The sequence below is a fragment of the Streptomyces sp. 11-1-2 genome, assembly GCF_003595545.1.
GTDB lineage: Bacteria > Actinomycetota > Actinomycetes > Streptomycetales > Streptomycetaceae > Streptomyces > Streptomyces hygroscopicus_B.
This window is the reverse complement of sequence record NZ_CP022545.1, coordinates 9382374-9439368: the sequence shown is the minus strand read 5'-3', so window position 1 is coordinate 9439368 and position 56995 is coordinate 9382374. Positions and strand designations below refer to the sequence as shown.

The 56995-nt window shown below is 71.3% G+C and carries 49 protein-coding genes and 1 pseudogene (2 of these 50 only partly in view); 22 read left to right on the top strand and 28 right to left on the bottom strand.

Annotation, left to right across the window (positions count from 1 at the left end; all coding sequences use genetic code 11):
• The 3 genes from CGL27_RS40635 to CGL27_RS40625 form a co-directional block, all read right to left on the bottom strand.
• Positions 1 to 685, bottom strand: the 5' portion of a protein-coding gene (locus CGL27_RS40635; RefSeq protein WP_078639599.1) for an SAM-dependent methyltransferase. 131 nt of this gene lie to the left of the window's left edge; 685 of the gene's 816 nt are visible here — the first part of the coding sequence; the start codon lies at positions 683 to 685; its stop codon lies beyond the left edge, outside the window.
• A 103-nt stretch (positions 686 to 788) separates the two neighbouring features.
• Complete coding sequence (locus CGL27_RS40630; protein ID WP_119994789.1) at positions 789 to 1001, bottom strand: DUF397 domain-containing protein; 213 nt, start codon at positions 999 to 1001, stop codon at positions 789 to 791.
• A gap of 25 nt (positions 1002 to 1026) precedes the next feature.
• Entirely contained in the window at positions 1027 to 1902 is an 876-nt protein-coding gene (locus CGL27_RS40625) for a helix-turn-helix transcriptional regulator (RefSeq protein ID WP_078639600.1), read from the bottom strand.
• A gap of 245 nt (positions 1903 to 2147) precedes the next feature.
• Between CGL27_RS40625 and CGL27_RS40620 the strand changes: the two genes are divergently transcribed.
• The 5 genes and pseudogenes from CGL27_RS40620 to CGL27_RS40595 all read left to right on the top strand — a co-directional run bounded on the left by CGL27_RS40620 (position 2148) and on the right by CGL27_RS40595 (position 9155).
• Positions 2148 to 2609, top strand: coding sequence for an ATP-binding protein (locus tag CGL27_RS40620; protein ID WP_240450815.1), 462 nt, complete (start codon positions 2148 to 2150; stop codon positions 2607 to 2609).
• A 3-nt stretch (positions 2610 to 2612) separates the two neighbouring features.
• Complete coding sequence (locus CGL27_RS40615) at positions 2613 to 3059, top strand: hypothetical protein (protein ID WP_119992516.1); 447 nt, start codon at positions 2613 to 2615, stop codon at positions 3057 to 3059.
• A 262-nt stretch (positions 3060 to 3321) separates the two neighbouring features.
• A pseudogene (locus CGL27_RS40605) lies at positions 3322 to 5612 on the top strand (AbfB domain-containing protein).
• Positions 5613 to 5739: 127 nt separating this feature from the next.
• A complete protein-coding gene (locus CGL27_RS40600) occupies positions 5740 to 7590 on the top strand; it encodes a glycoside hydrolase family 76 protein (protein ID WP_119992514.1) in 1851 nt (616 codons plus the stop codon).
• Positions 7591 to 7667: 77 nt separating this feature from the next.
• Positions 7668 to 9155, top strand: coding sequence for a glycoside hydrolase family 43 protein (locus tag CGL27_RS40595; protein WP_119992513.1), 1488 nt, complete (start codon positions 7668 to 7670; stop codon positions 9153 to 9155).
• Here the strand turns inward: CGL27_RS40595 and CGL27_RS40590 are convergent.
• Positions 9152 to 9790: a TetR/AcrR family transcriptional regulator gene (locus tag CGL27_RS40590; protein ID WP_119992512.1), complete on the bottom strand. Its 639-nt coding sequence runs from the start codon at positions 9788 to 9790 to the stop codon at positions 9152 to 9154. The two genes, CGL27_RS40595 and CGL27_RS40590, sit on opposite strands and share 4 nt — an antisense overlap.
• 135 nt (positions 9791 to 9925) lie before the next feature.
• Here CGL27_RS40590 and CGL27_RS40585 point away from each other — a divergent pair, with 135 nt between their 5' ends.
• On the top strand, positions 9926 to 10540 hold the full coding sequence (locus tag CGL27_RS40585; RefSeq protein ID WP_119992511.1) for an NIPSNAP family protein: 615 nt from the start codon (positions 9926 to 9928) through the stop codon (positions 10538 to 10540).
• Between the two features lie 104 nt (positions 10541 to 10644).
• Positions 10645 to 11589, top strand: a complete 945-nt coding sequence (locus CGL27_RS40580; protein ID WP_119994787.1) for a LysR family transcriptional regulator — start codon at positions 10645 to 10647, stop codon at positions 11587 to 11589.
• A 25-nt stretch (positions 11590 to 11614) separates the two neighbouring features.
• On the opposite strand, the gene CGL27_RS40575 is transcribed toward CGL27_RS40580, so the two are convergent.
• Positions 11615 to 12496 carry a LysR family transcriptional regulator gene (locus CGL27_RS40575; protein ID WP_078639607.1) on the bottom strand — a complete coding sequence of 294 codons (882 nt, stop codon included), beginning with the start codon at positions 12494 to 12496 and terminating at the stop codon, positions 11615 to 11617.
• A gap of 96 nt (positions 12497 to 12592) precedes the next feature.
• On the opposite strand from CGL27_RS40575, the gene CGL27_RS50455 reads away from it, so the two are divergent.
• From CGL27_RS50455 to ssuE, 11 genes are all read left to right on the top strand, one after another.
• Positions 12593 to 12754 (top strand): hypothetical protein, encoded by a 162-nt coding sequence (locus tag CGL27_RS50455; RefSeq protein WP_162953181.1) that lies wholly within the window; start codon positions 12593 to 12595, stop codon positions 12752 to 12754.
• A gap of 168 nt (positions 12755 to 12922) precedes the next feature.
• Positions 12923 to 13657 carry a lysophospholipase gene (locus CGL27_RS40570; RefSeq protein ID WP_119992510.1) on the top strand — a complete coding sequence of 245 codons (735 nt, stop codon included), beginning with the start codon at positions 12923 to 12925 and terminating at the stop codon, positions 13655 to 13657.
• Positions 13654 to 14505, top strand: a complete 852-nt coding sequence (locus CGL27_RS40565; protein WP_119992509.1) for a sulfurtransferase — start codon at positions 13654 to 13656, stop codon at positions 14503 to 14505. Before CGL27_RS40570 ends, CGL27_RS40565 begins: the two co-directional genes overlap by 4 nt.
• Before the next feature lie 52 nt (positions 14506 to 14557).
• Positions 14558 to 15484, top strand: a complete 927-nt coding sequence (locus CGL27_RS40560; RefSeq protein ID WP_119992508.1) for an ABC transporter permease — start codon at positions 14558 to 14560, stop codon at positions 15482 to 15484.
• Positions 15481 to 16257, top strand: a complete 777-nt coding sequence (locus CGL27_RS40555) for an ABC transporter ATP-binding protein (protein WP_119992507.1) — start codon at positions 15481 to 15483, stop codon at positions 16255 to 16257. The genes CGL27_RS40560 and CGL27_RS40555 overlap by 4 nt, the downstream gene beginning before the upstream one ends.
• Entirely contained in the window at positions 16254 to 17291 is a 1038-nt protein-coding gene (locus tag CGL27_RS40550) for an ABC transporter substrate-binding protein (RefSeq protein WP_240450814.1), read from the top strand. Before CGL27_RS40555 ends, CGL27_RS40550 begins: the two co-directional genes overlap by 4 nt.
• A gap of 8 nt (positions 17292 to 17299) precedes the next feature.
• Complete coding sequence (locus CGL27_RS40545) at positions 17300 to 18400, top strand: LLM class flavin-dependent oxidoreductase (protein WP_119992506.1); 1101 nt, start codon at positions 17300 to 17302, stop codon at positions 18398 to 18400.
• 50 nt (positions 18401 to 18450) lie between these two features.
• Positions 18451 to 19488 (top strand): ABC transporter substrate-binding protein, encoded by a 1038-nt coding sequence (locus CGL27_RS40540; RefSeq protein WP_240450813.1) that lies wholly within the window; start codon positions 18451 to 18453, stop codon positions 19486 to 19488.
• Positions 19485 to 20660 (top strand): acyl-CoA dehydrogenase family protein, encoded by a 1176-nt coding sequence (locus tag CGL27_RS40535; RefSeq protein WP_205587832.1) that lies wholly within the window; start codon positions 19485 to 19487, stop codon positions 20658 to 20660. The genes CGL27_RS40540 and CGL27_RS40535 overlap by 4 nt, the downstream gene beginning before the upstream one ends.
• Positions 20657 to 22108 (top strand): FAD-linked oxidase C-terminal domain-containing protein, encoded by a 1452-nt coding sequence (locus tag CGL27_RS40530; protein WP_119992504.1) that lies wholly within the window; start codon positions 20657 to 20659, stop codon positions 22106 to 22108. The genes CGL27_RS40535 and CGL27_RS40530 overlap by 4 nt, the downstream gene beginning before the upstream one ends.
• Positions 22109 to 22206: 98 nt before the next feature.
• On the top strand, positions 22207 to 22764 hold the full coding sequence (gene ssuE / locus CGL27_RS40525; protein WP_078639613.1) for an NADPH-dependent FMN reductase: 558 nt from the start codon (positions 22207 to 22209) through the stop codon (positions 22762 to 22764).
• 81 nt (positions 22765 to 22845) lie between these two features.
• On the opposite strand, the gene CGL27_RS40520 is transcribed toward ssuE, so the two are convergent.
• The 10 genes from CGL27_RS40520 to CGL27_RS40475 all read right to left on the bottom strand — a co-directional run bounded on the left by CGL27_RS40520 (position 22846) and on the right by CGL27_RS40475 (position 35196).
• Positions 22846 to 24156, bottom strand: a complete 1311-nt coding sequence (locus tag CGL27_RS40520) for an alpha-glucosidase/alpha-galactosidase (protein WP_119992503.1) — start codon at positions 24154 to 24156, stop codon at positions 22846 to 22848.
• Positions 24153 to 25109, bottom strand: a complete 957-nt coding sequence (locus tag CGL27_RS40515; RefSeq protein ID WP_119992502.1) for a carbohydrate kinase family protein — start codon at positions 25107 to 25109, stop codon at positions 24153 to 24155. The genes CGL27_RS40520 and CGL27_RS40515 overlap by 4 nt, the downstream gene beginning before the upstream one ends.
• A 46-nt stretch (positions 25110 to 25155) precedes the next feature.
• A complete protein-coding gene (locus CGL27_RS40510; protein WP_119992501.1) occupies positions 25156 to 26067 on the bottom strand; it encodes a carbohydrate ABC transporter permease in 912 nt (303 codons plus the stop codon).
• Positions 26064 to 27014 carry a sugar ABC transporter permease gene (locus CGL27_RS40505; RefSeq protein WP_119992500.1) on the bottom strand — a complete coding sequence of 317 codons (951 nt, stop codon included), beginning with the start codon at positions 27012 to 27014 and terminating at the stop codon, positions 26064 to 26066. Before CGL27_RS40505 ends, CGL27_RS40510 begins: the two co-directional genes overlap by 4 nt.
• A 10-nt stretch (positions 27015 to 27024) precedes the next feature.
• Positions 27025 to 28353 (bottom strand): ABC transporter substrate-binding protein, encoded by a 1329-nt coding sequence (locus CGL27_RS40500; protein WP_078647195.1) that lies wholly within the window; start codon positions 28351 to 28353, stop codon positions 27025 to 27027.
• A 71-nt stretch (positions 28354 to 28424) separates the two neighbouring features.
• Positions 28425 to 29255, bottom strand: coding sequence for an endo alpha-1,4 polygalactosaminidase (locus CGL27_RS40495; RefSeq protein ID WP_119992499.1), 831 nt, complete (start codon positions 29253 to 29255; stop codon positions 28425 to 28427).
• 305 nt (positions 29256 to 29560) lie between these two features.
• Positions 29561 to 30172, bottom strand: a complete 612-nt coding sequence (locus CGL27_RS40490) for a DUF742 domain-containing protein (RefSeq protein WP_240450812.1) — start codon at positions 30170 to 30172, stop codon at positions 29561 to 29563.
• A gap of 16 nt (positions 30173 to 30188) precedes the next feature.
• Positions 30189 to 30638 carry a roadblock/LC7 domain-containing protein gene (locus CGL27_RS40485; protein WP_078639620.1) on the bottom strand — a complete coding sequence of 150 codons (450 nt, stop codon included), beginning with the start codon at positions 30636 to 30638 and terminating at the stop codon, positions 30189 to 30191.
• A gap of 30 nt (positions 30639 to 30668) precedes the next feature.
• Complete coding sequence (locus CGL27_RS40480; protein ID WP_119992497.1) at positions 30669 to 33518, bottom strand: nitrate- and nitrite sensing domain-containing protein; 2850 nt, start codon at positions 33516 to 33518, stop codon at positions 30669 to 30671.
• A gap of 292 nt (positions 33519 to 33810) precedes the next feature.
• Positions 33811 to 35196 (bottom strand): OFA family MFS transporter, encoded by a 1386-nt coding sequence (locus CGL27_RS40475; RefSeq protein WP_078639622.1) that lies wholly within the window; start codon positions 35194 to 35196, stop codon positions 33811 to 33813.
• A 537-nt stretch (positions 35197 to 35733) separates the two neighbouring features.
• On the opposite strand from CGL27_RS40475, the gene CGL27_RS40470 reads away from it, so the two are divergent.
• Positions 35734 to 36129 (top strand): DUF485 domain-containing protein, encoded by a 396-nt coding sequence (locus tag CGL27_RS40470; RefSeq protein WP_078639623.1) that lies wholly within the window; start codon positions 35734 to 35736, stop codon positions 36127 to 36129.
• Positions 36126 to 37721, top strand: coding sequence for a cation acetate symporter (locus CGL27_RS40465; RefSeq protein WP_078639624.1), 1596 nt, complete (start codon positions 36126 to 36128; stop codon positions 37719 to 37721). Before CGL27_RS40470 ends, CGL27_RS40465 begins: the two co-directional genes overlap by 4 nt.
• A gap of 30 nt (positions 37722 to 37751) precedes the next feature.
• Here the strand turns inward: CGL27_RS40465 and CGL27_RS40460 are convergent, their stop codons facing one another.
• From CGL27_RS40460 to CGL27_RS40415, 10 genes are all read right to left on the bottom strand, one after another.
• On the bottom strand, positions 37752 to 38270 hold the full coding sequence (locus CGL27_RS40460; RefSeq protein ID WP_119992496.1) for a hypothetical protein: 519 nt from the start codon (positions 38268 to 38270) through the stop codon (positions 37752 to 37754).
• Entirely contained in the window at positions 38254 to 38745 is a 492-nt protein-coding gene (locus CGL27_RS40455; RefSeq protein ID WP_078639626.1) for an RNA polymerase sigma factor, read from the bottom strand. Before CGL27_RS40455 ends, CGL27_RS40460 begins: the two co-directional genes overlap by 17 nt.
• Before the next feature lie 88 nt (positions 38746 to 38833).
• Positions 38834 to 39448, bottom strand: a complete 615-nt coding sequence (locus CGL27_RS40450; protein WP_119992495.1) for a class F sortase — start codon at positions 39446 to 39448, stop codon at positions 38834 to 38836.
• Complete coding sequence (locus CGL27_RS40445) at positions 39445 to 39855, bottom strand: Tat pathway signal sequence domain protein (RefSeq protein ID WP_078639628.1); 411 nt, start codon at positions 39853 to 39855, stop codon at positions 39445 to 39447. Before CGL27_RS40445 ends, CGL27_RS40450 begins: the two co-directional genes overlap by 4 nt.
• 231 nt (positions 39856 to 40086) lie before the next feature.
• Entirely contained in the window at positions 40087 to 42315 is a 2229-nt protein-coding gene (gene katG, locus CGL27_RS40440) for a catalase/peroxidase HPI (protein ID WP_119992494.1), read from the bottom strand.
• A 33-nt stretch (positions 42316 to 42348) separates the two neighbouring features.
• Positions 42349 to 42786, bottom strand: a complete 438-nt coding sequence (locus CGL27_RS40435) for a Fur family transcriptional regulator (protein WP_078639630.1) — start codon at positions 42784 to 42786, stop codon at positions 42349 to 42351.
• Between the two features lie 114 nt (positions 42787 to 42900).
• Positions 42901 to 43962, bottom strand: a complete 1062-nt coding sequence (locus CGL27_RS40430) for an NlpC/P60 family protein (protein ID WP_119992493.1) — start codon at positions 43960 to 43962, stop codon at positions 42901 to 42903.
• Positions 43963 to 43983: 21 nt separating this feature from the next.
• Complete coding sequence (locus CGL27_RS40425; RefSeq protein ID WP_014056460.1) at positions 43984 to 44466, bottom strand: poly-gamma-glutamate biosynthesis protein PgsC/CapC; 483 nt, start codon at positions 44464 to 44466, stop codon at positions 43984 to 43986.
• Positions 44463 to 45998, bottom strand: a complete 1536-nt coding sequence (pgsB, locus tag CGL27_RS40420; protein WP_119992492.1) for a poly-gamma-glutamate synthase PgsB — start codon at positions 45996 to 45998, stop codon at positions 44463 to 44465. Before pgsB ends, CGL27_RS40425 begins: the two co-directional genes overlap by 4 nt.
• A gap of 10 nt (positions 45999 to 46008) precedes the next feature.
• Positions 46009 to 48180: a HAMP domain-containing protein gene (locus CGL27_RS40415; protein ID WP_162953180.1), complete on the bottom strand. Its 2172-nt coding sequence runs from the start codon at positions 48178 to 48180 to the stop codon at positions 46009 to 46011.
• Positions 48181 to 48478: 298 nt separating this feature from the next.
• Here CGL27_RS40415 and CGL27_RS40410 point away from each other — a divergent pair, with 298 nt between their 5' ends.
• Positions 48479 to 49435, top strand: coding sequence for a hypothetical protein (locus CGL27_RS40410; RefSeq protein ID WP_119992490.1), 957 nt, complete (start codon positions 48479 to 48481; stop codon positions 49433 to 49435).
• Positions 49436 to 49516: 81 nt separating this feature from the next.
• Here the strand turns inward: CGL27_RS40410 and CGL27_RS40405 are convergent, their stop codons facing one another.
• Positions 49517 to 51745, bottom strand: coding sequence for a hypothetical protein (locus tag CGL27_RS40405; protein ID WP_119992489.1), 2229 nt, complete (start codon positions 51743 to 51745; stop codon positions 49517 to 49519).
• A 220-nt stretch (positions 51746 to 51965) separates the two neighbouring features.
• Here CGL27_RS40405 and CGL27_RS40400 point away from each other — a divergent pair, with 220 nt between their 5' ends.
• Complete coding sequence (locus CGL27_RS40400; RefSeq protein ID WP_119992488.1) at positions 51966 to 52157, top strand: hypothetical protein; 192 nt, start codon at positions 51966 to 51968, stop codon at positions 52155 to 52157.
• Positions 52158 to 52181: 24 nt separating this feature from the next.
• Here CGL27_RS40400 and CGL27_RS40395 read toward each other — a convergent pair whose 3' ends face one another.
• Both CGL27_RS40395 and CGL27_RS40390 read right to left on the bottom strand, forming a co-directional pair.
• Positions 52182 to 53117: a diiron oxygenase gene (locus CGL27_RS40395; protein ID WP_119992487.1), complete on the bottom strand. Its 936-nt coding sequence runs from the start codon at positions 53115 to 53117 to the stop codon at positions 52182 to 52184.
• Positions 53114 to 56995: the end of a type I polyketide synthase gene (locus CGL27_RS40390; RefSeq protein ID WP_119992486.1), read on the bottom strand. The gene runs 4365 nt beyond the window's last position; only the last 3882 of its 8247 coding nucleotides appear in the window; the start codon falls outside the window, past its right edge; its stop codon occupies positions 53114 to 53116. Before CGL27_RS40390 ends, CGL27_RS40395 begins: the two co-directional genes overlap by 4 nt.

Genomic DNA, 56995 nt, shown 5'->3' with positions numbered 1-56995 from the left:
ACCGCTCGGCCTCGGCCTCGGTGCGCAGCCGCATGGGCATGTCGCGGGCCGCGTACTCGCGGGCGACCCGGGCCACCTCGTCCGGCGCGAAGTCGGCGGTGCCGATGGACATCGCCAGATAGCTTCCGGAGGGCAGCGGCTCCAGGAGGCGGTTGACGATTCCGTACGCGTCGTCCTTGTCCAGGACGAAGTGCACGATGGCGATGACCGTCAGGGCGACCGGACGGCCGAGGTCGAGGGTCTCGCGGAGCTCGGGAGCCTTGAGGATGGAGGCGGGCTCGCACATGTCCGCCTCGACGTAGGCGGTCCTGCCCTCGGGCGTGCTGGCGAGCAGCCCCTGGGAGAGGGTGAGGACGATGGGGTCGTTGTCCACGTAGACGACCCGGGAGTCCGGGGCGACCGCCTGGGCGATCTCATGGAGGTTGGGCGAGGTCGGGATGCCGGTCCCGATGTCGAGGAACTGCCGGATCCCCGCCTCTTCGGCCAGATATCGCACGGCCCGGTTCATGAAGTCGCGGTTGGCCCGCATATGGATCGGGAGTGCGGGCCACTCCCGGGCCATGGCGATGCCCGCTTCCTTGTCGGCCGGGTAGTAGTCCTTACCGCCGAGGATGTAGTCGTAGATACGTGCCGAATGCGCGCTCTCGGTGTCGATGCGGTCGGCCGACCATCCGTTGTCGCTCAAGGCGTCCCCTCCCAGTGGATCGTCAGTTCGCTGTCGGTGTGGCCCCTGTCCGTGCGAGGCCGGGCCGGCCCGCACGGACAGGGAAGGTTGCGGTGCCGTGGCGCTAGCAGAGGAAGTCGGCGTCGCCCGCCTTCACACCTGCCAGAAACCGGGTCATCTCGTGTGTGGTGAAAACCAGCGCGGGGCCGTCGGGGTCGGTCGACTGACGCAGCGCCACCCGCCCGTCGTGCAGCTTCTTGGCCTCGACGCAGGCGCCCCCGGCGTCGTCACTCCACGGCTTGGACCAGCCCCTGGTGCCGAGATCATGGGAGGGCATGCCGCTGCGTATGTGGTGGTGCACTTCAGAGCTCCTTGCGAATGGCGCCGAGGACGGCCTCGGTTTTCCTGGCGGGCACCGACTGGGCGCCCATCCGGTCCAGGACCTCGCGATACACCACCACGTCTTCCTCTTTGTCCAGATACACCGCGCCGACCAGGCCGCTGAGGTAGACGATGTCGGGCAACTCCGCGGCCCTGAACCGGAAGACATGGAACGCACCGGCCCGCATGGCCGGATGCGGACCGCTTCCGAACGGCATGATCTGCACGGTCACTTGAGGAAGAGCGCTGATCTCGATCAGGTGGTCGATCTGGGCGCGCATCACGGCCGGGCCGCCGACCGGCCACCTCAGCACGGTCTCGTCCATCACGACCCACAGCCGGGGAGGGGATTCCCGGGACAGCAGTTCCTGGCGCTGCATGCGCAGGGCGACCCGGCGCTCGGTGGCCTCCGCCGGAGCATGCGGGTTACCGGCGCTGAGCAGCGCACGGGCGTAGTCCTCGGTCTGCAGCAGCCCGTGGACGAACTGCGCCTCGTAGGCGCGGATCTGAAGCGCCGCCTGCTCCAGGTTCAGATACGCGGCGAACCAGTCCGGCATCACATCGCGGTAGGTGTGCCACCAGCCGCGCTTGTTGGCCTCGCGGACCGACTTCAAGAAGGTGTCGATCTCATGCCGGTCGGTGACGCCGTACGTCTGGAGCAGCTTCTCCACGTCCGCGAGCCTGAGCCGCGCCACCTTGGCGGCTTCCATCCGGCGGATCGTCGAGTGGCTGACCCCGATCGCCGCGCCCGCCTGGTCGTATGTCAGGCCGGCGCGTGTTCGCAGCTCCTCGAGCTGTCTGCCGAGGATCATGCGGAGGACAGAGGGTGCACCGCCCCATGCGGTTTCCGCGGCCAACGCTCTACCTCCCCACACCGGGCATTACGGCTGCAGTCTGTCACGGTCGCCGGACCGGGCAAGCGGAACCTCCGATGGCAACTTGCAATTTTCAAGTTACCGCTTGCAACTCGCTCGTTGCACCTGTCACAGTGGTCACACCGTCCGATCACGGTGGGAACGCTTGCGTGGGTACGTCCGTAGGCACTGCGCAGTGCGGGAACGGCACGGTCCATGACGCGCAGGCAGACGAAAGGCGGCCGCTCGTGGCTCCCCTCGCCCTTCCCCTGAGTCCCCTTCGGACGTCCCGGGAGCGGGACACGCATCCGGCAGTCGCCTTACGGCTGCCGGCCATCGCCTCCTCGGTGGGCACGGTGCGCGCGGTCGTGCGCGAGCGGCTGCGCGCCTGGGGCATCAGCGCCCAAGTGTGCGACGACGCACTCCTCGTGGTCTCCGAGCTGATCACCAACGTGATCACACATACGCTCAGCGATCATCTGAAGTGCAGGCTGAGCATCGGCGCGGGACATCTGCGCGTCGAGGTCGAGGAACAGATCCGGGCCCGTACCCTCCCCGCACCGCGCACCCCCGACCCCGATGAGCACGGGGGACGAGGGCTGCTGCTGGTCGGCGCGGTGAGCAGCGCCTGGGGTGTCAAGGACGCCCCGCACGGGCCGGGGCGGATCATCTGGGCTGAACTGCCGGCGCGCACGGAAGAGTGTCACTGACTGATGGACCGACAGTTTGTCGCCCCTGAGGCGCCGACACTCAGCGCGCCGAACCGCCGGCGAGGCCACAGCGGACGCCTGCGCCTGCCGGACGGACTGCCCGCCAGGCTGGGATACGACGCGGTGGGGATGCCCGCGGACATCGGCAGGCGGGTCATGAAGTGCCTGCCCCGCATCGGCTGTGTCTTCGCCGACGATCAGCGGTGGTGGTGGATCGTGCCGTCCGGATCGCATATCGACGTCGCCTGGCCGTCGTTCACCAGCTATGCGGTCGGCGCCCATATGACCGACCTGAGCATCCGCTCCCGCCTCCCCCGCCTGGTCCATCACCCCCAGGACGACTCGCCGTACACGCCGCCGATTCCGCTGTACTTCATGACCTGCCATATCGCCGGCATCCGGCCCCACTGGTCACCGGGGGACGCCACCGGGCCGTCCCAAGCGGTGTGAGCCGGACCGTACCGCCTCCCGCACGCTGACGCTCCGCACGAGGCCCAGCAAGGCCGACAACGTTGTCCCAGCTATGGACAAACACCGGTCGTGAATGCTCTGGTATTCGTGCAGCAAGTGTTCCCTGTGGAAGAGTTCCGCCGCCCACCGGGCGGCGGCGCCAACCGGACCATGGAGCAGCAGCGTGCTGAAACACTTGTTCCTCCGCTTCCCCTCCCTCCTCCGTCCAAGACGGACCTGGCGGCGGCGCGTGGCCGCCGCCGTGGTCCCCGCGCTGACCGCCACCGCCCTGCTCGTCTCCGGTGCCGGCCCCTCCCACGCCGCCCCGGCCTGGGACCCCAAACCCTCCCCGATGACGACCCCGTGGACCAACCAGGTCCCGGTCGACCACCCCCTGCCGGAATATCCGCGCCCGCAGCTCACCCGGCCCGACTGGGCCGATCTCAACGGCATCTGGGACTTCGCGGTCACCTCCCGCGACGCCGGGCAGCCGACGACATTCGGCGAGCAGATCCGGGTGCCGTTCGTGCCCGAATCCGCGCTCTCCGGCGTCCAGCGCAAGATCACCCAGAATGACAAGCTCTGGTACAAGCGCACCTTCACGGTGCCGTCCGGCTGGAGCGGCCGCCGCATCCAGCTCAACTTCGGCGCGTCCGACTGGGAAACCACGGTCTGGGTCAACGGCCGGCAGGCCGGTGCCGCCCACCGCGGCGGATACGACGCCTTCTCGTACGACATCACACCCCTGCTGAACGGCGGCACCAACACCATCGTCATCTCCGTGTACGACCCGACGGAGACCGGCGGCCAGGCCATCGGCAAGCAGCGCGTCCAGGACGTCACCCCGCACCCCGGCAAGAGCATCGTCTACACCGCCTCGTCCGGGATCTGGCAGACCGTCTGGCTGGAGCCCACCGCCACCGCCCACATCACCCGCCTGGACATGGTCCCGCGCCTGGAGGACAACACCCTGCGGGTCACGGTGCGCGGCGCCGGAGGAGCCGACGGCACGAACGTCAAGGTCACCGTCTCCAGCGGCGGCACGACCGTCGGCAGCGCCACGGGCACGGTGGGCACCGAGCTCTCCGTGCCGGTGCCGGACACCCGCCTGTGGACGCCGGAGGATCCGTTCCTCTACGACGTCACGGCCGAGCTGACCGGCACCGGAGCGGACAAGGTCGGCTCCTACACGGGTATGCGGTCGATCGCGGTGAAGGACGTGGGCGGGGTCCGGCGGCCGGTGCTCAACGGCCGGTTCGTCTTCCAGACCGGCACCCTGGACCAGGGCTACTGGCCGGACGGCATCTACACCGCGCCCACCGACGAGGCCCTCAAGTACGACCTGCAAAAACACAAGGACCTGGGCTTCAACATGGTCCGCAAGCACATCAAGGTCGAGCCGCAGCGCTGGTTCTACTGGGCGGACCGGCTCGGGCTGCTGGTGTGGCAGGACATGCCCTCGATGGACAGCGGCAAGACCCCGGACATCGCGGCCCGCGCCCAGTGGGAGAGCGAATACCGCGCCATCATCGACCAAACCGCAGCTCGCCCTCGCTCATCCAGTGGGTGGACCAGAACGAGGGCTGGGGCCAGTACGACCAGGCCCGCATCGCGGACATGGTCAAGGCGTACGACCCCTCCCGCCTGGTCGACAACATGAGCGGCGTCAACTGCTGCGCCGCCAAGGACGGCGGCAACGGCGACGTCATCGACAACCACAACTACGTGGGGCCCGGCAACACCCCGACGGAGCCGGTGCGCGCCTCGGTGCTCGGGGAGTACGGCGGCCTCGGCTACCGGGTGCCCGGCCATGAGTGGTACCCGGGCGGCGGGTTCAGCTACGAGGACCAGCCGACCACGGCCGCGCTCAACAACCGGCTCGTCGGGCTGCTCGACGGGATGCGGGAGAACACCATGCCCGCGGGCGGCCTGTCGGCCTCCGTCTACACCCAGATCACCGACGTCGAGAACGAAGCCAACGGGCTCATGTCCTACGACCGCCAAGTGGTCAAGGTCGACCAGGCCCGGGTCCGGGCGGCCAACCAGGCCCTCATCGCGGCCTCCCGGTCACTCGGCGCGACGGTGAAACTGCCGGTCGGGCAGAACGTGTCGATCCGGGTCACCACCCCCGGCTACACCGACCGCTACATCCGCCACTACGACGGGCTGGGCTTCACCGAGGTGGTCAACTCGGCCAGTGGCGACGTGCTGAAGCAGGACGCCACCTGGACGGTCAGGCCGGGTCTCGCGAACAAGCTCTGCTACTCCTTCGAGTCCCGCAACTACCCGGGCGAATACCTGCGCCACCGCGAATTCCGCGTCCGGCGCGAGGCGAGCGACGGCTCCACCGTGGCCAAGGAGGACGCGACCTGGTGCCCGGTCCAGGGCAGCGGGGGCGTCCGGATGTCGGCCGCGGGCTTCCCCGGGCAGTATCTGCGGCATATCAACGCCGAGCTGTGGCTGGCCCAGTCGGGCGGTGCCCACACCTGGGACAACCCGGCCAGTTTCACCGAGGACACCACCTGGGCCATCGAGCCACCCTGGGCTCCCTGACCGACCGCCGCGGGCCCGCATCGACGGGCCGCGCACCTCCGGCGGCCGCCCCATCGCACGGGCGGCCGCCACTTCTCTCCTCCCCCACGCTCATGCGCACGGCCCCCCACGGAAAGGCGGGTACGTCATGTCAGCGCGGCTCCACCGTGTCCTTCGCGGACTCCTGACCCTGGCCATCGCCCTGGCCGGCCTGGTCCTCCTCCCCATGCCGTCCCGTGCCGCGACCCCGGTCTGCGCACTGGCATGCGACACCCTCGACCCCTCGAAGGCGCAGCGCGACACCTTCCCCGTACCGCAGGTGAACCTGGGCGGCCGGATCCTGAAGCTGCATATGTCCGACCCCGACAGCATGGCCTGGGCCAGCATCGACAACGGCGTGAGCGGCGACTCGGTCTGGCTCGACCGCTCCTGGGACCGGGGCACCTCCTGGGAGGGCCTGCTCGGCAGGGCGAGCATCCCCGGCACCTGGACCGGCACCCGTACCCTGATGTACAACCTCACCGACCCGGTGGGACACCGGCGCGGCTGGATCCGCGCCTGCGCCGACGCCGCCGGTGTCGCCTGCACCAACTGGGCCTACCCCACGGTGTGCGACGGCACGTCCTGCGACGGCGCCGCCCCCGCCACCGCGGCGGGCGACGACCGCCCGGTGCCGTCCACCACCCTCTTCGGGCGCACCATCAGCCTCCATGTCGACCAGCGGAACGGGATGGCGTGGGGCGTCATCGAAAGCGGCGGCGCGGGCGACGAGATCTGGCTCGACCGCTCCTGGGACAACGGCGCCACCTGGCCCGAGGGCTCCTCCCTCGGACGTACGAGCGTGCCCTCGGGCAAGACCTCGACGCATACGGCCATGTTCGCCACCCGGGATCCGCGCGGGCTGATGTTCGGCGGCGCGGTCCGGGCGTGCGGCCGGGAGTCCGCCCACCAGGAGGGCGGTTGCACGGCCTGGGTGCGGCCCGCGCCGAGCCGGGCGCGCGCCGCGGCGGACGCGCTGATGGCGTCGTACCAGACGTACGAGGGCTGGTGGCGCAGCAGTTGGTGGAACTCGGCCGTCGCGGTCACCTCGCTCATCGACTTCGCCCAGCGCACCGGGCGGCACGACTACGACTGGGTCATCGCCCGCACCTTTGAGCAGAACCGCGGCGCCTTCCCGGCCGGGGTGCGCAGCTCCGACGCGGTGGAGGGCCATTTCATCAGCCGCGCCATCGACGACGCGGCGTGGTGGGGGGTTGCCTGGCTGACCGCGTACGACCACACCCATGAGCGGCGCTATCTGGACGAGGCGGTCACCATCGCCGCTTACGTCCACCAGTACTGGGACACCGGGAGCTGCGGCGGCGGTGTGTGGTGGGACCGGGAGCGCACCTACAAGAACGCGGTGACCAACGGGCTGTACCTGTGGCTCACCACATCACTGCACCAGCGGATCTCCGGCGACACCGTATGGGGCGACCGGGCGGCCACGGCCGCGACCTGGTACCAGGGCAGCGGGTTGATCAACGGCGCGGGCCTGGTCAACGACGGGCTGACCGGCGACTGCCGCAACAACTCCCAGACCGTGTGGAGTTACAACCAGGGCCTGGCCATCGGCGCCTTCACCGAGCTGTGGCGATCCACCGGCAACGGCCAGTACCTGGACACCGCCCGCCGCCTGGCCGATGCCGCGATCACCTCGACGGCGCTGACCCGCGACGGCGTGCTCACCGAGTCCTGCGACACCGGCACGGGCACGTGCGACGACAACCAGAAGCAGTTCAAGGGCATCTTCATGCGCCACCTCGCCGACCTGGCGGACGCCACCGGATCGGCCACCTACCGGGCGTACATCACCAAGCAGGCCGACTCGATCTGGACCACCGACCGCGACCCCCTCAACCGGCTCGGCCAGCGCTGGGCGGGCACCGCCCCGAACCAGGCGGACTGGCGCACCCAGGCCAGCGCACTCGGCGCGCTGACGGCCGCGGACGGCCTGTGACCCGCCACGCCGACCGGGGGACGGCCACTCGGTCCGGACCCCGCCCGTCGTACGCACATCGACGCAAGGAGGCGCCCATGAACCCCCGCACGACCCGCCGCCACGCGGCACTGCTCACCGCGCTACTGGCCATCCTGTGGGGCCTGCTCGCCGCCCCACCCGCCGCCACCGCGGCCCCGTCTGCCGTCAAGGGGACACCGCCCACCGCCACCGCGACACCACACACCGCCGCCGCGGGCACCTTCCGCAACCCCCTCAACACGGGCCCCGACCCGTATATGACCGTCTGGAACGGGAACTACTACCTGACCACCACGCAGGGCGACAGCATCCGGATGTGGCGCTCCTCCTCCCTGGGCACCCTGCTCGAAGCCGACCCCATCACCGTGTGGACGGACCCCGATCCCTCCCGCAACCAGCACATCTGGGCACCGGAGTTCTACCGCTTCGGCGACCGCTGGTACCTCTACTACACCGCCGACGACGGGGTCGACGACCACCACAGGCTCTACGTGCTGGAGTCGGACCGCGACGACCCGGCCGGCCCCTACCACTTCAAGTCCCGGCTGACGCCGCCCAACCACGCGTCCGACTTCGCCATCGACCCCGGCATCCTCCAGCACAACGGGCGCCTCTACCTCGCCTACTCCGGCATCAACCAGTACCAGCACAACGGCATCAACATCGCCCCGATGTCCAACCCCTACACCGTCTCCGGCAACGCCGTCGCCCTGAACGCGGCCGGGGGCTGCCCCGAGGTGCGCGAGGGCGCCGAGTTCCTCTACCGCAACGGCCGCACCTGGATGACGTACTCCACCTGCGACACGGGCAAGCCGGACTACCAGGTGTGGATGATGTCCCTGCCGTCCGGTGCCGACCCGCTCGTGCCCGGCAACTGGACCCAGCACACCGGTGCGCGGTTCTCCCGCGCCGACGACCACGGTGTCTACGGCCCCGGCCACCACGCCTTCTTCCGCTCCCCCGACGGCACGGAGGACTGGATCGTCTACCACGCCAAGACCACGTCGGTGAACACCTACACCGACCGCACCACACGCGCCCAGAGGATCACCTGGAACGCCGACGGCAGCCCCGACCTGGGCCGTCCGCTCGCCACGGGCGCCACCCAGGACCTGCCGTCCGGCGACCCGGGCGCGGGTACGTACTGGATCAACGACGACGGCCGGTCCAGCGGCGACGGAAGCGCCACGTTCACCGGCAACTGGAACTCGGGGACCGGCTGCGCCACCCAGTGCTTCTGGGGCGATGACCACTGGAGCGACCAGGCGGGCAACACCGCCACCCTCTCCTTCACCGGCACCCGGATCGCCCTGCTCTCGGTCCGCGACACCGGCAACGGCATCGCCGCCCTCAGCGTCGACGGCGGCCCCGAGCAACGCCGGGACTTCTACGGGGCGATCCGCACCGGCGAGACCCTCCAATACCTCAGCCCCCGGCTCCCCTACGGCCGGCACACCCTGCGCATCCGCGTGACCGGCGAGCACAACGCCCAGTCGGGGGCCTCGTTCGTGAGCGTGGACCGTGCGGAGGTATACACCCGCTAGCAACCGGCATGCGGCGTGTCCGCCGGGACGAGCAGACCGTGCAGGGCGTACTCCACCAGCTTGCGCACCTCCTCCGGGGCGAGCGATTCATGCCCGGCCATCAGGCGGAACGCCAGCGCGCCCAGCAGCACGTCCGTGGCCGTCGCGGCGTCCACGCCCCGCCTGGTCAGCCCCGCCTCGGCGGCCCGGTCCCAGTACGGCTCCAGGGCCGCCCTGCGGGGCGCCAGGAAGAACTCATGGAAGTACGGCGCCGCCTGCGGCTCGGTCGCGCAGGCGGCCAGCAACTGCCCGAAGACGCCACCTTCCGGACTGGTGTAGTAGGTCAGCAGGTCGGTCGCGAAGGTGACCAGATCCTCGACGGGGCGGCCGGTCTCCGGGAACACCACCGCCTCGGCCGCATCCCGGCCGAACGCCTCCGCCATGATCGCCGCCTTGCAGGGCCAGTGCTTGTAGATGGTCGCCGTGCTCACACCCGACCGGCCGGCGATGCGGTCGATGGTGACCCCGGCCGTGCCCACCTCGCGCATGAGCGCGCTGGTGGCGGTCAGCACCGCGTCATGCGCCCGGATGCTGCGCGGGCGCCGGGGACGGTCCTGTGTGCGGCGCGCACCGGGTACGTCGGCGGTGGTGTCCACGGGTGGCCCTCCTCTGCGCTTGCTTGCCCTTGAACTAAAGTGATGCTTCACTTTAGTTTGTGGGGACCGGCGACGCAATCCCGACCGCCGGAAACCCCCGCGAACCGGGACAAAGAAACGGTCAGGACATCGACCATGCTCTATGAACTCGCCACCCTTTCCCTCAAGCTGCGCACGGTCCCGAAGGCACTGTCCGCACTGGAGACCTACACCACGAGCGACGCCACCGGCGGTCGGCTGCTCGGCTGCTGGGAGCCCGAACACGGCGTCATCGTCGGGCAGTTGCTTCTGCTGCGCGGCTTCGAGAGCGCCGAGGAACTCACCGAGGAGCGCACCCGCGTGCTCACCAGCGCCGACCCGTTCGGCATCGGGGAACACCTCACCGGCTTCCAGGTGGAGAGCTACGCCCCGTTTCCCTTCCTGCCACCGGTCGAGCCGGGCCACTACGGCTCCGTGTACGAGTTCCGCACCTACCACCTCAAGGTCGGCGGCCTGGTGCCCACGATGGCCGGCTGGGAGGCCGCGGTGCCGGAACGCACCCGGCTCCACCCGCTGACGACCGCCATGTACGGCCTGGACGGCGTCCCTCGTATCACCCACATCTGGCCCTTCCCCGACCTCAACGCCCGGCTGGAGATCCGCCGCGAGTCCTACGAACGCGGCATCTGGCCCCCAGAGAACGGCCCGGAGAACATCGCCCACGCCACCTCCACGATCGCCCTGCCGACCCCCATCTCCCCGCTGGCCTGACCCCGTGACCCGACCCCGTGGGCGGTCGCCAGAGGTAGCCGTCGGGGCCGGACAGATATGACGCCCGGCGCAATCCATCCAGGGCATCCCTTACCGTGGCGCATGTGGATCTCAACTTGCTCGTGGCACTCGACGCGCTGCTGGAGGAGAACAGCGTGACCGCCGCGGCGGACCGGCTGCACCTCTCGCCACCGGCCATGAGCCGGACGCTGGCCCGGATCCGCCGCGCGACCGGCGACGACATCCTGGTGCGCGCCGGCCGCACCATGGTCCCGACCCCGCGCGCCCTCGAACTGCGCGAGGAGACCCGCGAGCTGGTCCGGCGGGCCACCGCCGTGCTCACTCCCGTACGCCGACTCGACCTGGCCCGCCTGAACCGGCACTTCACCGTGCGAGGTCATGACGCGCTGCTGGCGGCCCTCGCCGCCCCGCTGATCGCCAGGATCGGCGCCACGGCCCCGAACATCCACCTGAGCCTGCTCGCCGAGTCGTCAGCCGACCAGCCCGACCTCACCCGGGGCCAGGTCGACCTGGAGATCGGCGCGAACGAGCCGGGGCGCCCGGAGATCTCCTCCGAGGTGGTGGGCAGCGACCGGATGGTGCTGGCCCTGCGGCGGGAGCATCCGCTCGCCAAGGGCAGGGTCGATGTCGACAAGCTCCTCCGCATGGCCTTCGTGACCGTCTCGCGCCGGGGCCGTCTGCACGACGCCGTCGACGACGCCCTCGCCGAACGCGGCCTGCGGAGACGGGTGATCGCGTCCCTGCCGACGAGCGCGGCGGCACTGGACGTGGTCTCCCGTTCGGACGCCGTCGCCGTCGTCGCCGAGCGGGTCTGCCGCCCCGCCTCGGCGCGGCTCGGCCTGGTCACCCGGCGGCTCCCGCTGGAGCTGCCGCCGACCCAGGTGGTCGTCACCTGGCATCACCGGCACGACAGCGATCCCGCCCACGCGTGGCTCCGCGACCAGGTGCGGGACGTGCTCCGCGAGGCCACCGACACCGCGGAGGGCCGCCCCGCGACCGGGCCCGGTGGCCCACGCGAATCCGCGTAGCCGCGCCCAGGCGCTCCGCGCCCGCTCACACCGCGGTGCCCGCCTCGCGATAGGTGAGCAGACCGCGCACCGCCTCGATGGTGGCTCCGGCCAGGGAGGGGTCGCAGCCACTGCGGGCCAGGGCGCTGATGCGCACCGGGGGGACGGCGGGGAGGTCGTGGCGGGGGGTGAGACCGTCGGGGTACGGGCTGCCGGGGATGGCCAGCAGGGCGGCGCCGAGTCCGGCGCGGGCCGCGTCCAGGACTCCGGCGAGGTATCCGGCCTCGGCAACCACGGTGGCGGATGTGTGGTGAGAGGCCAGTGCGGTCAGGGCGCGGCGGCGGATCACACACGGGTCGCTGATGGCGACCAGGGGCAGCGGGGCGGGGGCGGCGGGTGGGTTCCAGCCCGGGGCGGCGTACCAGCGCAGGGGGAGTTCGCCCACTGGGGTGCCCGGGGCGGAGGCGGCCTCGGTGACGTAGACGGCCAGGTCGAGTTCGCCGCGCTCGACGGCGTCCGTCAGCCGTGCCGAGCGGTCGATGCGCACGCGGACCTCGGCACCGGGCCGGGTGTCGCGTACGGCTCCGGTGAGGACGGGCAGGATCTGGTCGGCGCCATGCTCGGTGGCGCCGATGACGACGGGCGCCACGTCGGCCGTGTCCTCCCCCAGGAGCCGGCGGACGGCGGCGTCGTGTGCGCCGGTGATCAGCCGGGCTTCTTCCAGCAGTCGGCTGCCATGGGTGGTGAACCGGGTCTTCCTGCCGTCGCGTTCGACGATGGGGCGTCCGAGGGCCTTCTCCAGCCGCCGAATGTGCTGGCTGACGGCGGACTGGCTGAGTGCGAGCGCGCCGGCGGCGCGGTGGAAGCCTCCGTAGTCGGCGACGGCGATGAGGCTGCGCAACGCCACGATGTCCAGTACCGGTCGCATGTGCGCAGGCTAGCAGCGATCGATCAGAAAACGTGATCGATTTTGATGGCAAATCATCGTTGGACGGCCAACTCCGGTCTCCTGCATCCTGGGGACATGTCGCGTACAGCGCTCGTGGCGGCCCCCGCGCCGCGCACCCACCGCACCGGATCCGGGCCGTCGGCCGCCGGACCGGCGGTGTGCCGCGCCGCCGGAGCCCGGCTGACGCGGCGGCGCGTGGTCGACTTCGGCCGCACCGGCGCCATGCGCTGTCGCTGACTCCCGGCTTCCCGGCCGTCCGCCGGGTCTTCGCCTCTTCTCCGTTCTCCGCGCATCGCCTTGCCAGGGCCCTTCGCGCCCTCGCCTTCTCCTGTTCCGTCCCGCCCCCGGCTCGGCCGCTCCGCCTCGCCTGTGCGGGCGGCGTCACTGTCGACGAATCGAGTTCTCATGCCCTCTGCTCAGCCTGTCCACTCCTGGGACGAACCAGAAGGAATCGCCCCGCGCGGCACGCTCGTGCTCCTCCCCGGACGGGGTGAACACGGTGGGGTGTACGAGCGGTTCGGCCGCCGGATCGCCGCCGACGGCTATCGCGTCCGCGCCCTGGGGGACGCCTCGGCCGACCCCGAGGCCGTCATCGAGGCGGCCACCAAGCTGCTGCGCGACGAGACGCTTCCGGGCCCCCGCGTCCTGGTCGGCTCCGACACCGGGGCGTCCCACGCGGCCCGCCTCGCCGGGCTCGGCACCCCCGGTCTCGACGCGCTGATCCTCGCCGGGCTGCCGACCGGGGCGCGCCCCACGGCGACCGGGGCCGCGGACTGGGAGGACGAACTGGACCGGCGCACCGCCTGCCCCACCCACCGGGGCAGGCTGACCGCCGACTCCGCGTTCCGGCGCGGCGCCCTGGAGGACCCGTCGGCGCCGGAGTCGCCCGCGCTGGACGGGATCTTCGTTCCCGTGCTCGGGCTGCACGGTGCCGAGGACACCGTCAGCCCCCTCGATGAGGTCCGCCGCGTCTACCGCGGGCTGCCGGGCGCCGAGTTGGTGAGCCTGGCCGGCACCCGGCACGACGTCCTCAACGACGTGACCCATCGCACCGCCGCCGCCACGGTGGTCCTCTTCCTGGAGCGGGTGCGGCTGGATCCCGGGCTGCCGCTCATCGCCGTCACGGAGGACCGCGCATGACCGCGCCCGTCCTCACCACGCCGGCCGAGCTGTACTCCCGGCTGTTCCACGCTGATCCGGCGCCCGTCGTCCTGGACGTACGGTGGCGGCTCGGCGATCCGCACGGCCATGAGCACTACCTCGCCGGGCACATCCCCGGGGCGGTCCATGTCGACCTGGACGCCGAACTCTCCGCTCCGCCCACCCCGGAGAGCGGCCGCCATCCGCTGCCGGATCCCGGTGCCCTGCAGCGGGCCGCACGCCGCTGGGGACTTGGCCAAGGCCGACCGGTGGTGGTGTACGACGACAACGGCAACACCGCGGCCGCTCGCGCCTGGTGGCTGCTGCGATGGGCCGGGGTCGAGCGGGTCTCGCTGCTGGACGGGGCGCTGGCCGCGTGGCGCGCGGCCGGACTGCCGGTCGAGTCGGGCGAGCCCGCCCGGCCGGCGGCGGGGGACGTCGTGCTCACCGCCGGGCGGCTGCCCGTGCTGGACGCCGACGCGGCGGCCGAGGTGGCGCGTACCGGCGTACTGCTGGACGCGCGAGCGGCCGAGCGGTATCGGGGCGAGACCGAGCCGGTCGATCCGCGCGCCGGGCACATTCCCGGCGCCCGGTCCGCCCCGACCGGCGAGAACTTGGCGCCGGACGGCACATTCCGCTCCGTCGAGGAGCTCGCGCGCCGCTTCGCCGCGCTGGGTGCCGACGGCACGACGGAGGTCGGTGTCTACTGCGGCTCGGGGGTCACGGCCGCCCACACCGTCGCGGCCCTGGCCCGCGTCGGCATCACTGCCGCGCTCTACCCCGGCTCCTGGTCCGCCTGGTCCGCCGACGCCGCACGCCCCGCGGCCGCGGGTGCGCTGCCGGGCTGATCCGCCACCCCGCACCCGTCCTTCGCACACTCCCCGACCGAGAGGCCGCATCATGCCCTCCCCGCACTCCCCCGTGTCCGGCACCTCACCGCCGCCGCACACCTCCGCACCACCACCGTCTCCCGGTGCGGTGAAGACGCCGCCCGCCGAACCCGCGGCGACACCGGCATCCCGCCCCACCACCCCGCACACCCGGCGGCGGTCCCCCCTCCGGGTGCCGCGCGGGGTGCGGCGGGCCTCCGGGCCCGTCGGGCTGCTGCTGCTCTGGTTCCTGGCCGCCGCCACAGGCGTGCTCCCCGAGTCCGTACTGGCTTCCCCCGTCGACGTCGTGCGGCGCGGGGCGGACCTCATCGGCACCGGTGAGCTGCCGCGGGCCATCGCCGCCTCCGGTCGGCGCGCGGCCCTCGGTTTTCTCATCGGCGCGGCCGTGGCGCTCGCCCTGTCGCTCACCGCGGGGCTGTTCCGGCTGGGCGAGGACGTCATCGACGCGTCCATGGGGATGTTCCGGGCGATTCCCTGGGTGGGCCTGATCCCGCTGTTCATCGTCTGGTTCGGCATCGACGAGACACCGAAGATCGCACTGGTGGCGCTCGGTGTCACCTACCCGCTGTACTTCAACATCTACGGCGGCATCCGCTCCGCCGACGCGCAGCTCATCGAGGCCGGGCGGATGGTGGGCCTGGGCCGTATCGGGCTGATCCGGTACGTGATCCTGCCGTCCGCCCTGCCCGGTGCGCTGGTGGGGCTGCGGTACGCGCTGTCCACCGCGTGGCTGGCCCTGGTCTTCGCCGAGCAGGTCAACGCGGACGCCGGAATCGGCTATCTGATGAGCAACGCCCAGCAGTACTTCCAGACCGACGTCATCGTTCTGTGCCTCGCCGTGTACGCGGTGCTGGGGCTGCTGTGCGACTTCGCGGTACGGCTGCTGTCCCGGCGGCTGCTGGACTGGCGGGCCTCGTTCGACGGGGAGGGAGCATGAGCGCGGCGCACGACAACACCGGCGGTGTCACGGTGAACGGCCCGAACAGTGTGGAGGTCCGCGGACTCACCCGCGCCTTCGGCGACAGGACGGTGATCGGAGGGCTCGACCTCACCATCCGCGGGGGCGAGTTCGTGGCCCTGCTCGGCCAGAGCGGCTGCGGAAAGTCGACGCTGCTGAGGATCCTCGCCGGGCTGGACAGCGAGAGCGAAGGCGAGGTGAACGTACCGGAGCGGCGCTCGGTGGCCTTCCAGTCGCCGCGGCTGATGCCATGGCTACGGGTGTGGCACAACGTCGTGCTCGGTCTACCGGGCGGGGACCGCGAGCTCGCCGAGCGCTATCTGGCCGAGGTCGGCATCGAGGAGTACGCGGGCGTCTGGCCCCGCACGCTCTCCGGCGGTCAGGCCCAGCGTGTGTCCCTGGCCCGCGCGCTGGTGCACGAGCCCGAACTGCTCCTGCTGGACGAGCCGTTCGGCGCGCTCGACGCGCTCACCCGGGTCCGGGCACAGCGGCTGGTGGCCGATCTGTGGCAGCGGCACGGCTGCTCGGTGCTGCTGGTCACGCATGACGTGGAGGAGGCGCTGCTGCTGGCCGACCGGGTGCTGGTGATGGACGGCGGGCGGATCGCCTACGAGGCGGAGGTGGGCCTCGCCCGCCCGCGTGACCTCGGCTCCCCCGACTTCGTGGCGCTGCGCGGCGAACTCCTGCGGCGGCTGGGCGTCGAGGACGCCTCGGCGCCTTCGCACCACCACCGGGAAGAGGTGACGGCATGAACCACTGGAACCGCATGAACCGCATGAACCGCCCGAACACCGGACGCCACAGGGCCACGGCCGCGGTGCGCACGCTCGGCGCCGCGCTGTCGCTCACCGCCCTCCTCGCCACCAGCGCCTGCGCGGGCGACAGCGAGGCGGCCTCCGAGACCGATCCGTCGAAAGTGACACTGACCCTCGGCGACCAGGCCAAGAACCTGAAGACGCTCTTCGACGCCTCCGGCGCCCTGAAGGGAACGCCGTACAAGGTGAAATGGGCCGAGTTCGAGGGCGCCGCACCGCTGTTCCAAGCCGTACAGGCCGGGGCCGCCGACACCTCGTACGCGGCCGATCTGCCCACGCTCCAGGCACTCTCCGGCGGGGTCCGGGTCAAGGCCGTCGGGGCGCTGCACAACGACGGCACCCACACCGGGATCGTGGTCCGGAACAACTCACCGGTGAAGAGCGTCAAGGACCTCAAGGGGAAGAAGGTCGTGGTCTCCTCGGCCAAGGGGTCCATCGCCGAATATCTGCTGGCGCACGCGCTGGAGCAGGCGGGGCTGAGCTACTCGGACGTCCACGTGCAGTATCTGCTGCCCACCGATGCCCAGGCCGCCTTCACCTCCGGCAAGGTCGAGGTCTGGGCCACGTTCGGCGTCTACAAGACGGTGGCCGAGCAGCACGGGGGCCGCCTCCTGGTCAACGGGGCGAACGGGCGGGTGAGCGGCTACGGCTTCATCGGGGCCTCCGAGAAGGCCCTCCAGGTCCCGGCGAAGAAGAAGGCCATCACCGACTATCTGCGCCGTCTCGACAAGGCGCTGGCCTGGTCCCGTGCACACCCCGCCGCATACGCCAAGGCCATCCAGCACAACAACGGAGCCTCGGCCACGGTTGCCAAGGCCCTGGTCAACCAGGCAAACAGCGAGCTGCTCCCGGTGCATGAGCCGGTGATCCGGTCCGTGCAGAAGGTCGGCGACACCATGCACGACATCGGTGTGCTCACCCCCAAGCCGGTCCTCGCCGACCACGTCGACACCAGCCTCGTCAAGGAGTGACCGCAGCCATGCCCGTCGAGTTCATCAGCGCCGTCCACCCCAACCCCGCCACCGAGGGCGACCCCACCGCGGGGTCCGGAATCGATGTCGACCACGCCCGCCGTTACGCCCGCGCACTGGACGACTCCGGCTTCGACTACACCCTGGTCACCTACCACTCGGCCGCCCCGGACGCGTTGCAGCTGGCCCAGTTCGTCGCCCATCACACCGAGCGCATCAAACCGGTCCTCGCCCACCGCCCCGGGGTGGTCTTCCCCACCCACGCGGCCCGCGCACTGGCCACGTTGGACCAGATCAGCGCCGGACGGCTGGTGGTGCACATCATCTCCGGCGGCAACGACGAGGAGCAGCGCCGCGAGGGCGACTATCTGAGCAAGAGCGAGCGGTACGCCCGCTCGGACGAGTACATCCGGATCCTGCGCAGCGTGTGGGAGGCCGACGGTCCGATCTCCCATGAGGGCCCGTACTACCGCTTCGAGGGCTTCCGCTCCGATGTCACCCCGTACCACGGCACCATCCCCATCTCGGTGGGCGGCTCGTCACAGGAGGCGTACCGGGTGGGCGGGCAGCAGGGCGACATCTTCGGGCTGTGGGGCGAACCGCTGAAGGAGACCGCCGAGCAGATCGCCTCGGTGAACGCGTACGCGGACGCCGCGGGCCGGCCCCGGCCGCGCATCTGGGTGTCCTTCCGGCCGATCATCGCCCCCACCGACGAGCTGGCCTGGGAGAAGGCCCACCGCACCCTGGGCGCGGTCAAGGCCAACCACGCCGAGCGGGCCAAGCGCAGGCACTACCCGGCGGTCGGCCAGGGCACCCCGTCCAATGTCGGATCGCAGCGGCTGCTGGCCGTCGCCGAGCGCGGCGAGGTGCACGACCGCTGCCTGTGGACCGCGCCCGCCGCGGCGACCAACGCCGCCGGTGCCTCCACGGCGCTGGTCGGCTCCCCGGAGACGGTCGCCAAGGCACTGCTCGACTACGTCGACATCGGCTGCGAGCTGCTGTCCATCCGCGGCTACGACCCGCTCAACGACGCCATCGACTACGGGCGTCATGTACTGCCGCTGGTCCGTCAGGAGCTGGCGCACCGCGCCGCCACCTCGGCCGCCTGACGCCCGGCCGCCGTCTCCTCCCCGTTCCCCTCATGAAAGGCATCACCCGCATGTCCAGGCCACCGGCCCGCTCCCGTTTCCGGCGCGCCCGCGCCCGTACCGCTCTCACCGTCGTCGTGGCGCTGGCCGCCGGTGCGCTGAGCGCCTGTGGCGGCGCCGCGGGAACGGACGGGGGCGGGAAGGGATCCGTCACCCTCCGGGTCGGTGCGACCGGCTGGAAGGAGGAGGAGGCGCTGCTGAAGTTCGCGCATCTGGACGACACTCCGTACCAGGTGAAGTGGAGCCTGTTCCAGGGCGGGGACAGGCAGCTGGAGGCGGTGCGCGCCGGTGCGCTGGACGTGGCGAGCTCCAGCGAGATCCCGCCGGTGTTCGCCGCGGCCGACGGGAAGCCGAACTTCAAGGTCGTCGCCGTGCGACGCGGCAACACCCTCAACCAGGAGGTCGTCGCGCCCAAGGGATCGAAGATCACCTCGATCGCGCAGCTCAAGGGCAAGAAGGTCGGCTACATCAAGAACACCACCGCCCACTACTTCCTCTACGAACTGCTGAAGCGGGCCGGGCTCGGCTGGGACGACGTCAAGGCCGCCCCGCTGGATCCCGACAAGGGGATCGCCGCGCTGAACGGCGGTTCCATCGACGCGTTCGCCGGGTACGGCAACGCGGTCATCACCGCCCATCAGCGGGGCGCCCGCACCATCGGTTCCGGCAAGGACATCCTCTCCGGCAACTTCCTGTGGACCGCCTCCGACGACACCCTCGGCAGCGCGGCCGAGCGCGGGGCGCTGGCGGATCTGCTGGCCCGTATCGACAAGGCATACGCCTATGTGCGCGACGGACGCCAGAAGGAGTACGCGAAGGTCATCGCCGCCGCCACCCACCAGCCGGTGGATCAGGCGCTGGCGGAGTTCACGGCGGGCGAGGCCCAGCGCAGGACCGGGATACGGCCGGTGAGCGCCCAGGCCACCGCCTCCGAGCAGAAGGTCGCCGACGCCTTCGGTGCGCTCGGTGCGGTGCAGCGGGAGCTGACGGTGAGCGGTTTCTGGACCGACCGGCTGAGCGCGCGGCTTCGGAAGGCACTCGCCTCATGACCACTGACCTATCGCTGCCAGTCCCGGATCTCTCCTCGCTGGCCTCCGTGACGCGGCAGCTCGCCACGACCGCCGCCGCCTACGACCGTGACGGCACGTTTCCGGCCGAGGGGATCCGCACCGCGCACGAGGCCGGGCTGCTCACCGCCACCGTCGGCGAGCGGTACGGGGGCCCCGCACTCGCGGTGGCAGCCACCGCGCGCATCCTGCACGCGCTCGGGGAAGGCGATCCGTCGGTGGCACTGATCACCGCGATGAGCCTTTCGATCCACCGTCGTCAGGCTGTGCGGGCGCACTGGCCGCAGGAGCTGTACGGGCAGGTGCTGGCCGAGGCCGCTGCGCGGCCGGTGCTGCTCAACCACATCCGGGTCGAGCCCGCACTCGGCTCGCCCGCGCGGGGCGGGCTGCCCGCGACGGTCGCCCGGCGCACGGCGGACGGCTGGTCGCTCAGCGGCCACAAGCGCTTCGCGACCGGTGTGGAGGGGCTGGACTGGCTGCTGGTGTGGGCCACCACGGACGAGCCCACGCCACGGGTCGGCACGTTCGTGGTAGCCGGCACCGCGCCCGGGATCGAGATCACCCACCGCTGGGACCATCTGGGGCTGCGCGCCAGTGGAAGCCATGACATCGCGCTGCGCGACGTCGAGATCCCCGCGGGGAACGTCATCGACCTGGCCGAGCACGGCGCCGCGGCGGAGCAGGACAACCGCGCGGGCGCCGCCCTTCATCTGCCGCTCGCCGCGCTCTACTTGGGCGTGGCCCGCGCCGCCCAGCGGTACTTCCACCGCTTCGCCCATGAGCGGGTCCCCGCCAATCTCGGCCATCCGGTGGCCCGTACCGAGCGCTTCCGGCGCGCGGCCGGTGAGATCGCGCTGCGGCTGGACACGGCCGAGCAGTTGGTGTTCGGGGGCGCGGAGCGCGTGGACGCGGCCGACGCCTCGTACACCCCCGAACACGCCCTGGGCGCCCGCGTCCTGGCGGACCGGCACGCCACCGAGGCGGTCACCCTGACCCTACGGCTGCTGGGCAATCCTGGGCTGTCCCATGACAACCCCCTGGAGCGCCACTTCAGGGACGTCCAGTGCGCCCCGGTCCACGCCCCGCAGGAGGACACGGCGCTGCTCGCCGTCGGCGCGGCGGCGCTCGGCACGCCAAGCGAGAGGAAGACATGACCATCCCGCTGTCCCGCCCCGGTACGGCCGAACGCACGGGCACCGATGGCACGGGCGCCGGTGATACGGATGCCGGCAATACGGATGCCGCCGCGCTGTTGGCGGCGCTGCGCCGCGCACTGCCGGACGGTGCGCTCAGCACCGGCTCCGGCGCCACCGGCCCGTATGCCACCGACCGTTCCGGCAGCCACCCTGGCGGCGTCCCGCTCGCGGTCGTACACGCCACGCGCACCGAGCACGTCCAGACGGCTCTGCGGCACGCACACGCCCTGCGGGTGCCGGTCGTGCCACGCGGGGCGGGGACCGGACTGTCCGGCGGGGCGAGCGCGGGCACCGGCAGTGTCGTCCTCGATCTGTCGCGAATGAACCGGATCCTGGAGCTGCGCCCCGAGGAGCAGATCGCCGTTGTCGAGCCGGGTGTCATCACCGCCGAACTGGACCGGGCGGGGGGCGAGTTCGGACTGCGGTACGCGCCCGACCCGGCGAGCGCCGCGATCTCGACCGTCGGCGGGAACATCGCGACCAACGCGGGCGGGCTGCGCTGCGCCAAGTACGGGGTGACCAGGGACGCGGTGCTGGGCCTCGATGCGGTGCTGGCGGACGGGACACTCATCCGGACCGGTCGGCGCACGGTCAAGGGCGTCACCGGCTACGACCTCACGGGCCTGCTCACCGGTTCCGAGGGCACCCTGGGTGTCATCACCGCCGCGACCGTGCGGCTGCGCCCGGTGCCGGAGGAGACGGTCACGGTCGCCGCGTACTTCGCCACGTTCACCGAGGGCGCCGAGGCCGTCTCCGCACTCACCGCCGCCCGGGTGGAGCCGGCCATGGCCGAGCTGCTCGACGGCCCCGTGCTGGGCGCGGTGGACGACGCCCAGGGTACGGATCTGCGCTCACGCGGCGGCGCGCTGCTGCTCCTGCAGTGCGACGGGCGGGGCGCGGCCGCCGAGGCCGACGCGGCCGTACGGCAGTTGGGCGGACGGGCCGCCTCGGTCGAGGTCACCGGAGATCCGGCCGAGGCGGACCGGCTGCTCGCGGCGCGCCGGCTGGCTCTGCCCTCGCTGGAGCGGCTGGGCCGCCCGCTGATCGAGGACATCGCCGTGCCCAGAAGTCAGTTGGCCGCCGCCGTAAGGGCGATCGACGCCGCTGCCGACCGCCACGGGGTGCGGATCTTCACCTTCGCCCATGCCGCGGACGGCAACCTCCACCCCATTCTGGTCCTCGACCCCTCCCTCCCCGCCGTCCCGGACGCCGCCTGGCAGGCCGCGGGCGACATCTTCACCGCCGCGCTCCGCCTCGGCGGCACGCTCACCGGCGAGCACGGCGTGGGCACCCTCAAGCGGCGCTGGCTCGGCGACGAGCTCGGCCCGGACCAGCACGCACTCCAGCGCCGGCTCAAGACGGCCTTCGATCCACACGGCATCCTCAACCCGGGCAAGGCGCTGTGAAGTCCGCCGGGACCGGAACCGGGGCCGCCGTGGCGGCCGGCCGTACGAACCCGTGTGTCCACTCCTTCCGCACGACGATCACGAGGTGAACCCCCGCCATGTCCACCATCCTCTCCATCTCGGGCAGCCCCTCCCCCACCTCCCGCACCGCTCGGCTCCTGCGCGGCCTGGACTCCCGGCTCACCGCGCAGGGGCACCAGGTGGTCCCGCTGGACGTCCGCACGCTTCCGGCCGAGGCCCTGCTGCACGCGGACTTCGGGCATCCGGAGATCGTCCGCGCCACGGAGCTCGTCGCCCGGGCCGACGGCATCGTCATCGGCACCCCGGTCTACAAGGCCGCGTACTCGGGGCTGCTGAAATCGCTGCTCGATCTGCTGCCGCAGTACGCGCTGGAGGGCAAGACCGTACTGCCGCTGGCGACCGGCGGCAGCACCGCGCATGTGCTGGCCATCGACTACGGGCTGCGGCCCGTGCTCGCCTCCATGGGCCCCTCGCACATCACCCCGGGGTGGTTCGTGCTGGACAAGCACATCGAGGTACGGGAGGACGGGCGGGTCGTGGTGGACCCCGCCACGCGGGAAGCGCTCGAACGGCTCGTCGACCAGTTCTCAGCGGCCCTGAGCGGCCCGGAATCCGCCGGCGCGGTCGCCGCCTGATCGCGGGCCGTCAGCCGCCGGTCGGTCCGGGCACCCGGTAGCGTACGCACCGTCCTTTCCGCCAGTGGCGGCCAGGGGCCTTCAGTTCCCGAGAGTGGCGCGCAGCCCGGGCTGCAGCCGTTCGGCGTGTGCGCGCACCATGTCGTCGCACAGCTCCCAGATCTGCTCGACGCGCAGGGCGGCGGCGGTCGCCGGGTCGGTCATGGCCGCGTGCCGGATGTGGCGCGGCTCGTCCTCCAGGGCCGCCCGCACCACGAGGTCGTTCATGCTGAGGTAGGTGCGGTTGAGCGCGGCGAGCTGCGGGGGCAGCGCACCGGCACGGGTCGGCTGGACACCGGACCGGTCGACCAGACACGGCACTTCGACCACGCCGTGGGCCGGAAGGTTCTCGATGAGGCCGTGGTTGGGCACATTGCCGTAGACGGTCCTGGGGGTGCCGGTCACCATCGAGTGAATGATCTGCGGGGCGTACTCCATGGTCCCCTCGACGTCGATGCAGGCACCGGTCGCGAGGGCGTCGCGGGTCCGCTCGTAGTCTGCGACGTTCTCGTCCACGATGCCGAGATAGGCGCCGATGGGCAGCCGCAGCCGCTCGATCTCGCTGTCGTGGTGCAGATACCAGGGCACATACTCGGAGGAGTGCTCGCTGGTCTCGGTCGGGTAGTGGCCGAGCCGCCGGTACATGTCGACGCGGACCCGGCGCCGCAGTTGCTCGTCCTCGGCGATCAGCGCGTCCAGCCGGGGGTACAGGTCGGTGCCGTCGTGCTCGAAACGGAGCACCCACGCCTGGTGGTTGACCCCGGCGGCGCGATAGGTGATCTCGTCGAAGGGGACCTTGAGCAGGGCGCACAGGTCGTGCATGGTCCAGTACACCGAGTGGCACAGGCCGACCACCCGGGTCAGGCCGGTGGCCGCGGTGAGGTACTGCACGTTCATGGCCATCGGGTTGGTGTAGTTGAGCAGCCACGCCCCGGGGCATACGGCGGCGATGTCCTCGCCGAGCGCCTTGAGGAACGGGAAGGTGCGCAGGGCGCGGAAGATGCCGCCGACGCCGAGGGTGTCGCCGATGGTCTGCCGCACTCCGTGGCGGGCGGGGATCTCGAAGTCGGTGCGGGTGGCCTCCCCCATGCCGATCTGGACGAGGTTGATGACGAAGTCGGCGCCGTCGAGTGCTTCGCGCCGGTCGGCGTGTGCGGTGATGTGCGCGTCGGCGCCCCGCCGCTCGGCGATGTACCGGGCGGCGGCCTCGGCGGTGGCCAGGCGTTCCGCGTCGATGTCGTGCAGGGCGATCCGCGCGGTCGTCAGCTCCGGGAAGGCGAAGAGGTCCGCCAGCAGGCCCTGGGTGAAGACGACGCTTCCGGCGCCGATCAGCACGATTTTGGGGTTGGTCATGACGGGCTGTCTCCGTTGACGGTGAGGTGGGTGAGGGCTTCTTCCCAGGTGGGCTGGGCGGTGGTGCCGCCTGCGGCGCGGGTCGACAGCGCACCGCAGGCGGCGGCGAGGTCGAGCGCCTCGGCGATGGGCCGGCCCGCGAGCCGTCCGGCGAGGAAGCCCGCGTTGAAACTGTCCCCCGCGCCGACGGCGTCCTGGGGTGTCACGCGGATACCGGCGGTGGTGAGCAGGGTCCGGCCGTCGTGGCACAGGGCGCCGTCCGCCCCGTTCTTGACGGCCACCAGCGGCACCTGGTGTGCGAGGAGTTCGACGGCGGCCGGGACGGATGTGCCGTCGGTGCCGGCCAGCCGGTGCGCCTCGGCGGCGTTGGGCAGCAGGATGTCGGTCCGGGCGAGGACGGGCGCCAGCGACGCGCGGTCCCATCGGCCCGAGGGGTCGTCGTTGGTGTCGAGCGAGGTGGTGGCGCCCGCCGCGCGGGCGGTGTCGAAGAGGCCCGGCAGATCGGCGGCGAGCCCCGGCAGGAGGAAGTAGGACGCGGCGTGGACGTGCCGGGCCGAGGTCAGCAGGTGCTCGGGCACATCCCGCCCCGAGGTCGCGGCGAGGGTGCCCGGCGCGGTGAGGATGGCCCGGTCGTCGCCGCGGGTCACGATGACCGTGAGCGGTGTCGGCAGGCTCGGGTCCAGGTGCAGCCCGCTGACGTCGACGCCCCGCTCCGCGAGTTGGTCGCGCATGTAGTGTCCGGCGCCGTCGTCCCCGACGCGTCCGGCGAAGGCCACGCGCAGCCCCAGCCGGGCGGCGCCGCACGCGGTGATCGCGGCGGATCCGCCGAGGGTGAGCGCGCCGCTGTCGATGAGCTGTTCGCGCTGGCCGAAGGCGAGTGGGGTGGTGAGCGGTCCGACGATGACGTCCGGGTTGGCGTCCCCGATGACGAGCAGGTCGAAGGTGGGCGGCATACGGCTTCCTGACGAGTGGTGAGGGAGGGGCGGTACGGGGCCGTGGTCAGCCCTTGAGACCGGTGGAGGTGATGGACCGGACGAAGGTCTTCTGGGCCGCGAGGAAGGCGAGCAGCACCGGCAGGACGGTGATGACGTTTCCCGCCATCACGGCCGACCACTGGGTGTGGTGCTGTCCCCGGAAGGTGGTCAGGCCCAGTTGGAGGGTGTAGTTGGCGTCGTGGTTCAGGGCGATGAGCGGCCACGACAGGTCGTTCCAGGTGGTGAGGAAGGTGAGGACGGCGACGGTGCTCAGCGCGGGGCGGGACAGCGGGACCACGATCTGGAACAGCACCCGCAGCCGCGAACACCCGTCGATCCAGGCGGCCTCCTCCAGCTCTCTTGGCAGGGAGAGGAAGAACTGCCGCAGCAGGAACACCGCGAACGGCGTCACCAGCGACGGCACGATCAGCGCCCCGAGGGTGTCGACGAGCCCCAGTTTCCGCATGACCAGGAAGGTCGGGATCATCGTGAGCTGGAACGGGATGGCCATGGTCGCCAGCATCAGGACCAGCAGCACCCGGGACCCGCCGAACCGCATCCGGGCGAAGGCGTATCCGCCCAGCGTCCCGAGCAGCAGGTTCGAGAAGACCGCGACGGCCGAGACGATCAGGGAGTTCGCGAACCAGCGCGGGAACATCGCGTTGCCGAGGACGAATCGGTAGCCGCCCAGGTGGATCCCGGAGGGCCAGAGCGCCGGTGGGAACCGGTTGATCTCCGCGTCGCTCATCACGGAGCTGAGCCCCAGCCAGATCAGCGGTACGGCGAAGAGCAGCGCCAGTGGCGCGAGCAGCAGATGCCACGGGCTGAACGGCAGCCGGAACCGGCGCCGTGAGCGGGCCACGGGCTCCCCGGTGCTCCGGCCGACCGGCCGGAGCCGGTCGGTGGCTCTCCCGGGGAGGTGGGACAGGTCCGTCATGACGTGGCTCCCTTGAGGCGGCGGTCGTCGCGGCGCCGGACCAGCCGCAGCCCGGCGGCGACCACGAGCAGGGCGACGCCGAGGACGTAGGCCGCCGCGGCCCCGTATCCGGCGGTGAAGTTCCGGAACGCCTGTTCCCAGACGAAGTAGACGATCACGGTGGTGGATCCGAGCGGACCGCCCTTCGTCGTCACATACACCAGGTCGAAGACCTGCAAGGCGCTGATCGTCTGCCAGAGCAGCAGGAACACGCTGACCGGTGCGATGGTGGGCAGGGTGACATGGCGCAGCACATGGCGGCGTTCCGCGCCGTCGAGGGTGGCGGCCTCGGTGAGTTCCCGGGGTACGTCCTGGAGGGCGGCGAGGTAGATCACTACGCAGAAGCCGGTGCCGCTCCACAGGGAGATGGCCACCAGGACCAGCAGGGCCTGGGCCGGATCGGACAGAAACCCCTGTGGGGAGAGCCCGAGACGGTGCAGCAGCGCGTTGGCCGCGCCGAACTCCGGGTCGAGGATGAAGGAGAACAGGACGCCCTGGGCGGCGGCCGAGACCACGAACGGCACGAAGAGCAGGGTGCGGTACAGGCCGGAGAACCGGATGCGGCGGTTGAGGACCAGCGCGAGCGCCAGCCCCAGGCCGATGCTCAGCGGCACATACAGCGCGGTGTACACGAGTGTGTTGCGCACGGCCTGGGCGAACTGCGGATCGTCGGCGAGCTGGCGGTAGTTGTCCCAGCCCACCCAGACGCTCGGGGTGAGGAGGTCGCTGTACTGGAACGACAGCAGCAGTGACCACAGGACGGGGACCACGCTCAGGCCCAGGATGACCAGGACGGAGGGGAGGACGAACACCCAGGCCGTCACGGCCTCCCGGCGGCCTCTGCGGCGTGCGGACCCGGCCGGTGTGCGCGGCGCCGGACGGGTGATGGGGGTGGGCAGACGGGACATGTGGGGCTCCTCAACGCACCTTGGCCATGGCGGCGTTGGCTTCGTCCGCGCACCGCCGCAGCGCCTTCGCCGGTGTGCTCTTCCCGAGCAGGACGGCGGTGATGGCCTCGCCGAACGGCATGGAGATCTTGGGGTAGGCGCGGTCGACGGGCCGTACCCGCGCGGTCTCCAGCACCTCGGTGAACACCGGGAGACCGGGCACCTCGGCCGCGTGCTTCCGCCACTTCGGACGGCGCTCGGCGGGCCGGCTCTGCGGCAGGCTGCCCGCCTCGGAGTCCCACAGATACGCCTGTTCGGGCTCCATGAGCCAGCCGATGAACGTACGGGCGGCCGTCAGCCGCGCGGAGCCGTTGTCGAACACGCTCCAGGTGTCGGGGCCGGAGATCGTCACCGACCGGCCGTGGAAGCCGGGCAGGGGGACAACGTGATAGTCGATCTTCGCCTGGCGGATGTCGGGCAGTTGCCAGGGACCGGTCGCGACCATGCCCAGCCGACCGGTGGAGAACGCCTGGTACATCTGCTCGCCGCCGGGCTTGGGGTCGACGTAGACGCTTCGGTCCCTGGCGAGTTCGGCGAGCACATCCAGGGAGCGGACGCCGGGTTCGCCCGTGAATCCGATCTCCCGCTTGCCCTTGGCGATGACCTCGCCGCCCAGGTCCCAGATCATGGGCCACATCCGCCACACCGTGTCCTCGTCGCCCGCGCCGGGCCAGCCGGTGCCGAACGTGCCCTTGCCGCGGTCGGTCAGCTTCCGGGCCTTCTCGGTGAAGTCCTGCCAGGTCCAGCCCGGTGCGGGCAGCTCCAGCCGGGCCTCGCGGAAGAGCTTCTTGTTGCACACCACGGCGAGCGAGTCCAGCACCGCGGGCACCGCACGGACCACACCGTCGACCATGACGCCCTCCCGGGCGGCCGGCCAGTACTGGTTCCAGGGCACCGGCTGGGACTCCACGACCGACGTCATGTCCGCGAGCTGGGGACTTCTGGCGACACTCGCCAGGTCGGAGCCGAAGATGTAGGCGACGTCGGGTGGCGACTGGGCGACGAGACCGGCCATCACCTTCTGCAGCATGTCGTCCGCCAGCACCCCGCCGCCGATGTCGACCCGGATGGCCGGGTGGCTTCGGTGGAAGTTGGCCACGAGCCGTTTGAACGCCTTCAGCGAGGGGCCGTTCTGCCCGTGCCACACCTCGATGTGGACGGTTCCGTCGGAGTCCACGCCGAGGCCGGTCCCGCATCCCGCCACCGCCGTACCCGCTGCCGCGGTGAGGGCCAGCGCGCCACCGCCGCGCAGGATGCCGCGGCGCGAGGGCCCGCCGCGGCCACTGCGGACCGTGTCCATGTCTGCCTCCAGATGTTCGGTGGATGCGTGGCCGCCGCGGTCCGCGGCGGCCACACCGTCCTCGGCCAGGACTACGGACAGGTCTTGCGGACGTAACCGCCCTCGCCCTTGGGCAGGACATCGCGGTCGCGCTGGACGACGCTCACCCGGTCGCCGTACTCGCAGGCGTTCTTCATCCCGGCGTTCGTGTACTCGATGAAGATGGCGTTGTTCCCGAACTCCGCGAGGTAGTCGGCGCACTCGTTGTACTCGGGGTTGCCGCATTCCTCGGCGATGGCGAAGTCGAGGCCGTTGGCCGCGTGGTTCTTGGCCAGCTCCACGGTGTTCTTCTGGCCGACCGCCAGGCCCTTGCCGTGGCCGTAGGCGGACAGCATCCGGATGTAGGTCTGGGCGTGCTCCTCGGTGATCCTGCCCTCGACGACATCACGGGTGAAGGTGTCGAAGTTGTCCAGCTCCAGCGCGTTGAAGCCCTTGGCGGCGCATTCGTCGATCTGGGCGTCGATCTTCTCCGCGATGTCCTCCCGCTTCTTCTCGGTGGTGATGTCGAGGATCGCCTCGTCCCAGTCCGTGTCGATGATGACGTCACCGTCGTCGTTCTTGAGCAGCAGATCGGCGGGCCAGTCCGCTGGGCCGCCAGGCTGGCCGATCTTCTGCGTCTGGAAGGCGTTGACGTAACAGATGTTGTACAGACCGGGTGCCGGGGAGGCGCTGTGGTCGCGGCTGACGACCCGCACCCCGGACGGCGGGGTGTACGCCCCGCCGATCTGGTAGTCGAAGTCCGCGTGGACCGGCGGAAGGGCGGCCGAGGTGGCCGAGGCGGGGGCCGGGGCGAGAACGCCGGCCGCGGCGCATGCCACGGCGGCGCCCACAGTGGTACGGATGCGCGAACGGTTCAGGCTCATCGCTGAGAGCTCCATGATCCGTGGGCACGGCCCCGCCTCGGTCGCAGACAGCGACCTGGCGACTCGGGCCGGACTCGCGGCGGGGCCGCATACCGGCTGGGCGTACCTCTGTCGCCGAGCATTCGACATCGGCGTGCCAGGGAGTAAACCGATCAGACCGAGCCACGTCAAGAGCGTGAAACTGCTCAGTGTCGGCCCGGAACACGCACAAGCGATCAGAGCGGAGGGGCTCCACGGCGGACATTACGCACAGATGCGGGCATGTCGATGCGCGGGAACCCGTCGGTCCCCGCGCGCCGAACACACTAGATCCGCCGAAGCCCCACCAGCACTCTCTCCATCAGGGCACGGTCCGGCGCGGCGCCCTCCTCGGAGGCCGTCCGGTGGACGACGATCAGCCCGCGCTCCGCCATGTCGCCGAGCAGCACCTTGGCCACCCCCAGCGGCACCAGGAGCATGGCCGCCACCTCGGCCACCGACCTCGGCTCCTGACACAGCGCGATCACCGGGCGGTGGTCCGCCTGCAGGACGTCGGCGGAGCGGTGACCCAGCTCGGTGGTGGTCACCAGGGTCTCGACCTCGAAGTGATGGTGGGACCTGGTCCGGCCGCCCGTCCATGAGTAGGCGCGCACGAGCGCGGCCGGGCCCTGGCTCTCGTCGTGCTCGGACTCCCAGGCGGCCGGCCCCTCAGACTCCGGCGACGCCCTCGGGAAGGATTCCCCGGGCTCCTCGGGCCGGCCGTCCCCGCCCTCACGGCGGGAGGGGGCCTCCGGCGTCCCGTCGGACCGAGGTGCCTTCCGCCCACGTCGCCCCTTGCCGAAGCTGAAGGCGTTGAGCACGTCGGCGAAGGTCTGCTCGTCCTCCGCCCCCTGTTTTCTCCCAGGTCCCTGCCCGGAAGGGCCTTCACCGGTGCTCATCATCTCCCCGTCCGGCCTATTGGGCTGATGTCCGCTTCACGCCCTGCAGGTTCAGCTCCTGCAGCTCAGCGCGGAGCTCCGGGGTCAGCATCTCGCCGACCTGGTCGACCAGTACGGTCATCTCGTAGGCCACCTGACCGATCTCGCAGTCCGGCGCCGCCAGCACCACGAGACACGAGCCGTCCTCGATCGACATCAGGAGCATGTTCCCGAGCTCCATCTGGATGACCGAGGACCGCACATCACCGGTCATCAGGCACTGGGCGGCGCCCTGGATCAGGCTGATGGCCCCCGCGGCAATGGTGGCGACCTGCTCGGCCCGATCGGCCGCCAGCCCGTCCGACGCGGTGAGCAACAGTCCGTCGGCCGAGACCACCACGGCGTGCGCCACATTGGGCACGCGCTCGGTGAAATTGGTGACCAGCCATCCGAACTGGCTCACCTCCCGCAGCTGGGGTGAGGTCATTGGTTCTTCCTGTCCATCTTCGCTGAGACCTTATGTCTCGTCGCGTCCGTCGGGCTGACCCCGGCGGATGCCCGACTGGTAATTGCTGAGGAATGAATGGGTGCGGCCGGCGTTCCGCCGCACGGTTTCCTCGTCCGCGGCTCCACGCGGCTTGGGGCGCTCCTCGGTGGCGCGCGGCTTGGCCCGGTCCGTACCCGGGTCCTGGCGCGGCACCCGCCGGGGCAGTCCGGCCTGCGTGACTCCGCCCGCGTCCGCGGCGCCCGGCCGCTCGTGGACGATCTGGCCGGGGTCATCGGCGGCATCCGGCCGGCTCTCGCCGGGGGGCGCGGGCGCGGCGGGGACGGGCCGCCGGGGGAGTTCGGACGCCGGGAGGTCCGCCGGCTTACGGCTTTCGGCCGGCTCCTCGGCCGGGGAGCCCGCCGGGGCCGTCTCGGCCTCGGTGGAGGCGAACCATGGCGAGGGGGCGTCGTCCCGGGCGGCCGGACGTGAACGCCGCGGTGGCAGCGGGGGCTGTCCCGGCCGCTGTACGGCACGGCGGTCCGCGGGGGCGTTGCCGTTCCCCTCGCCGTTGCCGCTCCCGAGGGCGGCGGCCTTCCCCGGCGCGTCCTCGCCGACCGGGGCGGGCCGGCCGGCCTGGGCGGGAGGTATCCGGCGCGGCAGTCCGCCGGGCTGCGGGGCATCCACGAACGCCCGCGAGCCGCTGGAGCGGGTCGGCAGGGAGCGGCCCGTGTCCCCGGAGTCGGCCGGGGAATCCCCGGCGCGCAGCGAGCGGGCGCCATCGGTCGCGCGGCGCGGCAGCGGCGCCGCCGGGGCCGCGCCGGTCTCCCGGCGTGTGCCCACCGGCTCGGCCGTCCTGGCGGAGGTCCGCCGGACGGGCAGGGAGCTCTCCCGGCCCGCGAGGGCGGGCTTGTCCGCGAGCATCAGCCTGGCCGGGACCAGCACGCCCGCGCGCAGCCCACCGCCGGTGTCGCGCTCCGAGATCAGCTCCACGGTGACGCCGTGGCGACGGGCCAGACGGCCGACGACGGTCAAGCCCATCTGCCGGGACGTAGGTACCTCCACGGATACGTCCCCCGCTACGCGCCGATGAGCCTTGGCCAATTCGGCGCCGCTCATCCCGAATCCCTCGTCGCGGACCTCGATCAGTGCGGAACCGTCCAGGCGCAGTGTATTGCTGACGACCACTTGGGTCTCCGGCGGGGAGAACGCGGTGGCGTTGTCCAGCAGCTCAGCGATCATTCGCGCCAGGTCACCGGCAGCGTACCCGATCACTTCGGCGGCGGGAACGGGCTCCACCACCACCCGCCGGTAGTGCTCGATCTCGGAGACCGAGGCCCGTAGCACATTGTCGAGCGGCACGCGCTGCTCGGAGGGGCGGACCGGGGTGCTGCCGCACAGGACCATCAGGTTCTCGTTGTTGCGCCGCATCCGGGTCGCCAGGTGGTCCAGCTTGAAGAAGCTGGCCAGCTGGTCCGGGTCCTCTTCGTGCAGTTCGAGCTGTTCCATCAGGCGCAGCAGCCGGTCCACCAGGCTCTGGCTGCGCCGGGAGAGGTTGACCAGGGTGTCCCGCAGGTCGCCGCGGAGCGCGGCCTGCTCGGCGGCCAGGCGGACGGCCTGGCCGTGCACCGCGTCGAACGCCCTGGCGAGCTGCCCGAACTCCTCGGTGGTGTGGACCGGTACGGCGCTGATCGACGTGGTCGCCATCTCGCCCTCGCGGATGCTCGACACCGCTTCGGGGAGCCGGCGCTCGGCCACGTCGAGCGCGGTGGAGCGCAGTACGGTCAGCGACCGCAGCAGATGCCGGGCGATGGCGATACCGATGGCGAAGGCGAGCAGGAGCACGGCGAAGAGCAGCACGGACTCCGCACCGGCCCGGTCGCTCGTCTCGTCCTGCAGCTTGGCGGAGGTCACGCGGAGCCGGTCGGCAAGCCGCTTCTCCACCGTGTTGATGAGGGTTCCGGTCGCCTCCGAACTGCGGTTCCAGTCGCGGACGGAGAACGGCGCGGTATCGGCGGCGTTCTGTCCGGAGCTCTGCGAACCCGCCTGGGACAGCACGGTGTCCAGCAGCCGGGTGCGCCGCTCGACCTCCGGGCCGGTGACGGTCCGCTGGTAGGCGCGCTGGTCCCCCGCGGTGGCCACGGCCTGGAAGTCGCCCAGCTTGTCCCGCAGGCGGATGTCGGACTCCTGGAGCGCCCTGATGAGCTTGGGGTCCTTCAGCGTGCCGGGGTCGGGCGCGTCCATGACGATCACGTGCTGGAGGTGGACCTGTTCCTGGACCAGCTCCAGGTCGTACAGCGCGGTGGCCGGTCCGGAGAGCTGAGGTTCACCGAACCGGCTGCCCAGCGCCTGGTCCAGGTCGAGCAGACCGTTGATGATCTTGCTGTACTCGGTCACCGCGGTCCACGAGCCGATGTCCGTGGACGTCACCTTCTGGCGCAGCGCGGGCAGCCCGTCCAGCATCTTGAACGCGTCGCGATAGCGGTTCGCCAAAACCCCTTCGAGACCCTGTGCCCGCTTGGTGGTGCGCGTGACGGCGGCCTGCGCGCGGTCGACGCGCTGGTTCTGCTGCCGGAGCATGGCCGGATCGGCGGACGCGCGGTCTCTCAGCCGCTCGGCCGACATCGTCCGTTCCATCTGCAGATCGCTGATCAACGGCATCAGCCCACCGCGCAGTCTGACCAGCCGCTGCACGTCCGCGTAGGTGTTCGCGCGCGCGACGTCGCGTTGGATCTGCACGACGCCCAAGGCGACGGCGAGCAGGGCGGGCACCACCAGAACGGCACCCAGCTTCACGGGCAGCCGCCAGTTGCGCCATTCCACGACGCCGGCCCACCACGACGGTGAGCGATCGCGCGCGGCCGCATGCCTGCCCGGGGTCATGAGGCGCGCTCCGCGCTCGGACCGGCTTGCCCACAGGGATGTATCACGATGCCGTTTCTCCTGGAATTTCCCCGGATGGGGAAAGTCGAACGCCCGGCAGCGCGCCGGCACATCGCTTTCGGCGATGCGTCGGCGCACCTGCCTTTACTCGAACAACTTGCTGCTCTTCTCGGCCAGTTGGTATAGACCGTACAGAAACGGCACAGCCACCCACAGCCATGCCACGACCATGACCACAGGAGAACCCGTCTTGGCCACGTCCGGCGAAGGGCTGTCTGCGTCAGTCACCGGCTTACCGCCTCTCTGCCGGAAGGGGGTCGGGGGTTTCCTCCGGGGACGCCGACTCCGCCTGGGCCGGCTCCGGTTCATGGAACTTCGGATTCACCGGACGCACCAGCTCGTTCGCGATGAAGCCGATGACAAGGAGCCCCATCATGAGAGTGAACGAAAAGGTGTAGAGGGCCGGGCCGGTGTCCCCGGACTCATGCGCGGAATCCGCGATGGAGTCCACGATGAGCGGTCCGGCGACTCCGGCGACCGACCACGCGGTCAGCAGCCGGCCGTGGATCGCGCCGACCTGGTAGGTGCCGAACAGATCCTTGAGGTAGGCCGGAACGGTGGCGAATCCACCGCCGTAGAACGACAGGATCACCATGGTCGAGGCGACGAACAACGCGGTGCTGCTGTCCTTTTCGAGCATGATCGTGAGGTAGAGCAGGGCACCGGCGCCCAGGTACAGGCGGTAGATGTTCTTCCGGCCGACCACGTCGGAGACCGAGGACCAAACGAAGCGACCGGCCATGTTGGCCAGGGACAGCAGCGCGACGAAGCCGGTGGCGGCGCTCGCGCTCACCGGACTGGCCGTGTCCTGGAAGAAGTCCTGGATCATCGGGGCGGCCTTCTCCAGGATCCCGATACCAGCAGTAACGTTCATGCACAGCACGATCCAGAGCAGCCAGAACTGGGGCGTCCGCACCGCGTTCTTCGCCGATACGTTCGCGGTGGTGACGAGCCGCTTGCCCGAGTCGTCGCGGGGCGTCCAGCCGGCCGGCCGCCAGCCCTCGGGCGGCACCCGCACCAGCACCACGCCCAGCGACATGAAGGCGGCGTAGGCCAGGCCGTGCACCAGGAAGGTCTTCGCGATGCCGCTGGTGTCGCTGCCGAACGCCTTGAGCATCTCCGTCGACCAGGGCGAGGCGATCAGCGCGCCGCCGCCGAACCCCATGATCGCCGTACCGGTGGCCATACCCGGCCGGTCCGGGAACCACTTCATCAAGGTGGACACCGGCGCGATGTACCCGATGCCGAGGCCGACCCCGCCGATGCCGCCGTATCCGAGAACGACCAGCCAGTAATTGCGCGTGGCGACGCCGAGGGCGGCGACCAGGAAGCCGGTGGAGAAGGCCACGAGCGAGACGAACATGGCCCAGCGCGGGCCTTTTCTCTCGACCAGCGTTCCCCCGAACGCGGCAGAGAGCCCGAGCACCAGAATGCCGATCTGGAAGGGGAGGGCGCTAGCCGTCCCCGAAATGTCTAGGGAATCTTCCAGAGGTATCTTAAAGACGCTCCAGGCGTACGCCTGGCCGATGGAGAAGTGGATCGCAAGCGCCGCCGGTGGAATCAGCCAACGATTCCATCCCGCCCCTGCGATGATGCGAGAGCGATCGAGGAAACCCACAGATCAACCTACCTCCGGCTTCTTGAGAGCACCCCCGCAGACTGCATTCCTGTACCTATCCAAACACCTCGGGGGAGGCAGTGGCGAGCACAGGGCTGCCGTCATATGCCAGTGGCAGACTCACTGCACAGCGGCACGCTCACAGCACTCATGCTCACGCACGATGGGACGTTCTACCCGAGGTGAGGTTCTACCAGTGGCGACACTTGGGACACAACGCCGGGTCCCGAAATGTCCTCAAGGCGCAACCCTCAGCGGCCATCGCCAACCTGACACCAAGTCAAAATGGACAACACGGGAAGGAGAGACAAAGTATTGGTTCAGCGACGACTCCCACCATATTCGAGAGGGCGCCGACGTCCGATGCTTACCATGACACCCGCCCACCTGCACCGGTGAGAGCCGGGGGCGGCGTTGACTGTGTCCGGCGCCTCACTACACTTGCGGCGTCAAGGGCCCGCCGGTCGCCCCTTCCTCCACCGCTCGAGCGCGGGCGCTCCGAACCGACGCCTCGTCAGAAACACCCCGGAGAAGACCATGAATAAATCGGTGCGACCGCCCGCTTCCTTGCCATCCGAGCGGGCCACCGGAACGGGGTTCACCGACCGCGGTGACGACACCGGGGAGCCCGATTTCGAGGCGATTCAGCAGAGCCCGGAGTTCAAACTTCTCCGCAAGAGACTGCTCTGGTTCATCTTCCCGATGAGCGCCTTCTTCTTGTGCTGGTACATGACCTTCGTGCTCTTCTCGGCCTATGACCACGACTTCATGAGCCGCAAGCTGTTCGGCGCGGTCAACACCGGCACCGTCTTCGGCCTGCTGCAGTTCGTATCGACGATGGCGATCGTCCTGACGTACCGGCGCTTCGCGCGCAAGAAACTTGACCCGCAGGTGGACACGATCCACGAGCTGGCGGGAGTCGGCAAGGAATGACATTGCAGATCGCAGCCCGCACGACCGGCAGCCCGATAATCAACCTGAGCGTCTTCTTCGCTTTCGTCCTCATCACGCTGTTCGTCGTCTACAAGGCCACCAATAGAAATTCGACGACCTCCGACTACTACGCCGCGGGCAGCGCCTTCACCGGCGTCCAGAACGGCATCGCCCTGTCCGGCGACTTCCTCTCCGCGGCCTCGTTCCTCGGCATCTCGGGGGCGATCGCCGTCCACGGCTACGACGGGTTCCTCTACTCCGTGGGGTGGCTCGTGGCGTGGCTGGTCGCCCTCCTGCTCGTCGGGGAGCGGCTGCGCAACACCGGGCGGTTCACGGTCGGCGATGTGATGGCCTACCGCATGAAGCAGCGCCCGGTGCGCGCGGCGGCGGCCAACTCCACCCTGGTCATCACGTTCTTCTACATGCTCGCCCAGATGGCCGGCGCGGGTGGTCTGATCGCCCTGCTGCTCAATGTGCACAGCAAGGGCGGGCAGGCCCTCATCATCACCGGTGTCGGCCTCGTCATGGTCTTCTACGTCCTGGTGGGCGGCATGAAGGGCACGACCTGGGTGCAGATCATCAAGGCGGGCCTGCTGCTGATCTGCGTGACGTTCATGAGCGTGTTCCTGCTCGGCAAGTTCGGGTTCAGCTTCTCGGCGATCCTCGACCAGGCGGCGCAGAACAGCTCGCTGGGCGCCGATCTGCTCAACCCCGGTGGCTGGTACGGCGAGAACGCGATGACCAAGCTCGACTTCGTCTCGCTGTCCCTGTCACTGGTCCTCGGCATCTCCAGCCTGCCGCATGTGCTGATGCGCTTCTACACCGTGCCCGACGCCAAGGAGGCCCGGCGTTCGGTGGTCTGGTGCTCTTGGTCGATGTTCATCTTCTACCTGTCGATCCTGATCGTCGGATACGGCGCCACCGCGCTCGTCGGCTCGGACCGGATCGTCAACGCCCCGGGCGGCGAGAACTCCGCCGCTCCCCTGCTCGCCTTCGAGATCGGCGGCGCGATGCTGCTGGGCGTCGTCTCCGCGGTGGCCTTCGCGACGATCCTCGCGGTGGTGGCCGGGCTGACCCTGGCCGCCTCGGCCTCGTTCGCCCATGACGTGTACGCCAACGTGATCCGCAACGGCAAGGCCGACCCGCGCTCGGAGATCCGCGTCGCGCGGCTGACGGCGCTGGTGATCGGTTTCATGGCCATCCTCGGCGGCATCGTCACCAACGGCCAGAACGTGGCCTTCCTGGTGTCGTTGGCCCTGGCGCTCGCCGCGTCCGCCAATCTGCCGACGATCCTCTACACGCTGTTCTGGAAGCGGTTCAACACGACCGGGACGCTGTGGAGCATCTACGGCGGTCTGGGGTCCGGCCTGGTGCTCATCATCTTCTCACCGGCGATCTCGGGCGGCTCCACGTCGATCATCAAGGGCATGGACTTCCACTGGTTCCCCCTCACCAACCCCGGCCTGGTGTCGATTCCGCTCTCCTTCCTCTGCGGATTCCTCGGCACGATCTTCAGCAAGGATTCCTCGGATTCCAAGAAGCAGGCGGAGATGGAGGTCCGGTCGCTGACCGGCATCGGTTCGAAGGTGTAAGCCGCCCCGGGCGGCCCCGCCCGGGGCCGCCTACGGCCGGCGGATGGCGCCGGGGGTGGGGAGGGCGCCCGTCCGGCGCTCCGACGGTTCGGCCCGCGCCGAGGAGCTCGGTGCCACAGGCCGCCCGCGGAGGGGGACGTCCCCGCTGTCCCGGGGGCCGGCGGTCTCGCCTCGGGGCCCGCGGGTGGCGCGCTGGCTGGGGGTCTTGGACGGCGCCGACGGGGTGGGCGACACCGAGGGACGACCGGCGGGCGCCGACGGGAGCGGGGGCGCCGTACGGCCCGTCGCGGGCGGCGGGGCGAGCGGCACCGTCGGGCGCGCGGGTGTCTCGGGCGCCGTCAGACGGAGCGGCAGCGCGATGAGGGCGGCGACGGCGCAGGACACACCGACCCCGGCCGCGGTGCGCAGCAGCCGGCGGCGGGCCGCGGCGCGGCGGATCGCCTCGTACCGGCCGGGGGGCGGGCCGAGGTAGTCGGAGGTGGGCCGCAGGATCACCGCGAGGGGGTCGTCGGGTTCCAGCTCCGGGCCGTCGTCAAAGTGTGGGGTCAAGGCTTCTCCTCAGGTGGACGCGGAGCAGTTCTCTGGCCGCGTGGAGGTCGGCCTTGACGGTTCCTTCCTTGCGCCCGGTCAGTACGGACACCTCCCGGATCGGCATATCAGCGTAGTAGTGCAGCAGGATCGGAACGCGGAGTCGTTCCGGCAGCGACTGTACGAGCAGGCGTACCGACGGGTCGGCCTGTTCGGCATGGGGGCGGAGGGCGGCTTCGGAGGTGGCCCGGCGCATGGCCTTGCGCTCGCGCTCCATCTTGCGCCAGTGGTCCCGGACGAGATTGGCCGCGGTGACGTAGAGGAAGCCACGGGGCTCCTCCACGGACGTCCAGCGGGCCCAGAGCCGGGTGAATGCCTCGGAGGCGATCTCATGGGCCGTCTCGTCGTCGTCGACGAGCCGGCGGCACCAGCCGGCGAGGCGTGGGTAGAGGGCGGCGAACAGCTCGGACGCCGCCCTGTCACGGGACCGTTTCAACGCACTCCATGGTCGTGATGGCGCTCGGAGGGGAAGACCCCGGGCCGCCGGCGGAGGTTCCGTCGGCGGCCCGGGATCCAGGGGTGGGTCAGGAGCCGGCGGAGGTCAGGGCGGCGAAGACGATCACGTTGTCGAGGTAGCCGTCGCCGGAGCGCGGGCCACCACAGGTGATCAGCCGCAACTCCGGACGGGCCACGTCCCCGTAGACGTCGTCCGCCGGAAAGTCCGCCTTGGCCACCGTCCGTACGGCGGTGATGGCGAACACCGCCGCCGTGCCGTTCTCCAGGCGCGCCACGACCCGGTCGCCCCGGCGCAGCCGCGCGAGGTGACGGAAGACCCCGTCACCGTAGTCGCCGACCGTCACATGGCCGAGGATGACCGACGGGCCGACCTGTCCCGGTGTCGGTGAGTGCCGGTACCAGCCCGCCTGGTCGTGCGCCGTGACCGGCGGCACCCGCATACTTCCGTCCGGCGCCAGCCCCAGCCGCATGACCGGGGTGTCGACGTCGATGGCCGGGATGAGCAGCCGGACCGGGACCGAACGCCCCAGGGGACGCGCCGCCTTCACGGGGGTCGGGGAAGGCGGTGAGGTCCGCCCGGAACCTGGTGCGGCCGTGGTCTGCCGGGCCGGGTGGCCGCCGCAGCCCACGAGCAGCGAGGCCATCGCCGCCGTGGTGAACGCGCGCCTGGAGAACGGGGTCATGCCCCGGTCGCCCGCCGGCGACGGACGACGAAGACCGCCGCGCCGCCCGCGACGAGCGCCGCGGCGGCGCCCCCGCCGATCAGTTGGCCCTCTGCGTCGGAGCCGGCGGACTTGGCCGTCACGCCGGTGTTCGGCGCGCCCCTCGGGATGACGCCGACCTGGCCGCGGTCCCGCGTCTTGGTGGGCTCCTCCTTCGGGGCCGGGGTGGCGGCGCCCGGCCGGGTCCGCTGCTGGCTCGGGACCGGGCTGGCGGCCGGGCCGCGGGTGGGTTCCGCGCTCTGGGCCGGGGCCGCGGCGGCCGAGGGGTCGCGGGGGGCCGGAGTCTTCTCGTCGGCGAACGCGGGCGCGGTGCTCACCAGGACGGCGGTACACGCGAGTGTCATCGCGCTGAGGACAGTGCGGCGCATGGAATCGCTCTCTTTCGTCGGTCCGCCCGCTCTGCGGCGGGCGGGTTACGGATCGAGCGGAGAGACGAGGCAGCGGCGCGGCGGGTTGTAAAGAGCTGGCAAAGTGTGTCGGTCGGCCCTGTTCGGGCCGGAGTCCGGGCCGGAGTCCGGGCTGACCGCCGGAGTGCACGCCGGACGAAAAACGTCCAGGCCGGCCCGTGCGGGCCGGCCTGGACGTCGTGCTCAGGTGCGTCAGACGAGGTCGAACCGGTCGAGGTTGGAGACCTTGACCCAGGCGGCGACGAAGTCCTTCACGAACTTCTCCTTCGCGTCATCGCTCGCGTAGACCTCGGCGAGCGCCCGCAGCTCGGAGTTGGAGCCGAAGACCAGGTCGGCCCGGGTGCCGGTCCACTTGACCGCACCGGTGGCGCCGTCACGGCCCTCGAAGGTGCTCTGGTCCTCCGAGGTCGCCTTCCACGTCGTGCCCATGTCGAGCAGGTTGACGAAGAAGTCGTTGGTCAGCACGCCGGGCGTCTCGGTGAGGACACCGGCCGCCGACTGCTGGTAGTTGGCGCCCAGCACCCGCAGGCCACCGACGAGGGCCGTCATCTCCGGACCGCTCAGGGTCAGCAGGTTGGCCCGGTCGAGCAGCAGGTACTCGGCCGGCAGCCGGTTGCCCTTGCCGACGTAGTTGCGGAACCCGTCGGAGGTCGGCTCCAGCGCGACGAAGGACTCCGCGTCGGTCTGCTCCTCGGTCGCGTCGACACGGCCCGGGGTGAAGGGCACCTCGATGTCGTATCCGGCGTCCTTGGCGGCCTTCTCCACGGCGGCCGCGCCGCCGAGCACGATCAGGTCGGCCAGCGACACCTTCTTCGCACCGGCACCGGCGTTGAACTCCTGCTGAACGCCCTCGAGGGCGCGCAGCACGGTGGCGAGCTCACCGGGCTCGTTGACCTCCCAGTCGCGCTGCGGCTCGAGGCGGATGCGCGCGCCGTTGGCGCCGCCGCGCTTGTCGCTGCCGCGGTAGGTCGAGGCCGACGCCCACGCCGTGGAGACAAGCTGGGCGACGCTCAGGCCCGCGTCGAGGAGCTTGGCCTTGAGGGCCGTGATGTCCGCGGCGTCGATGGCCTCGCCCTCGGCCTCCGGCAGCGGGTCCTGCCACAGCAGGGTCTCCGCCGGGACCTCCGGGCCCAGGTACAGCGACTTGGGGCCCATGTCGCGGTGGGTCAGCTTGAACCAGGCGCGGGCGAAGGCGTCCGCGAACTGGTCGGGGTGCTCGTAGAACCGGCGGGAGATCGGCTCGTAGACCGGGTCGAAGCGCAGCGCCAGGTCGGTGGTGAGCATGTTCGGGGCGATCTTCTTCGCGGAGTCGTGGGCGTGCGGCACCGTGCCCTCGCCCGCGCCCTCCTTCGGCCGCCACTGGTGGGCGCCGGCCGGGCTCTTGGTCAGCTCCCACTCGTAGCCGAAGAGGTTCTCGAAGAAGTTGTTGCTCCACTGGGTGGGCGTGGTGGTCCAGGTGACCTCCAGGCCGGAGGTGATGGCGTCCGCGCCCTTGCCGGTGCCGTAGCTGTTCCGCCAGCCCAGGCCCTGCTCCTCGATGGAGGCGGCCTCGGGGTCCGCGCCGACGTGGTCGGCGGGGCCCGCGCCGTGGGTCTTGCCGAAGGTGTGGCCGCCCGCGATCAGCGCGACCGTCTCCTCGTCGTTCATCGCCATCCGGCGGAAGGTCTCACGGATGTCGCGGGCCGCCGCGATCGGGTCCGGGTTTCCGTTCGGGCCCTCCGGGTTGACGTAGATCAGACCCATCTGCACGGCGCCGAGCGGGTTCTCCAGCTCCCGGTCACCGGTGTAGCGCTCGTCCCCGAGCCAGGTGTTCTCCGGGCCCCAGTACACATCCTCCTCGGACTCCCAGACGTCCTCGCGCCCGCCGCCGAAGCCGAAGGTGGTGAAGCCCATCGACTCCAGGGCGACATTGCCGGTGAGGATCATCAGGTCGGCCCAGGACAGGGCCTGCCCGTACTTCTTCTTCACCGGCCACAGCAGACGGCGCGCCTTGTCCAGGTTGCCGTTGTCCGGCCAGCTGTTGAGCGGGGCGAAGCGCTGCTGACCGGCGCCCGCGCCACCACGGCCGTCACTGATCCGGTAGGTGCCCGCGCTGTGCCACGCCATACGGATCATGAACGGGCCGTAGTGGCCGAAGTCGGCCGGCCACCAGTCCTGCGAGGTCGTCAGCACCTCGGCGATGTCCTGCTTCACCGCCGCGAGGTCGAGCCCCTGGAACGCCTCCGCGTAGTCGAACCCCTCGTCCAGGGGGTTCGCCACGGCGGGGTTCTTGGCCAGGATCTTAAGATTGAGCCGCTCCGGCCACCACTGACGGTTGCCGCCCCCCTGAGTCGGATGCGGAGCGCGCTCGTGCGCGACCGGGCAGCCCCCCGCCTCCTCCGTCTTCGCGTCTGTGACGATTGCCTCATGGTTCTCGGACATGGGAATCCTTCCAAGCTGGGCGGATCATGGTGCTCAGGAACTCGTGGCGGTGGAACAGTCGGAGCACAGGCCCCAGTAGATGACCTCGGCCTCGTCGATCGAGAAGCCGTGGTCGTCGGACGCGGTCAGGCAGGGCGCCTCACCGGCGGCACAGTCGACATCGGCGACGGCACCACACGACCGGCACACGACGTGGTGGTGGTTGTCGCCGACGCGTCCTTCGAACCGGACGGGGTTGCCGGCCGGTTCGATGCGGCGTACGAGGCCCGCCGCGGTCATCGCGTGGAGGGCCTCGTACACGGCCTGAAGGGAGATGTGGCCGACGCGATCGCGTACCCCGGAGGCGATCGCCTCGACACCGAGGTGGTCACCGTCCCGGATGGTTTCGAGCAGCGCGACACGGGCCGCCGTCACCCGCAGGCCGGCACCGCGCAGCTCCTCGGCAGGGGTCGGAGTCTGGGATGCGGTCATGCCGCTAGAACCTACCCGCATAAACGCGAACGCTACAAGGAAACGAGGCGTTAAAGTCTGCCGCAACGCGGAAAAGCTTTGCCCGATTTTCGGGTGTTTTCCCCTCGCGAGCCCTCAGAGGCGCTTGGCGCTGCGGAAGAGCCCGGCGTAGAAGCCGTTGCCGTCGATGCGGGAGACACCGCCGTTGTCGCCGATGGTGGGGCCGTTCTGCTCCTTGCGGCTGGAGACGAAGACCCGGTGGCCGTCGGTGTCCAGCCCCAGGTAGAGCGCGACATGGTCCATATGGTTGCCGGTGCGGTGATCCATCTTGAAGAACAGCAGGTCACCGGGTTGCAGAACGTCGATGTTGGTGGGCCGGGTGTACCAGGGGGCGGGGCCCTGCATCTTGATGATGTCGACGCCGGTCTTGGAGCGGGCCATGCCGTCGGCGGTGCGCGGCAGGCCGTCGCCGAGGGCGTTGGTCGCCATCAGGGGGTAGCGGGCACGGTAGCCCATCACCATGCGGATGAAGCCGGAGCAGTCCAGCGCCCGGTAGCGGTCCTGGCGCGGGGCCAGCGTGGTGCCGCTGCGGAAGGTGTAGGAGATGCCGAGGTAGTCGTAGAAGTCGTTCTGCTCCAGACGGTCCACGCCGTCCGGCTTGAACGGTCCGAAGACCGCGTCGCCCGCGTACGGGATGCCCTGGGCATCCTTCTTGACCGGCGCGCCCTGCACATACTGGAAGGCGATCGCGAAGAGGTCCTCCTTCTCGCTGCCGTAGTTCTCCTTGAACCAGCTCTTGAACCACTGCTCCTTCTCGGCGCCCGCGGTCCATGCCTCCGGCATCAGCCGCACCCAGTCCTCGGTGATCACCTTGGATTTGGTGTTCGCGGGCTCGCTGAAGGTGCGGGAGGGGCCACGCAGGGTGGCGGTGCGGGCGCGGTCGGTGAAGGTGGCGAGTATCTGGCCGTTCTCGCCGCGCAGGATGGTGCGCTCGGGGTTCTTCAGCCGCTCCCAGGTCTGCTTGCCGCCCGGCCGGCCGGTGCCGCCTTCCAGGTTCGGCTCGTCGATGACCGCCTGGGTGGCGGGCGTCTTGGCCTGCTCGTCCTTTCTGAGCTCCACGGTCAGATAGCCGCTGGCGCCGAGCAGCGCGAGCACGGTGGCGGCGTGCAGGACGTGGCGTTTCTTCTTGGGTGGCATGGGATCGGCTCCGGTCGTGGGTCAGGCGGACGGCATGACGCCGAGGAGGATGCCGGCGGTGAGGACGACATAGGCCATCAGCGTCACCGACCCGGTGGACAGCAGGGTGGCCCCCCGGGGCTGGCGGACCAACTGGTAGGCGATCAGTCCGGGGACGATGAAGCCGAGGGTCTGGTTCGCGTACATCAGCGGGAACTCCAGCGACAGGATGATCATCACGGTCGCCTGGAGCGTCACGCCGAGCAGCACGACCGCGGCGAACAGCCGCTTGCCGTAGAGGATCACGAACTTCTGCATCAGCAGCGTGCCCACGTAGGTGAGCACGGTCACGCCGACCACCATCGCGGCCCGCTGCAGATCCTCGACGAGGGTCAGCGCCAGCCAGCCCGGGGTGATCATGCCGCCGGGCGAGAGGTTGGTGGTCAGATAGCAGACCAGCGAGAAGAGCAGCCCGATCGCGATGCCGATGGCGGCGATCTCAGGGGTGAGGACGGCGGGGATCAACGGTGCTGCTCTCCTGGGTTCTGCCCCTGCTGGGAGTCGTCGGCGGGCGGGGCGGGCGGGACGCGCGGCTCGAACAGGCCGCGGGGCTGCGGGGACTCGGGGGTGGATACCACCGCGGGCCAGGGCTCCCGGGAGTCCTGGCCGTCGGACTGCCGCGGGGACGGCTGCTCGGAGGTGCGCTGATGCGGTACGTGCGCCTGGGGCGCGTACCGGCTCTCGTACGCCTCCGGGTACCGCTGGTAGGGGTCCAGGCGGGGCGCGTAGAGCTGGATCGTGTCCACGTGCTCGACATGGCGCTCGTCGGCCGCCGGGGCCGGGGCCGCCGGGGCTGCCGGTACCTCGTCGGCGCTGTCGTCGGCCGGCAGCTCGGCGAGGTGTTCCAGGAGGAGCTCGCCCTGGCCGTGGATGTTGCCGATGGCGACCAGGGAGCAGTCGGGGCCGAGATGTCCGAGCAGCTCGGCCATGAACTCCTCGGGGTCCCGGCGGTCGCCGCCGAGGTCCACCGCGCGGCCCCGGTACTCGGCCGGGATGGCGTCGATGGCGGACTTGGCCGGATGCCCGATGACGAAGACCTGCTCGGGGTCGAGGTCGGGGATGATCTCGCCCATCTGGCCATTGCGCTCGACGCGGTCGGGGCGGCAGTTGATGACGACGTTGAGCGGGCGGTGGATGGCGCCGAGGTCGAGGAGCTGGTTGATGTTCATCAGCGTCGACTCGGGGTCGTTGGCCGCGAAGACGTTGGCGAACCGCAGCTTCTTGCCGTCCTCGGTGGCGTACCGCTCGACGGACAGGACACCGGGGTCCGGCGGGGCGTCGTACATGCCCTTGAGGGCGGTTTCGCGGTCGACGCCCACCAGCTCGGCGACGGTGAGCGCGATGGCCACGTTCTCCTTGAAGGTGAACCAGCTGAAGCCGCGCAGCTCCTCGTCGCTGACCGTCTTGGGGTCGGCGTAGATCAACTGGCAGTTCCGGGCGTCCGCCTCCTCCTGGAGGATGTCGAAACGGTCCTGCTCGGCGGTGACGCAGATGCCGTTCTCGGGCATGGACCGGCACAGGGAGCGCGCCACGTCATCCAGCGTCGGGCCCATTTCGGCCAGGTGGTCCTCGCGGACGTTGCACAGCACGCCGATCGTGGAGCGGATCAGCTTGGACTGGTTGATCTCCTGGAGCGCCGGCATGACCGCCATGCACTCGATGACGAGCGCCTCCGGGTTGTAGGCGGCTGCGCGGCGCACGATGCCGATCTGCTCGACGACGTTGGCGATGCCGAACTTCCGGTAGACGGGTTCCTCGGTGGCGTCCGGGTGGATGAAGCGGGCCGCCGTACCGGTGGTCTTGGCGACGGTGGTCAGCCCGCCGCCGCGCAGGGCGCCCGCGCACAGCCGGGTGATGGAGGACTTGCCGCGGATGCCGTTGACCAGGACCCGGGTGGGGATCATGTCGAGGTTGGTCTGGTGCCGCCGCTGTTCGACGATGCCGGCGATCAGCAGGACGGCCTCGCACACCACGAGCACGGTGTAGAGGAAGAGCACGGTGAGAGCCTCAGTTCCTTCCGACTCCGGCGGGGGTCCGGCTGCCGCCGTCCCGTTTGCGGGGCTGCTCCTGGAGCTGCTGCCGGATCAGCTCCAGGCTGCGGACGACGGCGCCGACCTCGTCGTGGTGGCGCGGGAACAGCACGGTCTTGCGGTCGCCGGCGGCGAGCGCCTCGGCCAGCCCGGCCAGGGCGCGCAGCGGCCGTACGACGACGATGTGCAGCCAGCCCAGGCAGGCGGCCGCGGCGGTCAGCCCCAGCAGTCCGGCCAGTACGGTCCGGTTCTGCAGGCTGTACTCCGGGATCGCCAGGCTGGCGGCGGGCTGCCAGCTCGCCAGGGACCACTGGAGCGACTTGGCCGCGCCGCCGCCGCTGAACGGCGCGACGGCCGCGACCCGCACCGTGCCGCCGCGCTGGACGGTGGCGTGGGCCCGCTTGGTGGCGAGCAGCGAGGTCAGATACGAGGGCGCCTTCTCGAAGGCGATGTAACCGGAGTCGCCGCCGATGACCCGGCCCTTGGTGTCCACGACGCGGACCTCGCCCATGCCCTGGCGGCCCAGCAACGCGTTGACGAACTCGATGCGGAACTCGCCGACGACGGCGGCGCCGCCCCGGCCGGGTGCCTGGGCGGTGGCGGTGACGACGGGCTTCTTGCCGCCCTCGCCGGTCACCTCGAGGGCCTGCTTCGAGGGGCCCTTGCCGTCCGCCTGGTGCGGGGAGCGGCCGGCCCGCGCGAGGATCTCGCCGTCGGCGCCGAGGACGTACACCGACTCGTAGCGGTCGTGGTCCTGCATGGTGCGCTCCAGCACCTGCTTCATGTCCTCGGGCGTGGTGCGGTCCCCGATCAGGGCGGCGACCGCGGACAGATCCGCGTGGCCCTCGTTGAGCGCGCGGCGGACCCGGTCGCTGAGGGTGATGGTGCGGGAGTTCTGGTCGTGGACGATCTGGACCGGGACCTTGACGGCGGAGTCGGCGCGGTTGAGCAGCAGCATCAGCGGAACCGACCAGACGAGCAGCAGGACGGCGCAGACGGCGAGCAGGGCGCGGGCGCCCAGACCCTTGCGCACGGCCGGGCCCTCGACGTCCGCGGGCTCGCCCTGGAGTTGCCCGCGCAGCCGCTCCAGGGCGGCGCCCACCCGGGCGGCCTCCCCGGCCCTCGGCACGCTCACCGGGCGGGCCAGGTCACCGCGGGTGAGGCGGCGGCTCTCCAGGAACAGCCGGATCAGCGGGCGCTGCACGGTGCCCAGCAGCACGATCACCGCGAGCCCGCCGATGACCAGCAGGGCACCGGCGGCGGCCACACCGAAGGCGGGGCGGGTGATCTGGGAGACCTTGGCGGAGACGTCGACCTCGGTGACGACGGTCAGGCCGAGGCTGCTGGCGGTGGTGGCGCCACCGGCCTGGGGGGCTGCGAGCGTGGCGTAGCCGCCGACGGTGCGGACCTCCTTGGCGGCGCCCCCGGTGAGGTGGCCGCTGACGCCGGTGTAGCCGCCCGCGCCGGGCTCCTTGGCCTTGACGGGGTGCTGCCGGCCCTTGCGCGCGGCGGTCTTGGCGAACGAGGTGAGCTGCTTCCGCGCCCGCTCGCTGTCCAGGCCGCCGTGGCTGGAGAGCAGATGGCCGGTGGAGTCGACGACGCCGATGGCGCGGCCGGGGCCGAGGTCGACGCCGGGGAAGCTGAGGGTGCTGGAGGCGACGAGCAGTTGCTGCGGCTGGCCCTTCCAGGACAGCAGGGCGACGATGATCAGCCGGGTCTGGCCGTTCTCCAGCCGCACCATGCGCGGGTCCAGGCCGTCGCTGCGGGAGAGCTTGGTGAGATCGATAGCGGTCAGCGGGACGTTCTCGCCGCGGGCGGCGAGCATCTTGCCCGATTTGATCTCGATGACGGCGGTCCCGCGCCACTTCTGGTAGACGTTGCCGACCTTGTCCAGGACGGTGTCGGCGGAGACCGGCCGGCCCTCGTTGAAGAGGGTCGCGGTGCTGGTGAGATCGGTGACCGACTCGTCCAGTGACGCCCGCAGCGCGATGGCGCCGTCTTCGGCGACGTACTGCTGTGAGGTCAGGACCGCCTTGGGGACCAGGGCGTTGTCCGGTTTGCCCAGAGTGAGGGCGGTGATTCCCGCGAGGGAGAGGAGCAGAACCGACAGCACCGCTATGGGGGGCCGGATACCTCCCAGAAGCGACATGTCGGCCCTTCGGCGGACCTTGTGCCGCCGCTTCGAACGCGAAGCGGCCACGGATGGGCTCCTCTCATGCAACTCACACCACACAGAGCGCACTCGAGTGCGATCCGGACCGTCAGACAGTCAGACGGATCAAAGGGTTGCACATCGTAAAGAAAAAACGAGAAAACGCGTTTGTCATTGACCAAGGCCGGGCAAACGGCGGTCTTCCATCCTTTGCCGGTCGTTCATCTGGACGTCATTCTTCGCCAGCATCCTCCCGATATGCCCCCGTAAAAGGGGTCGTTACGATGAGAGGGTCATGGCGGAGATACGAGCGAAGTCGATCACCATGGCGGCTGTCACGGTCGCGTTCGGTCTGCTCCTGGCGGGACTGAGCGCGTATACGATCGGCCGGTCGGGCGGGGGCACCGCCTCGGACGGTGCGGATGCCCCCGAGGTCGCGCTGGAGCGCAGGATCACCGACTTCACGGCCGGGCTCGGCCCCGACTCCGGCTACCGGGAGCCACGCCGCGCCGAACGCCGGGCCGTCGCCGACGCGGTGGGCCTGGTCCTCGACGGACACCCGGACCGCGCCCGCCCACCGCTCGCCGACGCCGGCTTCCGGCTCCGTACCCTCACCGACACCGGCACCGGCCGCCGCTACGCCGAACTGTCCGACCGCACCGAGGACGGACCCGCCCCGCGCGGCTGGGGCCGGGTCTACGTGGACCTGTCCGCACCCGCCCGCTGGTCGGTCCAGGTGCCGCACCCGGTCTCCGACGCGGACACCGAACGGCTCGGCGCGCGCGTACTCCTGGACTCCCCCGGCGGCGTCCTGGTGCTCGCGGGCGCCCACCGCAGAGCCGGGGACGGCGACGCGGCCGACGCCGCCCACCGTACGGACTCCGTCTTCGACGCGGTCTGCGACGAGCTCGCCCGGCGCGGTCTGCCCGGCGTCCAGGTACACGGTTTCGCCGACGACTCGGCGCCGGGCCGGGACGCCGTCGCCTCCACCGGCAAGGGCTCGGCGGGCCGCGCGGACGCCCGCCGCCTCGCGGACGCGCTCACCGCACGGCACTTCACCGTCTGCCGCGCCTGGGTCCGTAGCTGCCCCCTGGAGGGCCGCGACAACGTCCAGGGCCGCAGGGCCGCCGCCGACCATGTGCCGTTCCTGCATGTCGAGTTCGCGCGGTCGGTGCGCGCGAGCGACACGGGGATCCGGCATGCGGCGGCGGCCATCGGCACGGTGACCGCGCGGTGGGCGAAGGACGGCTGAGCGCGGCCTGGTTCTCGCTCGCGGCCACGGCTCCGGCTCGCGGCCCAGCTCTGGCCCGCGGCCACGGCTCCGGCCCGCGGCCTAGTTCTGGCCCGCGGCCACGGTGAACGCGCTCTTCACCGTCTGCGTCACTGTGTTGCCGTCCGCGTCGGTCCCGGTGACGCGCAGGGACGCGTCCCGGCCCGCCGCCGAGTCCGGAGTGGTCCAGTCCGCGCGGAACCGGCCCTTGCCGAGCGGGGTGGTGGACGCCGCGGTCCATCGCGCACCGTCGTCGAAGGACACCTCGACCCTCGCCTTGGTGACCGCGGGCGGGGCCACCACGCCCGGCACATGTCCGAAGCCGACGACGAGATGGCCGTCACCGGCCGGGCTCGTGCCGTCCAGCCCGGTGTCGAGCCGGTAGTGCGGGACGACGACCGGCAGCGCCGAGCACTCACCGGGCCCGTCGTACTCGCCCGCCTCCGACACACACGTCCAGTTGTCCGGCACGGTCTGGCCGCCCGAGTGCCCCGAGGCGAAGGTCCACTCGGTGTGCGTGGTCAGCGACTGGCGGAAGTCGCCGTTCGTCCTGGTCTGGTCGTACACCACCGTGTACGGGGCCTTCCTGGGCGGCACGGTCAGGACGCCGCCGGGGACGCCGTCCCCCTCGTACAGGGTCGTGTCACCGGAGACCACCGCGAAGTGCGAGGAGGTGATGTCGGACGGGACCGCGAGGACGTGGTGTCCGGCGGAGTCCACGACCGTGGCCGTGGCCAGGGAGAAGGTGAGGGCGTCGCCCTTGCGGCAGGCCGCGCAGTACCACGTCTCGTCCGCGGCGGCGCCCGGCGCGGGCTCGGTGAAGCCCGGGACCAGCGGGCCGCGCAGCCAGTCGACGGTGGTGGTCCGGCCGGGCACGAGGGGCTGCTCCTGGGACACGAAGCGCCGCTCCCCGGCCTTGAGCCAGTCCGCGTAGGAGGTACCGGCGGAGCCGCCGACGTACTCGGTCCGCCGCGCCGGTGTCTTGAACGGCTCGGACAGCGCCTCGCCGCTCGTCTCGTACGGCAGGTACATCAGGCGCGCGACCTCTTCGGCGCGGCCCGGTGTATCGCTGTGGTAGTTGGTGCGCACCGTGGCCAGTTGGCGTCCGGTGACCTTGTAGTGCTGGTTCTTCGCGATCGTTCCGGCGGGGTTGGCCAGCTTGAGGTCGTAGGAGTAGGGCGTGGCCGCGTCCGCGGGCGCCTTGCGGTGGGTGTACACGTTGAAGCGCAGGTCGCCGGTGGTGACGGGACGGCTGGAGGGCTGCACCTGGACGGGCGGGCCGCCGGAGACGCCGACGCCGCCGTTGACCGCCACCGCGCCCTTCGTGTCCTGGCGCAGGTAGTGGAGGATGAGCTGGTGTTCCTCCGCGGGCCTCGGGGTCGAGAAGGTGACCCGCTCGGTCGCCTTGCGCAGGTCGAGTACGGCCTCGGTGCCGGTGCCGCCGTCGGGGACGGTGAACTCGGCGGTGGCCATGCGCACACCGGCCGGCTCACCGGCGCTGTCGAAGGCCGGGGCGGAGACCATGGCGGTGTAGTGGCCCGCCGGGACCTCGACCCGCGTTTCGCCGTCTACGGCATCGAGGAACGGCTCCTGGTAGAGGGCGGCGTCGTCGGCGTTGGCCAGGGCGAATGACGTGGTGCCCGGGAGGGGCTTGCCGTCCGTACCGAGCACGGTGATCTTCACCGGGTGGTCCGCCCGCGCCGACGGGCGCGGGGCGGCCCGCACACCGTCCGTGGCGACCGCCGGTGCGACGGAGGTGACGCCGCCGAACAGCGGGCCCTCGCCCACGGATCCCTTCGCCGCCTCGGCGCCGATCTGCCGCGCCAGCGCCGCGCCGAAGGCGGGGCCCGAGGGCGGGGCCGTGGCGCCCGCGGTGGCCTCGACCCGCACCGGGGTGGTGGTGACACCGGCCTCGGCGAGGGCGGAGACGTTGAACAGCGCGAGGTCCAGGGTGCGGCCGAGGTACGGCAGCGCGGTCAGCGGAATGACGAAGACATCGTTGTCCAACCGCCGGGTGACATAGTCCGCTTCGGCACCCGGCCGCGGCGCCACCACGACACTCCCATCCGCGCGGAGCGTGACCCGCTCGCCGGTGACCAGGGTGACGGTGTGGGCCGTCGTCTCGGATGCGACCGGCACGGCGGACGCGGCCGTGGCGGCGCCTGGCATCGGGGCGGGGGCGGCCAGGGCGCCGGGCGCGGGGCCCGCCGCCAGCCCGAGGGCGGCCAGGACACAGCCGGACGCGAGGGCGCGGGCGCCGCGCGCTCCGGCTCTGATCCGTCGGTACCACATGAGGCGGATCCTTCCTTGACGGTGGATCAACGTGACGCGGGCAATATGAAGGGGACGACGGGGCCAACGTGACGGGGGATCAGTGGGCACTTTTACGCCCCACAGGTTCGCCACCGAAAGAGATCACTGCCAGGCACGGACCAAAGGTGGCTGAAAAGCGCCGCTTTGAGGCGTTAACCGAGCATGCGGCCACCCCGGACAGCCCATTTCCATCGTCCTCATGACCGATGGCGAGAACACCTCCGGCATCGGTCTCAAGGAGTTCCAGCGCCGGTACGCGGCACAGCCGGAGGCGGTCCGCGACGTCCCCACCTTCCCGCTCCGGTTCGGCGAGGCGGACACCGCGGAGCTGACCCGGGCGGCGCGTACGACCGGCGGGCGCATGGTGGACGCCATCGCGATCTTCAGCTGAAGTGCCCCGCGCCAGGTGGGGTGTTCAGCCGAGCAGCAGGCTCCGGCGCCATAGCGGGCGCTGGAGCGCGGTGATCATTCCGGCGTCGGTGAGGAAGGCGACGAGGCGCTCGCCCGCCCAGCGCATGGTCCGCCGGAAGTGCGGATTGGCGCGGGCCTCGCGGGCGGCGCGGCGCGGGTCGAGGCCCACGGCGCGGTAGATCGGGGCGTTGGTGTACGTGGTCATGGCCAGCATCGCGCACCAGGCGGTCAGCTGCCGGTGGAACTCCAGGACGGCACCCGACCTGCCGCGCCGGGCGTCCAGGAGTTCGGAGTGGGCGAAGCGGATATGCCGTGACTCCTCCATCACATGCAGGCGCGACACCTGCCGTACGAGGGGCTGCACCCGCTCGTCGCCCATGGCCTCGCGCTGGAACCGGTCGTAGACCTCCTCGATCAGCAGGGCGGCCGCGAACAGGCTCGCGCCGCGCAACTGCGGGAGCACCGCCCGGCCCAGGTGCCGGACGAGGGCTGGCGGCCGGTAGACCGGGCAGCCGAGGGCGCCGAGGGCCCGGCCGAACATGGCGACGTGGCGCGTCTCGTCGGCCACCTCGCTCAGCGCGTAGTGGGTGCGTGGCGACGCCGGGTCGCGGGCGGTCAGATAGCCGGTGAGCATCCGCATCAAGGTCAGCTCGAACCAGGTGGCCATGCTGATCATGTTGGCCCACTCGCTGCGGGAGAGCGCGAGGCGCCGCTCCTCGCTCAGCCGGTGCCACGTGGGGGTGGCGTACAGCGACATCCGCTCCGGCTGGAGATACCAGCGACCGGGCTCGGGCGGGGCGTCCCAGTCGATGGCGAGGGCCGGGTCGTAGGTGTGCTTGGCCGCGGTGCGCAGCAGGCGTCCGGCCGCCTCGGCCGGTGTCTGGCGTGGCGTACCCGTCGGGGCGGGCGCGGATCGCCCGCGCGGATGTGGCTCCCTCACCGCGCACCGCCTGCCGTAACCGAGCGGTCCGGTCCGGCCTGGGCCGGGACGGGCAGGGGTCCTGCCGGTGCTTGGACTTCCGTGGCGGCGGGGGCTTCCGTCGCGGGGCCGGGGCCCGGTGGGGCGCCGGGGGGAGCCGTGACCTGCAGTCCCAGCCGGAGCTGCACGATCCTGGCGAACTCGGCGATGGTGCCGTTGCTGCGCAGCAGTTCCATGGGCGGGATGTCGAGTTCGTAGCGCTGGTTGAGCGAGAGGAGCACCTGAGCGGCCATCAGGGAGTCCATGCCGTAGGAGTCCAGGCGCCGGTGCGGATCGAGTGCCTCGTGGTCCATCTGCAGGACCTCCGCGAGCAGCCGGGTGAGCTGATCGACGAGGTGGGCGAGGGCGGTCTCCTCGTCCATGAGGGAGAGCCGGCGCAGGAGTTCCTCGCGGGTGGCCTCCCCGTCCCCCACCTGGGGCGGTACGAGGTCACCGAGGCGCGGGGCGCGCAGCAGGGGCAGCAGAACGGCGGCGCGCGACCAGTCCGCCCGGGAGACGCCCACCACCGCGGGGGCGTCCGGCCGGTCGTCGCCGAGCAGCCGCCGGCCGTGGTCGAGGGCGGTGTGCGGGGCGAGGGGCTCGATGCCCAGGCCGTGGAGGGAGTCGAGCAGGTCGTTGCGGGCCGCGTAACCGATCTCGTCGATGGCGCCCCAGGCGAGGGTGAGCGCCGGTTCGCCGTCCCGGCGGCGCAGCCGGGCCAGGCCCTCCAGGTAGAGGTTGCCCGCCGTATAGGCCGACTGCTTGAAGTTGCCCACCATGGCGGTCGTGGAGGAGTAGCACAGGAAGAAGTCCAGCGGACGCCCGCGGGTGAGGGTGTCCAGGACATGGGCTCCGGCGATCTTGGGCCGCAGGACGGCGCTCATCCGCTCGGCGGTCAGCTCGGCGAGGGGCGCGTCGTCCAGGGCCATGGCCGCGTGGACCACACCGCGCAGCGGATGGCCGTTCTCCTCGACGTCCTTCAGCACCCGGCGCATCGCCTCCGCGTCGGCGGCGTCCGCGGCGTACGCGGTGACCCGCACCCCGTCCGGGGCGAGCGCGTCGCGCACGGCGGCGGCCTCCGGACCGCGGTCCCCGCTGCGGCTCACCAGGGCGAGATGCCGGGCGCCGAGCCCGGCGAGCCACTGTGCGGTGGCCGCGCCGAAGCCGCTGGTGCCGCCCGTGACCAGATAGGAGGCGTCGGGGTCGAGGCGGGGTGCGCGGGGCGCGGTCGGCGTCGCACGCGCGGGCGGAGAGGCGGACAAGGGGGCGGGTTCGACGGCGCAGGGCTCGTCCAGCGGGTCGAAGGTGACGACGACCTTACCGATGTGGCGTGAGTGGCGCATCAGCACGAAGGCGTCCGCCACACGGGCGGCGGGGAAGACGGTGTGCGGCAGCGGCTGGAACTCCGCCCCTTTCTCCGGCGCCTGGCCGTCCCCCAGTTCCTCTGGCGTCTGGCCGTCCCCCAGGGTCCGCCCCACGTCCTCCAGGAGGTCCCCCAGCAACCGGGGGTCGCGAAGCACGGTGGTCAGATCCACGCCGTGGAACGAGATGTGGGAGCCGAAGGGGCGCAGCGGCAGGGTCCGGTCCTCGTAGAAGTCGCGCTTGCCGAGTTCGATGAAGCGGCCGCCGGGGCGGAGCACCTCCAGGCCCCGCGTCAGGGCCTGTCCGGAGAGGGAGTTGAGGACGATGTCCACTCCCCTGCCGTCGGTGAGGTCCATGACCTGGACGGTGAAGTCCAGCGAGCGCGAGTCGAGGACGTGTGCCACGCCGAGTGCGCGCAGCAGGTCGCGTTTGGGCTCGCTGCCCGCCGTGGCGATGACCGTGGCGCCGTGTGCCCGTGCGTAGTGGAGGGCCGCGAGGCCGACGCCACCGGCCGCGCCGTGCACGAGCACGGTCTCCCCCGCCCGCATCCGGGCGGTGTACAGCAGGCTGTAGTGGACCGTGCAGAGGGCGACCGGCACGCTGGCGGCCTCCGCGAAGGTGACTCCCACGGGGATCGGCCACAGATTGCGGGCCGGGCTGACCACTTGGGAGGAGAGCGCCCCGGTGAGCAGCCCGACGACCCGGTCCCCGGGCGCGAAGCGGTCCACGCCGGGCCCGCAGGCGGTGACCACGCCCGCACATTCGAGCCCGAGGTTTTCCTCGCGCGGGCTGCCGGCCAGTGCCTCCGTGGGCAGCAGCCCGACCGTCTGCATGATGTCCCGGTAGTTCAGGGAAGCGGCGCGCACCTCGACGACCACCTCTCCGGGACCCGCGACCGGCGGGGGGATCTCCTGCCAGGCGAGGCGGTAGGAGAGGCCGGGCCGGCGCACCCGCAGGGCGAACGGCGGCGGGGCCGCGCCGTCGGCGAGGGGGACGGCGGGCGGCAGGGCGCGCTCGCGCGGGACGAAGCGGTCGTGCGCGGTGAGCACGATCTCGTCCTCGTCGGCGGCATCGGCGGTGTCGGGGGCGTCCGGGACCTCGGTGTCGAGGAGTTCGCGGACCAGCCGGGCGGCGTCCGCGGCCGGGTCGCCGCCCCGGCACAGGCTCAGGCGGCGCCCGCGCAGGTCGGGTTCCTCGTTGGCCAGGCAGCGTGCCACGCCCCAGGCGGCGGCGTCGGTGGGGTGGGTGATCGGTCCGGGGGTGGCCTCGGCGCCGTGCGGCCGGGTGACGAGCCACAGCCGGACCCCGGCGGGCGAGCCGAGGGACCGGTGCGCCTCCGCGACGGCCCGCAGTGTCTGACCGGCGTGGGTGGCGCGGGCGACGGCTTCCTCGGCGTCGTCGGGTTCGGCGCCGCCCAGGATCAGGACGACGGTCGTCTCGCCGGTGCCGGCCTCGGTCAGCGCCCGGCTCCACGCGGCGGTGTCGGTGTGGGCGTCGGTGACGACGCTGTGCCCGGCGCCGTGTGCGGTCAGCGCCGCGGTGACGGCGTGGGGCAGCGGGTCGTCGGCCGTGTCGCCGCAGACGATGTACGTGGCGGACGGGGCAGGGGGTGGCGGTGCGTCGGCGGGGGCGGGGGCACCACCGGCCGCGGCGAGGAAGACGGAGGCGTGGTCGCGTCCGGGCGGCTCGGTGTCGCCGGTGCGGACACAGGAGGTGAAGCCGCACCGGCGCAGGAGCGCGGGCCACTGCTCACGGGTCAGCAGCGGGGAGCCGGGCCGCAGACCGGTGTCGGTGCGGTGGTGGAAGCTGTCGAGGGCGCCGAAGACGGGGAGCAGGACCTCCGGCTCATGGCATTCGAAGGCCAACAGGTGTCCGCCGGGCGCGAGGAGCGAGGCCACGCGGCCGAGGGCGGGCTCCAGGTCCTTGGCCGCGTGCAGCGCGTTGGCGGCGATGACGAGGTCGAAGCCCTGTGGGTGGTAGCCCTGTTCGGCGAGGTCCCGGTCCAGGTCGAAGGTGCCGTATTCGATGAAGTCGTAGTCGCCGAAGCGGTTGCGGGCGCGGGTCGGGTGGGCCGGTGAGACATCGGTGTAGCGGTAGCGGGTGCGGTCGGCGGGCAGCAGGGGCAGCAGCGCCGCGGTCATGCCGCCGGTGCCGGCGCCGATCTCCAGGACGCGCAGCGCGCGGTCGGCGGGCCAGTGGGCCAGCAGGGCGCGGAGCAGGGCCTGGGCGAGGCGGTTGTGGAAGCGGGAGATCGGCGCGGTGTCGTAGTACTGCTCCAGGAGGTGCCAGGCCGATTCGGCGCTGAGCAGTGCCAGGGCGCTCGCGCGGCCGGTGAGGACGTCCGCCAGATGACGGGTCAGGTGTGTCGTCAGGGCGATCCGGTGCACATCCCCGGGGGCCCGGACGAGGGCCTCGCGCACCGGCGGCGGGGTGTGGCGGGCGTCGGGCGTCAGACACCGGCCGCCGGGGGTCTCGGTGAGCAGGCCGCGGCGCAGCAG

What these genes read in the sequence shown, in the direction of transcription:
- CGL27_RS40495 (WP_119992499.1), bottom strand. Translation starts at nt 29,255, where the DNA reads ATGAGCCTGAACCGTTCGCGCATCCGTACCACTGTGGGCGCCGCCGTG.
- CGL27_RS40545 (WP_119992506.1), top strand. Translation starts at nt 17,300, where the DNA reads ATGCCCGTCGAGTTCATCAGCGCCGTCCACCCCAACCCCGCCACCGAG.
- CGL27_RS50455 (WP_162953181.1), top strand. Translation starts at nt 12,593, where the DNA reads ATGTCGCGTACAGCGCTCGTGGCGGCCCCCGCGCCGCGCACCCACCGC.
- CGL27_RS40445 (WP_078639628.1), bottom strand. Translation starts at nt 39,855, where the DNA reads ATGCGCCGCACTGTCCTCAGCGCGATGACACTCGCGTGTACCGCCGTC.
- CGL27_RS40485 (WP_078639620.1), bottom strand. Translation starts at nt 30,638, where the DNA reads ATGACCTCACCCCAGCTGCGGGAGGTGAGCCAGTTCGGATGGCTGGTC.
- CGL27_RS40570 (WP_119992510.1), top strand. Translation starts at nt 12,923, where the DNA reads ATGCCCTCTGCTCAGCCTGTCCACTCCTGGGACGAACCAGAAGGAATC.
- CGL27_RS40585 (WP_119992511.1), top strand. Translation starts at nt 9,926, where the DNA reads ATGCTCTATGAACTCGCCACCCTTTCCCTCAAGCTGCGCACGGTCCCG.
- CGL27_RS40415 (WP_162953180.1), bottom strand. Translation starts at nt 48,180, where the DNA reads ATGTCGCTTCTGGGAGGTATCCGGCCCCCCATAGCGGTGCTGTCGGTT.
- CGL27_RS40515 (WP_119992502.1), bottom strand. Translation starts at nt 25,109, where the DNA reads ATGCCGCCCACCTTCGACCTGCTCGTCATCGGGGACGCCAACCCGGAC.
- CGL27_RS40530 (WP_119992504.1), top strand. Translation starts at nt 20,657, where the DNA reads ATGACCATCCCGCTGTCCCGCCCCGGTACGGCCGAACGCACGGGCACC.
- CGL27_RS40615 (WP_119992516.1), top strand. Translation starts at nt 2,613, where the DNA reads ATGGACCGACAGTTTGTCGCCCCTGAGGCGCCGACACTCAGCGCGCCG.
- CGL27_RS40400 (WP_119992488.1), top strand. Translation starts at nt 51,966, where the DNA reads ATGACCGATGGCGAGAACACCTCCGGCATCGGTCTCAAGGAGTTCCAG.
- CGL27_RS40480 (WP_119992497.1), bottom strand. Translation starts at nt 33,518, where the DNA reads ATGACCCCGGGCAGGCATGCGGCCGCGCGCGATCGCTCACCGTCGTGG.
- CGL27_RS40520 (WP_119992503.1), bottom strand. Translation starts at nt 24,156, where the DNA reads ATGACCAACCCCAAAATCGTGCTGATCGGCGCCGGAAGCGTCGTCTTC.
- CGL27_RS40630 (WP_119994789.1), bottom strand. Translation starts at nt 1,001, where the DNA reads ATGCCCTCCCATGATCTCGGCACCAGGGGCTGGTCCAAGCCGTGGAGT.
- CGL27_RS40595 (WP_119992513.1), top strand. Translation starts at nt 7,668, where the DNA reads ATGAACCCCCGCACGACCCGCCGCCACGCGGCACTGCTCACCGCGCTA.
- CGL27_RS40435 (WP_078639630.1), bottom strand. Translation starts at nt 42,786, where the DNA reads ATGACCGCATCCCAGACTCCGACCCCTGCCGAGGAGCTGCGCGGTGCC.
- CGL27_RS40450 (WP_119992495.1), bottom strand. Translation starts at nt 39,448, where the DNA reads ATGACCCCGTTCTCCAGGCGCGCGTTCACCACGGCGGCGATGGCCTCG.
- CGL27_RS40490 (WP_240450812.1), bottom strand. Translation starts at nt 30,172, where the DNA reads ATGAGCACCGGTGAAGGCCCTTCCGGGCAGGGACCTGGGAGAAAACAG.
- CGL27_RS40430 (WP_119992493.1), bottom strand. Translation starts at nt 43,962, where the DNA reads ATGCCACCCAAGAAGAAACGCCACGTCCTGCACGCCGCCACCGTGCTC.
- ssuE (WP_078639613.1), top strand. Translation starts at nt 22,207, where the DNA reads ATGTCCACCATCCTCTCCATCTCGGGCAGCCCCTCCCCCACCTCCCGC.
- CGL27_RS40600 (WP_119992514.1), top strand. Translation starts at nt 5,740, where the DNA reads ATGTCAGCGCGGCTCCACCGTGTCCTTCGCGGACTCCTGACCCTGGCC.
- CGL27_RS40535 (WP_205587832.1), top strand. Translation starts at nt 19,485, where the DNA reads ATGACCACTGACCTATCGCTGCCAGTCCCGGATCTCTCCTCGCTGGCC.
- CGL27_RS40575 (WP_078639607.1), bottom strand. Translation starts at nt 12,496, where the DNA reads ATGCGACCGGTACTGGACATCGTGGCGTTGCGCAGCCTCATCGCCGTC.
- CGL27_RS40500 (WP_078647195.1), bottom strand. Translation starts at nt 28,353, where the DNA reads ATGGACACGGTCCGCAGTGGCCGCGGCGGGCCCTCGCGCCGCGGCATC.
- CGL27_RS40405 (WP_119992489.1), bottom strand. Translation starts at nt 51,745, where the DNA reads ATGTGGTACCGACGGATCAGAGCCGGAGCGCGCGGCGCCCGCGCCCTC.
- CGL27_RS40510 (WP_119992501.1), bottom strand. Translation starts at nt 26,067, where the DNA reads ATGACGGACCTGTCCCACCTCCCCGGGAGAGCCACCGACCGGCTCCGG.
- CGL27_RS40555 (WP_119992507.1), top strand. Translation starts at nt 15,481, where the DNA reads ATGAGCGCGGCGCACGACAACACCGGCGGTGTCACGGTGAACGGCCCG.
- CGL27_RS40470 (WP_078639623.1), top strand. Translation starts at nt 35,734, where the DNA reads ATGAATAAATCGGTGCGACCGCCCGCTTCCTTGCCATCCGAGCGGGCC.
- CGL27_RS40550 (WP_240450814.1), top strand. Translation starts at nt 16,254, where the DNA reads ATGAACCACTGGAACCGCATGAACCGCATGAACCGCCCGAACACCGGA.
- CGL27_RS40565 (WP_119992509.1), top strand. Translation starts at nt 13,654, where the DNA reads ATGACCGCGCCCGTCCTCACCACGCCGGCCGAGCTGTACTCCCGGCTG.
- CGL27_RS40465 (WP_078639624.1), top strand. Translation starts at nt 36,126, where the DNA reads ATGACATTGCAGATCGCAGCCCGCACGACCGGCAGCCCGATAATCAAC.
- CGL27_RS40410 (WP_119992490.1), top strand. Translation starts at nt 48,479, where the DNA reads ATGGCGGAGATACGAGCGAAGTCGATCACCATGGCGGCTGTCACGGTC.
- CGL27_RS40505 (WP_119992500.1), bottom strand. Translation starts at nt 27,014, where the DNA reads ATGTCCCGTCTGCCCACCCCCATCACCCGTCCGGCGCCGCGCACACCG.
- CGL27_RS40560 (WP_119992508.1), top strand. Translation starts at nt 14,558, where the DNA reads ATGCCCTCCCCGCACTCCCCCGTGTCCGGCACCTCACCGCCGCCGCAC.
- katG (WP_119992494.1), bottom strand. Translation starts at nt 42,315, where the DNA reads ATGTCCGAGAACCATGAGGCAATCGTCACAGACGCGAAGACGGAGGAG.
- CGL27_RS40540 (WP_240450813.1), top strand. Translation starts at nt 18,451, where the DNA reads ATGTCCAGGCCACCGGCCCGCTCCCGTTTCCGGCGCGCCCGCGCCCGT.